Source organism: Moritella yayanosii, assembly GCF_900465055.1.
Lineage (GTDB): Bacteria > Pseudomonadota > Gammaproteobacteria > Enterobacterales > Moritellaceae > Moritella > Moritella yayanosii.
Genome location: NZ_LS483250.1, coordinates 3,633,304 through 3,690,974, shown reverse-complemented (window position 1 = coordinate 3,690,974; position 57,671 = coordinate 3,633,304). Strand labels below are relative to the sequence as shown.

General features: G+C 41.9%; 53 protein-coding genes and 9 tRNA genes (2 of these 62 only partly in view). 33 read left to right on the top strand and 29 right to left on the bottom strand.

The genetic code is table 11. The features are described 5' to 3' along the window. From dnaE to rpsB, 16 genes are all read right to left on the bottom strand, one after another. Positions 1 to 1,884, bottom strand: partial view of a DNA polymerase III subunit alpha gene (gene dnaE, locus MORIYA_RS17165; RefSeq protein ID WP_112717124.1) — the 5' portion only. Its footprint begins 1,596 nt before the window's first position; only the first 1,884 of its 3,480 coding nucleotides appear in the window; it begins with the start codon at positions 1,882 to 1,884; the stop codon falls past the left edge of the window. Between the two features lie 87 nt (positions 1,885 to 1,971). After that, on the bottom strand, positions 1,972 to 2,571 hold the full coding sequence (gene rnhB / locus MORIYA_RS17160) for a ribonuclease HII (protein WP_112717122.1): 600 nt from the start codon (positions 2,569 to 2,571) through the stop codon (positions 1,972 to 1,974). Position 2,572: 1 nt separating this feature from the next. Continuing rightward, positions 2,573 to 3,748, bottom strand: coding sequence for a lipid-A-disaccharide synthase (lpxB, locus tag MORIYA_RS17155; protein WP_112717120.1), 1,176 nt, complete (start codon positions 3,746 to 3,748; stop codon positions 2,573 to 2,575). Between the two features lie 25 nt (positions 3,749 to 3,773). Next, positions 3,774 to 4,544 (bottom strand): acyl-ACP--UDP-N-acetylglucosamine O-acyltransferase, encoded by a 771-nt coding sequence (gene lpxA, locus MORIYA_RS17150; protein WP_112717118.1) that lies wholly within the window; start codon positions 4,542 to 4,544, stop codon positions 3,774 to 3,776. Further along, the gene (gene fabZ, locus MORIYA_RS17145; RefSeq protein WP_408632090.1) at positions 4,544 to 4,960 is read right to left on the bottom strand and encodes a 3-hydroxyacyl-ACP dehydratase FabZ; all 417 of its coding nucleotides are present in this window, start codon (positions 4,958 to 4,960) and stop codon (positions 4,544 to 4,546) included. Before fabZ ends, lpxA begins: the two co-directional genes overlap by 1 nt. Before the next feature lie 69 nt (positions 4,961 to 5,029). Further along, entirely contained in the window at positions 5,030 to 6,040 is a 1,011-nt protein-coding gene (gene lpxD, locus MORIYA_RS17140) for a UDP-3-O-(3-hydroxymyristoyl)glucosamine N-acyltransferase (protein WP_112717114.1), read from the bottom strand. 68 nt (positions 6,041 to 6,108) lie between these two features. Continuing rightward, a complete protein-coding gene (locus MORIYA_RS17135; protein WP_112717112.1) occupies positions 6,109 to 6,606 on the bottom strand; it encodes an OmpH family outer membrane protein in 498 nt (165 codons plus the stop codon). 65 nt (positions 6,607 to 6,671) lie between these two features. Further along, entirely contained in the window at positions 6,672 to 9,128 is a 2,457-nt protein-coding gene (gene bamA, locus MORIYA_RS17130) for an outer membrane protein assembly factor BamA (RefSeq protein ID WP_112717110.1), read from the bottom strand. Between the two features lie 35 nt (positions 9,129 to 9,163). Next, positions 9,164 to 10,519, bottom strand: coding sequence for a sigma E protease regulator RseP (rseP, locus tag MORIYA_RS17125; protein ID WP_112717108.1), 1,356 nt, complete (start codon positions 10,517 to 10,519; stop codon positions 9,164 to 9,166). After that, entirely contained in the window at positions 10,516 to 11,712 is a 1,197-nt protein-coding gene (ispC, locus tag MORIYA_RS17120) for a 1-deoxy-D-xylulose-5-phosphate reductoisomerase (RefSeq protein ID WP_112717106.1), read from the bottom strand. The genes rseP and ispC overlap by 4 nt, the downstream gene beginning before the upstream one ends. A gap of 12 nt (positions 11,713 to 11,724) precedes the next feature. Next, positions 11,725 to 12,621 (bottom strand): CDP-archaeol synthase, encoded by an 897-nt coding sequence (locus MORIYA_RS17115; RefSeq protein WP_112717104.1) that lies wholly within the window; start codon positions 12,619 to 12,621, stop codon positions 11,725 to 11,727. Between the two features lie 59 nt (positions 12,622 to 12,680). After that, positions 12,681 to 13,451 carry a polyprenyl diphosphate synthase gene (gene uppS, locus MORIYA_RS17110; protein WP_112717102.1) on the bottom strand — a complete coding sequence of 257 codons (771 nt, stop codon included), beginning with the start codon at positions 13,449 to 13,451 and terminating at the stop codon, positions 12,681 to 12,683. Between the two features lie 69 nt (positions 13,452 to 13,520). Next, complete coding sequence (frr, locus tag MORIYA_RS17105) at positions 13,521 to 14,078, bottom strand: ribosome recycling factor (RefSeq protein WP_112717100.1); 558 nt, start codon at positions 14,076 to 14,078, stop codon at positions 13,521 to 13,523. 153 nt (positions 14,079 to 14,231) lie between these two features. Beyond that, positions 14,232 to 14,969, bottom strand: a complete 738-nt coding sequence (gene pyrH, locus MORIYA_RS17100) for a UMP kinase (RefSeq protein ID WP_112717098.1) — start codon at positions 14,967 to 14,969, stop codon at positions 14,232 to 14,234. Between the two features lie 77 nt (positions 14,970 to 15,046). Continuing rightward, positions 15,047 to 15,925 (bottom strand): translation elongation factor Ts, encoded by an 879-nt coding sequence (gene tsf / locus MORIYA_RS17095; protein WP_112717096.1) that lies wholly within the window; start codon positions 15,923 to 15,925, stop codon positions 15,047 to 15,049. Positions 15,926 to 16,035: 110 nt separating this feature from the next. Continuing rightward, complete coding sequence (rpsB, locus tag MORIYA_RS17090; protein WP_112717094.1) at positions 16,036 to 16,764, bottom strand: 30S ribosomal protein S2; 729 nt, start codon at positions 16,762 to 16,764, stop codon at positions 16,036 to 16,038. Positions 16,765 to 17,244: 480 nt separating this feature from the next. Between rpsB and map the strand changes: the two genes are divergently transcribed. The 3 genes from map (at position 17,245) to dapD (ending at position 21,956) form a co-directional block, all read left to right on the top strand. Beyond that, complete coding sequence (gene map / locus MORIYA_RS17085; RefSeq protein ID WP_112717092.1) at positions 17,245 to 18,084, top strand: type I methionyl aminopeptidase; 840 nt, start codon at positions 17,245 to 17,247, stop codon at positions 18,082 to 18,084. A gap of 91 nt (positions 18,085 to 18,175) precedes the next feature. After that, complete coding sequence (glnD, locus tag MORIYA_RS17080; protein ID WP_112717090.1) at positions 18,176 to 20,791, top strand: bifunctional uridylyltransferase/uridylyl-removing protein GlnD; 2,616 nt, start codon at positions 18,176 to 18,178, stop codon at positions 20,789 to 20,791. 133 nt (positions 20,792 to 20,924) lie between these two features. Further along, positions 20,925 to 21,956, top strand: a complete 1,032-nt coding sequence (gene dapD, locus MORIYA_RS17075) for a 2,3,4,5-tetrahydropyridine-2,6-dicarboxylate N-succinyltransferase (protein ID WP_112717088.1) — start codon at positions 20,925 to 20,927, stop codon at positions 21,954 to 21,956. 274 nt (positions 21,957 to 22,230) lie between these two features. Here dapD and ptsG read toward each other — a convergent pair whose 3' ends face one another. The 3 genes from ptsG to MORIYA_RS17060 form a co-directional block, all read right to left on the bottom strand. Continuing rightward, positions 22,231 to 23,724, bottom strand: a complete 1,494-nt coding sequence (gene ptsG, locus MORIYA_RS17070) for a PTS glucose transporter subunit IIBC (RefSeq protein WP_112717086.1) — start codon at positions 23,722 to 23,724, stop codon at positions 22,231 to 22,233. 440 nt (positions 23,725 to 24,164) lie between these two features. Beyond that, positions 24,165 to 24,920: a tRNA pseudouridine(65) synthase TruC gene (truC, locus tag MORIYA_RS17065; RefSeq protein ID WP_112717084.1), complete on the bottom strand. Its 756-nt coding sequence runs from the start codon at positions 24,918 to 24,920 to the stop codon at positions 24,165 to 24,167. Positions 24,921 to 24,947: 27 nt separating this feature from the next. Further along, the gene (locus MORIYA_RS17060; protein WP_232011658.1) at positions 24,948 to 25,274 is read right to left on the bottom strand and encodes a YqcC family protein; all 327 of its coding nucleotides are present in this window, start codon (positions 25,272 to 25,274) and stop codon (positions 24,948 to 24,950) included. A gap of 191 nt (positions 25,275 to 25,465) precedes the next feature. Here MORIYA_RS17060 and MORIYA_RS17055 point away from each other — a divergent pair, with 191 nt between their 5' ends. The 5 genes from MORIYA_RS17055 to MORIYA_RS17035 all read left to right on the top strand — a co-directional run bounded on the left by MORIYA_RS17055 (position 25,466) and on the right by MORIYA_RS17035 (position 28,376). Further along, positions 25,466 to 26,521, top strand: a complete 1,056-nt coding sequence (locus MORIYA_RS17055; protein ID WP_112717080.1) for a DUF3549 family protein — start codon at positions 25,466 to 25,468, stop codon at positions 26,519 to 26,521. 74 nt (positions 26,522 to 26,595) lie between these two features. Beyond that, a complete protein-coding gene (locus MORIYA_RS17050; RefSeq protein ID WP_112717078.1) occupies positions 26,596 to 26,892 on the top strand; it encodes a DUF3301 domain-containing protein in 297 nt (98 codons plus the stop codon). A gap of 61 nt (positions 26,893 to 26,953) precedes the next feature. Further along, complete coding sequence (locus MORIYA_RS17045) at positions 26,954 to 27,184, top strand: DUF2789 domain-containing protein (protein WP_112717076.1); 231 nt, start codon at positions 26,954 to 26,956, stop codon at positions 27,182 to 27,184. A 70-nt stretch (positions 27,185 to 27,254) separates the two neighbouring features. Then, the gene (locus MORIYA_RS17040) at positions 27,255 to 27,590 is read left to right on the top strand and encodes a DNA-binding protein (RefSeq protein WP_112717074.1); all 336 of its coding nucleotides are present in this window, start codon (positions 27,255 to 27,257) and stop codon (positions 27,588 to 27,590) included. A gap of 18 nt (positions 27,591 to 27,608) precedes the next feature. Then, the gene (locus tag MORIYA_RS17035) at positions 27,609 to 28,376 is read left to right on the top strand and encodes a Zn-ribbon-containing protein (protein ID WP_112717072.1); all 768 of its coding nucleotides are present in this window, start codon (positions 27,609 to 27,611) and stop codon (positions 28,374 to 28,376) included. A 106-nt stretch (positions 28,377 to 28,482) separates the two neighbouring features. Here MORIYA_RS17035 and syd read toward each other — a convergent pair whose 3' ends face one another. Beyond that, a complete protein-coding gene (gene syd / locus MORIYA_RS17030) occupies positions 28,483 to 29,052 on the bottom strand; it encodes a SecY-interacting protein (protein ID WP_112717070.1) in 570 nt (189 codons plus the stop codon). A 111-nt stretch (positions 29,053 to 29,163) separates the two neighbouring features. On the opposite strand from syd, the gene queF reads away from it, so the two are divergent. The 7 genes from queF to MORIYA_RS16995 all read left to right on the top strand — a co-directional run bounded on the left by queF (position 29,164) and on the right by MORIYA_RS16995 (position 38,205). Then, complete coding sequence (gene queF / locus MORIYA_RS17025) at positions 29,164 to 30,018, top strand: NADPH-dependent 7-cyano-7-deazaguanine reductase QueF (protein WP_112717068.1); 855 nt, start codon at positions 29,164 to 29,166, stop codon at positions 30,016 to 30,018. 192 nt (positions 30,019 to 30,210) lie between these two features. After that, entirely contained in the window at positions 30,211 to 32,460 is a 2,250-nt protein-coding gene (locus tag MORIYA_RS17020; RefSeq protein ID WP_112717066.1) for a tetratricopeptide repeat protein, read from the top strand. A 90-nt stretch (positions 32,461 to 32,550) separates the two neighbouring features. Continuing rightward, the gene (locus MORIYA_RS17015) at positions 32,551 to 34,059 is read left to right on the top strand and encodes a GGDEF domain-containing protein (RefSeq protein ID WP_112717064.1); all 1,509 of its coding nucleotides are present in this window, start codon (positions 32,551 to 32,553) and stop codon (positions 34,057 to 34,059) included. A 49-nt stretch (positions 34,060 to 34,108) separates the two neighbouring features. Continuing rightward, entirely contained in the window at positions 34,109 to 35,470 is a 1,362-nt protein-coding gene (ppnN, locus tag MORIYA_RS17010) for a nucleotide 5'-monophosphate nucleosidase PpnN (protein ID WP_112717062.1), read from the top strand. 18 nt (positions 35,471 to 35,488) lie between these two features. Continuing rightward, on the top strand, positions 35,489 to 36,268 hold the full coding sequence (gene xni, locus MORIYA_RS17005; RefSeq protein WP_112717060.1) for a flap endonuclease Xni: 780 nt from the start codon (positions 35,489 to 35,491) through the stop codon (positions 36,266 to 36,268). 230 nt (positions 36,269 to 36,498) lie between these two features. Continuing rightward, positions 36,499 to 37,506 (top strand): isocitrate dehydrogenase, encoded by a 1,008-nt coding sequence (locus tag MORIYA_RS17000; protein ID WP_112717058.1) that lies wholly within the window; start codon positions 36,499 to 36,501, stop codon positions 37,504 to 37,506. Between the two features lie 324 nt (positions 37,507 to 37,830). Beyond that, on the top strand, positions 37,831 to 38,205 hold the full coding sequence (locus tag MORIYA_RS16995) for a hypothetical protein (protein ID WP_232011657.1): 375 nt from the start codon (positions 37,831 to 37,833) through the stop codon (positions 38,203 to 38,205). Positions 38,206 to 38,300: 95 nt separating this feature from the next. Here the strand turns inward: MORIYA_RS16995 and rlmM are convergent, their stop codons facing one another. The 8 genes from rlmM to hemA all read right to left on the bottom strand — a co-directional run bounded on the left by rlmM (position 38,301) and on the right by hemA (position 46,508). Continuing rightward, entirely contained in the window at positions 38,301 to 39,437 is a 1,137-nt protein-coding gene (gene rlmM / locus MORIYA_RS16990) for a 23S rRNA (cytidine(2498)-2'-O)-methyltransferase RlmM (RefSeq protein WP_112717054.1), read from the bottom strand. Between the two features lie 229 nt (positions 39,438 to 39,666). Continuing rightward, the gene (locus tag MORIYA_RS16985; protein ID WP_112717052.1) at positions 39,667 to 40,575 is read right to left on the bottom strand and encodes a transcriptional regulator GcvA; all 909 of its coding nucleotides are present in this window, start codon (positions 40,573 to 40,575) and stop codon (positions 39,667 to 39,669) included. A gap of 337 nt (positions 40,576 to 40,912) precedes the next feature. Beyond that, the gene (gene kdsA, locus MORIYA_RS16980) at positions 40,913 to 41,767 is read right to left on the bottom strand and encodes a 3-deoxy-8-phosphooctulonate synthase (RefSeq protein ID WP_112717050.1); all 855 of its coding nucleotides are present in this window, start codon (positions 41,765 to 41,767) and stop codon (positions 40,913 to 40,915) included. A gap of 39 nt (positions 41,768 to 41,806) precedes the next feature. Further along, the gene (locus tag MORIYA_RS16975) at positions 41,807 to 42,718 is read right to left on the bottom strand and encodes a SirB1 family protein (RefSeq protein WP_112717048.1); all 912 of its coding nucleotides are present in this window, start codon (positions 42,716 to 42,718) and stop codon (positions 41,807 to 41,809) included. A gap of 2 nt (positions 42,719 to 42,720) precedes the next feature. Continuing rightward, positions 42,721 to 43,095 (bottom strand): SirB2 family protein, encoded by a 375-nt coding sequence (locus MORIYA_RS16970; protein WP_174216941.1) that lies wholly within the window; start codon positions 43,093 to 43,095, stop codon positions 42,721 to 42,723. Between the two features lie 2 nt (positions 43,096 to 43,097). Further along, positions 43,098 to 43,937 carry a peptide chain release factor N(5)-glutamine methyltransferase gene (prmC, locus tag MORIYA_RS16965; protein WP_112717044.1) on the bottom strand — a complete coding sequence of 280 codons (840 nt, stop codon included), beginning with the start codon at positions 43,935 to 43,937 and terminating at the stop codon, positions 43,098 to 43,100. A gap of 14 nt (positions 43,938 to 43,951) precedes the next feature. Beyond that, complete coding sequence (gene prfA / locus MORIYA_RS16960) at positions 43,952 to 45,040, bottom strand: peptide chain release factor 1 (RefSeq protein ID WP_112717042.1); 1,089 nt, start codon at positions 45,038 to 45,040, stop codon at positions 43,952 to 43,954. Between the two features lie 214 nt (positions 45,041 to 45,254). Next, a complete protein-coding gene (gene hemA, locus MORIYA_RS16955) occupies positions 45,255 to 46,508 on the bottom strand; it encodes a glutamyl-tRNA reductase (RefSeq protein WP_112717040.1) in 1,254 nt (417 codons plus the stop codon). Positions 46,509 to 46,659: 151 nt separating this feature from the next. Between hemA and lolB the strand changes: the two genes are divergently transcribed. The 14 genes from lolB (at position 46,660) to MORIYA_RS16885 (ending at position 52,715) form a co-directional block, all read left to right on the top strand. After that, positions 46,660 to 47,271 carry a lipoprotein insertase outer membrane protein LolB gene (gene lolB, locus MORIYA_RS16950; RefSeq protein WP_112717038.1) on the top strand — a complete coding sequence of 204 codons (612 nt, stop codon included), beginning with the start codon at positions 46,660 to 46,662 and terminating at the stop codon, positions 47,269 to 47,271. Next, positions 47,255 to 48,115 (top strand): 4-(cytidine 5'-diphospho)-2-C-methyl-D-erythritol kinase, encoded by an 861-nt coding sequence (gene ispE, locus MORIYA_RS16945; RefSeq protein ID WP_112717036.1) that lies wholly within the window; start codon positions 47,255 to 47,257, stop codon positions 48,113 to 48,115. Before lolB ends, ispE begins: the two co-directional genes overlap by 17 nt. Positions 48,116 to 48,272: 157 nt before the next feature. Further along, a complete protein-coding gene (locus MORIYA_RS16940; RefSeq protein ID WP_112717034.1) occupies positions 48,273 to 49,217 on the top strand; it encodes a ribose-phosphate pyrophosphokinase in 945 nt (314 codons plus the stop codon). 235 nt (positions 49,218 to 49,452) lie between these two features. Next, complete coding sequence (gene pth, locus MORIYA_RS16935; protein ID WP_112717032.1) at positions 49,453 to 50,043, top strand: aminoacyl-tRNA hydrolase; 591 nt, start codon at positions 49,453 to 49,455, stop codon at positions 50,041 to 50,043. Between the two features lie 89 nt (positions 50,044 to 50,132). Beyond that, complete coding sequence (ychF, locus tag MORIYA_RS16930) at positions 50,133 to 51,224, top strand: redox-regulated ATPase YchF (RefSeq protein ID WP_112717030.1); 1,092 nt, start codon at positions 50,133 to 50,135, stop codon at positions 51,222 to 51,224. A 366-nt stretch (positions 51,225 to 51,590) separates the two neighbouring features. Beyond that, positions 51,591 to 51,667: transfer RNA gene (locus MORIYA_RS16925), tRNA-Met, on the top strand. A gap of 16 nt (positions 51,668 to 51,683) precedes the next feature. Further along, positions 51,684 to 51,758 (top strand) — tRNA-Gln (locus MORIYA_RS16920). 96 nt (positions 51,759 to 51,854) lie between these two features. Beyond that, a tRNA-Leu gene (locus MORIYA_RS16915) sits at positions 51,855 to 51,939 on the top strand. Positions 51,940 to 51,987: 48 nt separating this feature from the next. Continuing rightward, positions 51,988 to 52,062 (top strand) — tRNA-Gln (locus MORIYA_RS16910). Positions 52,063 to 52,158: 96 nt separating this feature from the next. Next, positions 52,159 to 52,243: transfer RNA gene (locus tag MORIYA_RS16905), tRNA-Leu, on the top strand. Positions 52,244 to 52,291: 48 nt separating this feature from the next. Further along, positions 52,292 to 52,366: transfer RNA gene (locus MORIYA_RS16900), tRNA-Gln, on the top strand. A 48-nt stretch (positions 52,367 to 52,414) separates the two neighbouring features. Then, positions 52,415 to 52,491 (top strand) — tRNA-Met (locus MORIYA_RS16895). A 23-nt stretch (positions 52,492 to 52,514) separates the two neighbouring features. Beyond that, a tRNA-Leu gene (locus MORIYA_RS16890) sits at positions 52,515 to 52,599 on the top strand. A 41-nt stretch (positions 52,600 to 52,640) separates the two neighbouring features. Continuing rightward, positions 52,641 to 52,715: transfer RNA gene (locus tag MORIYA_RS16885), tRNA-Gln, on the top strand. Positions 52,716 to 52,918: 203 nt separating this feature from the next. Here MORIYA_RS16885 and MORIYA_RS16880 read toward each other — a convergent pair. Continuing rightward, a complete protein-coding gene (locus MORIYA_RS16880; protein WP_112717028.1) occupies positions 52,919 to 54,091 on the bottom strand; it encodes an FAD-dependent oxidoreductase in 1,173 nt (390 codons plus the stop codon). A gap of 224 nt (positions 54,092 to 54,315) precedes the next feature. On the opposite strand from MORIYA_RS16880, the gene miaB reads away from it, so the two are divergent. The 4 genes in view from miaB to corC are tightly spaced (at most 55 nt apart) and all read left to right on the top strand, a layout consistent with a single transcriptional unit that may run on beyond the window. After that, positions 54,316 to 55,743 carry a tRNA (N6-isopentenyl adenosine(37)-C2)-methylthiotransferase MiaB gene (gene miaB / locus MORIYA_RS16875; protein WP_112717026.1) on the top strand — a complete coding sequence of 476 codons (1,428 nt, stop codon included), beginning with the start codon at positions 54,316 to 54,318 and terminating at the stop codon, positions 55,741 to 55,743. 55 nt (positions 55,744 to 55,798) lie between these two features. Next, a complete protein-coding gene (locus tag MORIYA_RS16870) occupies positions 55,799 to 56,806 on the top strand; it encodes a PhoH family protein (protein ID WP_174216940.1) in 1,008 nt (335 codons plus the stop codon). Further along, a complete protein-coding gene (gene ybeY / locus MORIYA_RS16865; RefSeq protein ID WP_112717022.1) occupies positions 56,803 to 57,264 on the top strand; it encodes an rRNA maturation RNase YbeY in 462 nt (153 codons plus the stop codon). Before MORIYA_RS16870 ends, ybeY begins: the two co-directional genes overlap by 4 nt. 42 nt (positions 57,265 to 57,306) lie before the next feature. Then, on the top strand, positions 57,307 to 57,671 hold the 5' portion of the coding sequence (corC, locus tag MORIYA_RS16860; RefSeq protein WP_112717020.1) for a CNNM family magnesium/cobalt transport protein CorC. 520 nt of this gene lie beyond the right edge of the window; only the first 365 of its 885 coding nucleotides appear in the window; it begins with the start codon at positions 57,307 to 57,309; its stop codon lies beyond the right edge, outside the window.

Sequence of the window (57,671 nt, the reverse complement as noted above, 5' to 3'; positions counted from 1 at the left end):
AAAGTTATCGGGTTTTAGACGACGGATCAGATCCTTCATACCACGTGATTCTAACTGGAATACCGCGGTCGTTTCTGAGCGCTGTAATAAGTCAAAACACCTTCGATCGGTAATATCAATCGACTCAATACGAATCTCTTTTTTACCTTGCTTCACGAGATGCGGATTCGCCATATCCAGTGCCCACTGAATAATGGTTAAGGTGCGTAGACCCAAGAAATCGAATTTAACCAGCCCGGCTTCTTCCACATCGTTCTTGTCAAACTGGGTAACCGGATTATTACCTGAATCATCACAATACAATGGGGCAAAATCAGTGATCACGGTAGGTGAAATAACCACACCACCAGCATGTTTACCCGCGTTACGTATTACACCTTCCAGAATACGCGCCATATCAACCAGCGCGCGTACTTCTTCATCACCTTGATACATTTCATCCAAACGTGGTTCAACATCCCAGGCTTTGGCTAAGGTCATGCCCGGATCGCCCGGGATCAGCTTAGAAATACGATCAACAAACCCAAACGGATGACCCAGTACCCGACCAACATCACGGATAACCGCTTTTGCCGCCATGGTACCAAAGGTAATGATCTGACTTACTGCATCGCGGCCATACAATTCGGCCACGTGATCAATCACCTCGTCACGGCGATCCATACAGAAATCGACATCGAAATCGGGCATCGAGACACGTTCTGGATTTAAGAAACGTTCGAACAGTAATTCGTATTCCAGTGGATCAAGATCGGTAATCTTCAGTGCATAAGCCACTAATGAACCGGCACCGGACCCTCGACCTGGTCCAACTGGAATATTGTTGTCCTTACTCCATTGGATAAACTCCATCACGATCAGGAAGTAACCAGGGAAACCCATGTCGTTAATTACTTTTAATTCGATCTCGAGGCGATCTTCATAGGCAGGACGTTGGCGTTCACGTTCTGCGGGATCGGGGAATAAAAAATCTAAACGTTCGACTAAACCATCTGCGGATACTTTGACTAAGAAATCTGCAGTCGACAGTTCACCGGTTGGAAAGTTAGGCAGGAAATTTTCACCTAAGCGTACCGTGGCATTACAACGCTTGGCAATTTCAACTGAGTTAGCCAGCGCTTCTGGAATATCAGCAAATAACGCACACATTTCATCTTCACTGCGTAAGTATTGTTCTTTGCTGTATAATTTTGGTCGTCGTTTATCTTCTAACGTATAACCGTCATGGATCGATACCCTAATTTCATGGGCATCAAACTCTTCTGCAGCTAAGAACACCACATCATTGGTGGCAACAACAGGTAACTGATGCTGGCTGGCAAAATCGACAGCCATGTGCAGATAGGCTTCTTCGTCTTGACGTCCAGTACGGATCAACTCAAGATAATAGCTATCGGGGAAGTGTGCTTGGTAAAATGTTAAACACTGTCGCGCTAATGCATCATTACCTTTTAATAGGGCTTTACCTATATCACCATTACGCGCACCAGATAATATGATAACGCCTTCGGCATGCTCAGCTAACCAGGCTTTATCAATAATGGCACGACCATCAACATGACCACGGCTGTATGCTTTGGAGATCAATACCGTGATGTTGTTATAGCCTTTGTTATCTTTGGCTAATACGGTTAGCTTAAACTGCTCTTCTGGATACTCTTCACTCTGCACCCAAAAATCCGCACCAAGAATGGGTTTAACCCCGGCCTTTTGCATCGCACCATAGAATTTAACCAAGGCACACATATTGGTTTGATCGGTTAATGCGATCGCCGGCATGTTGAGTTCTTGTAAACGGGGCGCTAAACGTTTCATACGTATTAAGCTGTCCACCATCGAGAATTCAGAGTGTAAATGCAGGTGAATAAAACGAGGTTCTGCCATAATTAAGACTTTCTGCTAATTGAGAGTAGATAAAGATAAAATAAAATGAAAAACAATAACGGTAAGCTGGCGCGAGGCCACCACACCTTATTTTAATAAACCGAGCGCACGTTGCACAGGTTTAAAACTTTTACGGTATTCTGCTGTTGGGCCAAGTTCCGCTAACTTTGCCATGTGGGCTTTGGTTGGGTAACCTTTATGCTGCGCAAAGCCATATTCAGGGTAACGTTCATGCAGTTCATCCATTTCAGCATCACGGACTACTTTTGCTAAGATCGACGCGGCACTTATTTCTGCCACGCGCAAATCACCTTTGACAATGGCCTCTGCTGGCATCGGTAATGCAGGGCAACGGTTACCATCAATAAATACATGCTCTGGTTGCAGAGCAAGTCCAGCAACCGCACGCTGCATTGCGACCATGGTGGCTTGTAAAATATTAAGTTCATCAATCTCACTTGGGCTGCAACGACCAATACTCCACGCTAATGCTTTTTCTTTAATTTCAGGAAAGAGCAATTGACGCTTCTTATCACTTAATTTTTTTGAATCGGTAAGCCCCACAATGGGATTGTTCGGATCTAATATCACCGCAGCGGTAACCACATCACCGACTAATGGACCACGACCCACTTCGTCAACACCAGCAACAAGTTTCCCCTCAGGGTAAATTACTTCATCATACATATTATTTACCTGTCTTTAGCCTTGCATTATTTTTATCATTAATCAATTCAAGCACGACATCCGCGGCTTGCTTATCCGCATCACACCGGATCAGTTTATGTAGCTCGGTAAAGTGTGCCATCAGTTTAGCATTGTCTGCTTCTAATAGTTTGGCCATTTCGTCTGCTAAGATCTCGGGTTGGCAATCATCTTGTAAACGCTCGGCGACAATTTCTTTGTTTGCCAACAAGTTGGGTAATGATACAAACGGTGCTTTCATCAAGCGTAGCATGATCTTATACGTCATCGGCTTAACACGATAACCCACTACCATCGCACGCTTCATCAACATGGTTTCGAGTGCCGCTGTACCTGATGCCAATAATACCGCATCTGCCACCGCCATTGCTTCACGCGCATGCCCATCAAGCACGATCACATCGAGATCGGGCGCTACTTCTTGCTTAATCGCGAGAAACTGTGCTTTACGTTGTTCATTCACCATCGGCACAACGAACTGTAAGTCACTAAAACGTTGTTTTAATAAAATAGCGGTTTCTAAAAAACTGGCCGACAATAGCCCGACTTCACCAGCACGGCTACCCGGTAAGATCGCCACGTAACGTTGCTTAGGATCGAGTTTTAGTTCTGCAATAGCCGCCTGTTTATCGGCGCCTTCCAATGGAATGGCATCGGCCATAGTATGGCCAATAAAACGGCAAGGTACATCGTATTCATCATAAAACGCTTTTTCAAATGGCAGAAAGGCGAGCACCATATCCACGGCTTTTTTAATCTTGAATACACGCTTTTGACGCCATGCCCAAACAGAAGGGCTGACATAATGTACGGTTTTTATACCGTTTGCTTTTAAGTTTAATTCAATGGGAATATTAAAATCGGGCGCATCAACCCCAATGAAGATATCGGGCGGGTTTTGTTTAAAATGGGCAAGAACTTCCCGTTTTACTTTAAACAATCGCGGTAATCGACCCAGTACTTCCACTAGACCAAATACAGATAGCTCTTCCATTTCAAACAGTGTATTAAAACCAAGCGCTTGCATGCGAGGTCCAGCAATACCTTCGAAAATGGCATCAGGGTGACGGGATTTAATTTCTTTGATCAGGGCGGCAGCTAGAATATCGCCGGAGACTTCTCCGGCGATCATACCAATACGTAATGGTTTCGTTGTCATTGTAAGCTATCTATAAAGAATACGATTAACGAATAATACCACGTTCACTGGTTTTTAAAAATGCGGTAAACAAAGCAACACTTGGTTGTTCATTGGCACTTGCTTCTAATGCAACTAACGCTTCGGTTACGGTATTACCTTGACGGAATAATACCCGGTAAGCACGCTTAACGGCTTTAATTGCCTCAGCATCAAATCCACGGCGCTTAAGCCCTTCAGAGTTGATACCAAAAGGCTTAGCATGGTGACCCGATGCCATCACATAAGGAGGGATATCTTTAATGATAACTGAACCGCCAGCAATGAACGCATGAGAACCGACTTTACCAAACTGGTGGATCGCAGCGTGACCACCAAAAATAACGAAATCACCAATATGTACATGACCCGCTAATGTCGCGTTATTAGCAAAAATACAGTTATCACCGATGATCACATCGTGTGCCACGTGCGCATTCACCATAAATAAGCTATTGCTACCAATTTTGGTTAAACCTTGGTCTTGTACTGTACCACGGTGAATAGTAACGCCTTCACGAAACACGTTATTATCACCGATCTCAAGACGGGTATTTTCACCCGCATATTTAAGATCTTGGCACTCTTCACCAATTGAACCAAATTGGAAAAAGCGATTACCGTTACCAATTTTACAAGGACCATTGATAACCACATGAGAAGCGATCACACAGTCATCTCCAATCTCAACGTTTTCGCCAATGGTAGTCCAAGGACCAATTTTTACATTATTACCAATTTTTGCGCTGTCATGCACAATAGCTGTTTCATGGATCACTATTTCGCCTCTCGCCTTGCGCACATAATCTCCGCATCACAAACTACTTTGCCATCAACTTTTGCAATTGCAGTAAAGCGAGCGATACCACGGCGTTCTTTAATTAATTCAATATGTAGATGTAATACATCACCAGGTATGACGGGCTTACGAAAACGTGCCTTATCAATTCCAGCAAAATAATACAGTTCATTGTCTGCTGGGCCACCATCCGATTTGTAACCTAACAGACCCGAAGCCTGTGCGAGGGCTTCTAAAATTAAAACACCTGGAAAAATAGGGTTAGTTGGGAAATGACCCGTAAATTGAGGCTCATTTATCGATACATTTTTAATGGCATGTATCGACTTACCCGGTACATAATCCAATACTCGGTCAACAAGTAAGAACGGGTACCGGTGTGGAAGAAGGGACATGATTTCTTGTATTTCAATTGTATTTTTTTGTTCGCTCAAAATTTTATTCCTGTAGCAACGAAGCTTTATTTATTTAGCTTTTTCTAATTTAGATAGCCGTTTATGCATATCATCAATTTTCATTACGCGGGCAGTTTGACGACGCCATTCACGATTGGCTTGTGCCGGAATACCCGATGAATAAAGACCCGCTTTATCAATCGGACGCATTACCATCGACATGCCGGTGATGTTTACGTTATCAGTTATTTCCATATGACCATTGATAACACAACCACCACCAATCATGCATTGTTTACCTAGTTTTAAGCTTCCTGCTAACAGAGTACCACCCGAAATTGCAGTGTTTTCACCTATTTCTACATTATGCCCGACTTGACATTGATTATCTAAAATCACGCCATCAGCTATAATGGTATTGTCTAATGCGCCACGATCAATCGTCGTGCACGCACCAATCTCAACGCGATCACCAATGATAACCCGACCGAGTTGTGGGATCTTGATCCAGCGGCCACCATCATTGGCATAACCAAAACCATCTGCGCCAATCACAGTGCCGCTTTGGAACAAGCAATCACTGCCAATGGTGATATCATGATAAATAGTAACATTTGCCCACAGTTTAGTGCTCTGACCAATGCGACTATTTTTACCAATAAAACAGCCTGCACCAATTATCACATTATCCGCCAGTGTGACGCCAGTTTCAATAACCGCGTTAGCACCAATAGCCACATTATCCCCCAGCACCACATCGTCAGCAATCACCGCACTCGGGGCGATATCTGTAGCAGGGGCAGGGGTGGTGTCAAGTAACTGTGCCACTAAAGCAAAACCCACATAGGGGTTTTTCATCACTAATGCATTGGTATTACATGCGGCAAGATCATCCGGTTTAACAATAACTGCAGACGCTGCAACTGTCGCTAATTGAGCGCTGTATTTACTATCACTTAAAAAAGTAATATTACCTGGCTGTGCATTTTGTATCGAATTAATACCACTAATCTCGATACTGCCATCACCGTGTAACTCAGCTTGAATTGCCGTTGCTATTTGTTGTAACGTCATTGCCATGTGAAACCTTTCTATTCGATAAAAAATCTTACGCTATTTTACTATATTTGTTGCGCCGTAAAATATAGTTACTTGCTTAATTCTTGTATTATTTTGTCCGAGATATCTAATTTTGGATCGACAAATAGCACAGCTTGTTTAGTGAACACAAGATCATAACCTTCACGCTTAGACACGGTTTCGATCGCATGTTGTAATAATACTAACAGCTTATTATTTTCTTCTTGACCTCGACGCTGCTGGTCTTCTTTAAATGCTCGACCTTTTAATTTTAGTTGCACATCTAACTCTTCTAATTTACGCACCAGTTTGGTTTGTTCTTGTGGAGTCATTAATGCCGCATCACGTTGACGCTTTTTGTTTAATGATACTAACTCTGCTTGTAATTTATTCAGTTCGACAGCACGCGTTTGGAACTCTTCGTTTAAACGTTTACCTATCGCTTCACGTTGTGGTAGTTGTTGTAAGATCTTACCGGCGTCAACAACCGCATATCCCGCTGCACTGGCAGTAAATGATGCACCTAGAGTCAGTGCCAATGCCGTTGCTTTAATAAATTTTTTCATTTTAGTCCCTAGTGAATTTTTAACTTAAATGCGTACTTCCACGCATTTAATCAATATGAGTTAGCTTAGAAAGTGGTACCGATATTAAAGGTAAAGACTTCGGTTCTATCGCCTTGGTACTCTTTCAATGGCGTGGCCAGTGAGAATACTAATGGCCCCATTGGTGATAACCACTGCAAGCTCACCCCCACAGAAGCACGTAATCGCGCCGGATCAGAATAATCGCCAAAGTATTCACAACCTTTCTCACAGTCTTCACTTCGATAATCACTTGAATTAAATTCAGTATCCCATACCGAACCCGCATCAACAAACACCGTAGTACGCACTAGATTGGCATATTCTTCACTTAAAAATGGTGTAGGGAAAATAAGTTCCAAACTGGCCGTTGCTAAGGCATTACCACCAACGGAAGAGTCCGTTGTTACATATTTGACATCACCACCACTATTACCGGTACCTGGGGTCGTCTGTATACCTTTTGGACTAATGGTATTGCTGTTAAAACCACGCACCGAGTAGAAACCACCGGCATAATAGTTTTCATAAAACGGTAAAATATGATCACTGCCACCGTCTGTTGTACCATAACCGTTACCGTAAGCAACGCGGCCACGCATCAATATTGACCAACGGTGATTACTGGATAACGGTACATAATATTTGTTATCAAAACTCATTTTAAAATATTGTACATCCGAACCGGGAACCGTCATGGTAAAGTTAGCTTTTTGTTCTGAACCCGATGTCGCAAATACACCACGGTTTAAGGTACGGCGGCGCCAAGACGCTGACACATCAAACCCTTGGAATATCACGAAACCACCATCTGCATCGACATCTTTTTCATAGATGTCCCAAAATTTCTTAGTTTGAGCATACGTCGTGGTTTTCGAGATCTTATTCCACTCATAACCTAAGCTAAAGCTCAGGGTATTATTTTCGTTAACCGGGAAACCGAAAGTCCCCGATATACCGTAAGTCCGGTTATTATAATCGATAATATCCGCTTCTGATGCTTCAAAATCAGTGAAGTAAACCTTACCGCCGAAGCTCACGCCATCAACGGTAAAGTATGGGTTGGTATAATTTAAGCTAGCGTTCTTCGAATAGTCATTGGTACTGACACTAATACCCGCTTTATTACCGGTACCGAAGAAGTTATCCTGTTGAATACCCATGTTTAAACTTAAACCAGACTCAGAACCATAACCGATACCGGCATTAAATGAACCAGCAGGCTGTTCTTTCACTTGCACATTAACGTCCACCACGTCCATCTTACCGGGTACGCGTACCGTATTGGTGTTGACAGTTTCGAAGAAACCAAGCTGATTCAGACGGACTTTAGAACGGTCAATTAAACGGTTCGATAACCAAGTACCTTCCATTTGACGCATTTCTCGACGTAATACTTCATCTTTAGTGACGTCATTACCAGCAAAGTTAATCCGGCGTACATAAATTCGTGGACCGGGTTCAACAGCAATAGTGAGATTAACGGTATGGTTTTCGTCATCGATTTCTGGATAAGTCGATACTTTTGGATAAGCGTAACCAAAACGACTTAAATAACGACTGAGACTTTCTTCCGTTGCTGTTACACTCGCACCACTGTATAGCTCACCCGAGTTAAGTGCTAATAAACCGCGTAACTCTTGTTCTTTGTCTAATAGGTCACCCGTTAAGGTAATATTACCCAATTTATATTGCGCACCTTCATTGACTTTAAGGGTGATATAAATACCTTGTTTATCCGGCGTCATTGATACTTGTGTTGACTCCGTTTTAAAGCGGATATAACCGTTATCAACATAATGACTACGTAGTTTCTCTAAATCACCAGCGAGCAGTTGTTTTTGATACTGCTGATCAGCCATAAAATTCCACCACGGCACAACATCACTCAGTTCAAATAATCGCTTCAATTCTGTCGTTGAATAGACGGTGTTACCTAAGATATTAAGTTGCTTAATTTTCGCTGACTTACCTTCAACAAAACTAAATTTAATGTCAACACGGTTACGTGGTAATGGGGTGATAATGGTATTAATTTGCGCACTGTAGCGACCCGCGCCATAATAGAATTCTTGTAAACCTTGCTCGACCGAACGAATAATAGTGCGATCGATAGGCTCACCAACACGAATGCCAGATGAATTAAGGCTTTCTTTCAATTGCTCTTCTGGGATCGCTTCATTACCTACAAACTCAATGCTACTAATAGTCGGTAATTCCGTTACTTTAAAGACCAGCGTCGCACCGTCACGGTACAATTCAATATCATCAAAATTACCTGATGCGTATAATTTCTTTACGGCTAACGCGATATCACGGCTACTGACGCTATCGCCTTCTCGCAGTGGAATATTCAATAATGCCGCACCTAGCGTGACACGTTGTAAGCCCTCGACTTGAATATCTTCAACAATGAAGCTATTTTCAGCTGCAGTTACTGCCGTACTGGTAAATAAGCAAGCACTTGAAAAGAGTACGCCAACCAAATATTTATTTATTATCATTCTGAGTAAATAATCCCTAAACGCAATTCAATGACTTATAAACGAGCAAAGTCATTAAATAAGGCAAGTCCCGTTAATAGCATAATAATGACTGAACCAATTTTAAAACCGACTTCTTGGATCTTTTCAGATACAGGTCGACCGGTGATCAATTCAAATGTGTAATACACTAGATGGCCACCATCCAGTACAGGCAGTGGCATTAAATTCATTAAGCCTAAATTAACACTAATCAAGGCAAGGAAACCTAAGAAATAAACCAAACCATAATCAGCACTGGCGCCAGCGCTTTTGGCAATAGAAATAGGCCCACTTAAATTATTTAGCGAAATTTCGCCTGTCACTAAACGACCCATCATCTTAAATGTCAGCGCAGTAAGCTGCCAAGTTCGCGCCACAGACTGTTGTACAGAATCTAGAATACCATATTGAATATCAACAAGATAATCTTCAGGGTAACTGGCAACAACAGGCGCAACACCTAAATAACCTTTTAACACACCATCAGGGCCAGGCTTGCCTGTTGGTGTCACATTTAATGCTAACTGTTGACCGTTGCGAAGGATGGTGATAGCTAATACTTGATCAGGACTTTGCTGGATTATAGCAACTAACACCGACCAATCATCAATTGCTTGCTGATCAACTGCAATGATTTTGTCACCGGCCAACAGACCCGCCTTTTCGCCCGCACTGCCTTTAATGACTTCAGCTAGCTCTTGACTCACCGCTGGTCGATAAGGCGTTAACCCCATACTACTAATCGGTGACTCACGTTCAAGGTCAAATTGCCAATCCCGTAAATCAACTTGCCGAGACACGGTATAGTTCGTGTCCTCAAGATATAACTGCATCGCCATCGAAGGCTCGCCCATGTGTTCGATTAATTTAAGGCTAACATCATTCCAATCTTGAACTGCTTGTCCATCAATCGCGATGATAATCGCTTTGTTGGTCACACCCGCCTCTGCCATAACAGAATGTGGGGCAACCTCACCAATCACCGGTTTTACACTCGGCACACCGATCATGAACATAAACCAAAACGCCACAATCGCTAACGCGAAGTTTGCTAAAGGCCCTGCGGCAACAATGGCGATCCTCGCAAGCACAGGCTTACCATTAAATGATTGTGATTTTAATGCTTCCGGTACGTCATCAACGCGCGAATCGAGCATCTTAACAAAACCACCGAGCGGGATCATTGCGATCACATATTCGGTGCCATCTTTACCCGTGCGCATCCATATCGTTTTACCAAACCCAATCGAGAAGCGTAATACTTTAACGCCACAGCGACGCGCTACCCAAAAGTGACCAAATTCGTGTATAGCAACTAAAATGCCCAGTGCAACAATAAATGCACCTAAATTCCATAAAGACGATATCATGTTTCTACTCTGTTTATTGTTTGTTGTGCGTCGATTCGCGCCATTGCATCGATATCAACCAATGCATCAATATTATCAGGTTCAGAAACCGTCATTCCATCTAAGACGGTACCATTTACACGGGCAATATCGGTGAAACCGATCTGCCCAGTTAAGAAAGCGTCTACCGCCATTTCATTTGCGGCATTTAACGTCGTTGTGGCCGCTTGACCTTGATGACAAGCATCAATGGCTAATTTCAAACAAGGGTAACGCGCATAATCAGGTTTCAAGAAGGTCAATTCACCCATTTCAAAAAAATCGAGCGGTTTAACACCAGCAGGAATACGCTGAGGATAAGCCATAGCATGGGCAATTGGGGTGCACATATTTGGTTCACCCATTTGTGCGACTACCGAACCATCTGTATATTGCACCATAGAGTGAATAACAGACTGGGGATGAATGACAACTTGGATCTGCGCTTCGTCAGCATTAAATAACCACTTAGCTTCAATATATTCTAAGCCTTTATTCATCATGGTGGCGGAGTCAACAGAGATCTTCTGACCCATTGACCAGTTAGGATGGGCACAAGCTTGCGCAGGTGTAACAGCCGCTAAATCAGCAATTTCGCTATAACGGAATGGACCACCAGAGCCGGTTAATAAGATCTTACTGACGCCCTCTGCAACTAGGTCACAAAAACCCAGGTTAGTTTGTACCGCCAGCGGCATCGCTTGGAAAATAGCATTGTGTTCGCTATCGACCGGTAATAGTTCAGCACCACTGGCTTTTACTTCTGCCATAAATAACGCGCCAGACATCACTAGCGCTTCTTTATTGGCAAGCAGAATACGTTTCCCAGCACGAACGGCGGCTAAGGTAGGCATAAGCCCTGCGGCACCAACAATAGCAGCCATTACCATGTCAGTGTTATCAAGAGCGGCCACCTGACATAACGCGTCCATGCCAGACAGCACTTCCGTCGCACAGTTAAGTGATTTTAGTTGTTGCGCTAACGCAGCTGCCGCAACGTCATTGAGCATCACTGCATAGCAAGGTTTAAATTCTAAACATTGCGTCAGCATCTCAGTAACATTGCTATTCGCGGTTAAAGCCTGGATCCGAAAGCGTTCAGGATTTTGACGAATAACTGCAAGGGTATTTTTACCAATTGATCCAGTTGCACCCAGTATCGTTAATCCAATCACAATGACGCTCCTTTAAAAACAAACTAAATAAATAACAGCAAATACCGGTAATGCAGCCGTCAAGCTATCAATGCGGTCAAGAATACCACCGTGACCAGGTAACAAGGTACCACTGTCTTTTACACCCGCTTCACGTTTGAACATACTTTCGTTAAGATCACCTAATGTGGATGAAATTGACGTAACAAAACACGTAAACAGGATTATGACAAGCTTACTGCTATCAAGTTCCCCTGATGGTAAAATGGCCATCACAACGGCAGCAATTAGCGCAATAATCATTGATACCACAATACCACCAAAAAAGCCTTCGCGAGTTTTACCTGGGCTCACTTTTGGCGCCAGTTTGTTCTTGCCGAATTTTTTACCGATAAAGTAAGCCCCCGAATCAGCGCCCCATACTAAGAGCATCACTAGCATTACTAACCAGGCACCCGACAGCTGGTCGTGGGCATAATCATAAGAACGTAGTGCTAGCATCGCCCAGAAAAACGGCACTAAGGTCACCAGACCAAGGACAACTTTCAACAAGGTATTTTTAGTCCATGCTTTGGCACTGTTTGGATAGGTAGCCACTAATACCGCGCAAATTAACCACCACACGGCGCCAACGACTAAAATACCACTGACTAACGGTACCAATACTATCTCGCCGTTACTGACGTGCCAGATATTACGCACATCGGGTGGGATAGCTAATAATGTTGCGCCCAGAATAAGTGAGTTGCCAACGATGAGCGCAATGGGTAATTTACTGTTATTCTTATCGACCAATACCGCCCACTCTTTGGTGGCTAAGATAAACACACCCGCGATTGCAAGCGCGAACCACTGCAGGGGTAACAGAAAGATAGCGGCAAGCGCTAAGGGCGCTAAAATTAATGCGGTGGTAATTCGTTGCTTAAGCAAAAGTTGTGCTCCTATTAAAAAACCCCCAGAATTTTATCTAAGCGTTTATTTATATGTATTTATTGCTGCTTTATTAAAATAGCTCTGACCTGTTCGCCAGTGCCGCCAAAACGACGTTCTCGATTTACAAAATTAAAAATAGCATCTTCAAAGGCAATATTGTCGAAATCTGGCCATAGAGTGTCAGTGAAATATAATTCTGCATAAGCTAACTGCCACAGCAAAAAGTTACTAATTCGGTGATCGCCACCAGTACGGATCATCAAATCTACAGCTGGCTGTCCTGCCATAGCAATATGTTGCCCCAGCATTTTATCATCAATTTGATCTAAGCTTATTTCACCGGTTTTAACCGCGATAGCAATCTGTTTAGCGGCATGAACTATATCCGATTGCCCGCCATAGTTGACCGCGATATTGAGCGTCAGTGTGGTGTTATTACACGTTAATGCTTCGGCTTCAGCAATTTTGGTTTGAATGGCAGAACTAAATGCAGAGACATCACCAATGATTTTTAGGCGGATTTTATTCTTATGCAGTTTTTTAACTTCTCGCGTTAACACTGTCATAAATAATTTCATTAACATACTAACTTCCGCTTCCGGTCGACGCCAGTTTTCGCTACTAAACGCAAATAATGTTAACGACTCAATCCCGATAGCTAATGCACTACTCACCACTTGACGAACAGACTTAACACCTTCATGGTGGCCCTTAACACGCATTTTGCCACGCTGCTGCGCCCAACGACCATTGCCATCCATGATGATAGCAACGTGCTTAGGTTTAGAGTCATTAACTAAGGTTTCGAGTTCAATTAAGTTTACCATTACGATCATTGTCCATTAAAAATTAAAACGCCGTATCGAAACACGGCGTCTTAAAAAGCGTAAAGTAAATTACACTTCCATTAAGTCTTTTTCTTTGTCTGATAATATAGTATCAATTTGCTTGATACAGGTATCAGTCATTTTTTGGATCTCATCTTGTGCACGGCGATCATCATCTTCACCGATTTCTTTGTCTTTTAGTAGTGCTTTGATATCACCGTTGGCATCACGACGGATGTTACGGATAGCAACACGACCTTGTTCAGCATCGGCACGTACAACTTTAATTAAGCTCTTACGACGTTCTTCAGTAAGTGCAGGTAATGGAATACGAATATTAGTACCAGCAGACTGTGGGTTAAGACCCAAATCAGACATCATGATTGCTTTTTCTACGGCTTTAACCATTGTTGCATCAAATACAGTAATGCTTAATGTACGTGAATCTTCAGTACCAATGTTACCAACTTGGTTAAGTGGTGTATTAGTACCGTAGTAAGAAACGGTAATACCGTTTAAGATACTTGGGTGTGCACGGCCAGTTCGAACTTTAGATAGTTGACTTTTCAATGCGTCGATACTTTTGCTCATACGGGTCTGAGCGTCATCTTTAATTTCGTTGATCACAACGTCTTCCTTAAATTTGTCGAGCAATGCTCAGCATTGCTTTATCGATGAGAATTTACTTATTTAGTGTAAATCAATTCAATTTAGAGGTCTTGTTATAACCCCCTTAAACTTTAAACTAGTGTATTTATTTACTGAATTTGAGATCCAGTTTTATTTCTTTGCTTGATTTGAAATCAATGTGCCTTCAGCTTCACCCATAATCACACGACGTAAAGCACCTGGCTTATTCATGTTAAATACACGCATCGGTAAATTATGGTCTCGCGCCATAGTAAATGCAGATAAATCCATGATTTTAAGTTCTTTTTCTAAAACTTCACGATAATCAAGAGTAGCGTAAAATTCAGCATCTGGGTTTTTCTCTGGATCTTCAGAATATACACCGTCAACTTTTGTTGCTTTCAATACAATGTCAGCTTCAATTTCGATACCACGTAAACATGCAGCAGAATCCGTTGTACAGAATGGGTTACCCGTACCCGCAGCAAAGATTACGACTCGGCCAGTCTTTAATAAGCTGATTGCTTCAGCCCAGTTATAGCTGTCACATACGCCACGTAATTCAATTGCAGACATTAAACGAGCATTCACATAAGCACGATGCAGTGCATCACGCATTGCTAAGCCATTCATCACAGTCGCTAACATGCCCATGTGATCGCCCACTACACGGTTCATCCCCGCTTCAGCTAGACCTGCACCACGGAATATGTTACCGCCACCAATAACCAAACCAACTTGAACACCTAACTCAACAATTTCTTTAATCTCTTGTGCCATACGATCCAGCACTTTAGGGTCAATACCAAAACTCTCGTTTCCCATCAGCGCTTCACCGCTAAGCTTTAATAAAATACGACGATATGCCGGTTTCGGGTTCGCAGTCATAATGATCTCTTTATCCTAATTGTGGAAAAACCGCAGTCTGAGCCACGGTCTGTATTAAATCTTCAGCAATAATTAAATTATGCTTTTTTCGCTGCTGCTACTGTAGCGGCAACTTCAGCGGCGAAATCATCTTCCGATTTATCGATGCCTTCACCCACTTCGATGCGGATAAAGGTGACAACTTCTGCGCCTTCTTCTTTAAGAAGTTGACCAACAGTTTTTGACGGTTCCATGACGAAAGCTTGACCTGTAAGGCTAACTTCACCAGTGAATTTCTTCATACGGCCAACAACCATTTTTTCAGCTATTTCTTGAGGTTTACCACTGTTAATAGCGATTTCCACTTGAATAGCGCGTTCTTTTTCAACTACAGCTGCAGGAACATCATCAGGTGTAACAAACTCAGGCTTAGCTGCTGCTACATGCATAGCAATTTTCTTCGCTAATGCTTCATCACCGCCTTTAAGTACAGTAACAACACCGATAGTGCCGCCGTGTACGTAAGACGCCATATTATCACCTTTAACTATAACTGAACGACGAACATTGATGTTCTCGCCAATTTTAGAAATTAGGTTAGCACGCGCTTCTTCAACTGTTAATTCAGCGTCAAATTTAGCAGCTAATAGTGCTTCAGCAGAGTTAAGTTCACCTGCGTGAGCAACGTCAACAACTTGGTTAACAAATGCTAGGAAACTTGCATCTTTTGCGACGAAATCTGTTTCTGAGTTGATTTCAACTAGAACCGCAACGCCGTTAGCAATTTTAGTTTTTACAACGCCTTCAGCAGCAATACGACCTGCTTTTTTAGCCGCTTTTACAGCGCCTGATTTACGCATGTTATCGATTGCTAGTTCCATATCGCCTTCAGCTTCAACTAACGCTTTTTTACAATCCATCATGCCTGCAGCTGTACGTTCGCGCAGTTCTTTAACCATTGCAGCAGTAATTGCCATGGGTAATTTCCTCAATTTCTTATACGAAAAAAAACAGGAGCCATATGGCTCCTGCTAACTAAATAGTGCACTTAGTTAAATAAGAGCATCGATTAAATCGAAAAGCTGTATTATTTAGCTTCTTCGATAAAGTCGTTTTCAGCTTGTGCCGCGATGTCTTGATTACGGCCTTCATTTACACATGCAGCTACTGCACCAGCGTAAAGTTTGATAGCACGGATCGCATCATCGTTACCAGGTACAACGAAATCAATGTTGTCTGGGTTTGAGTTAGTATCAACGATAGCTACTACTGGGATACCTAGATTGTTAGCTTCTTTAATAGCGATGTGCTCATGGTCAGCATCGATTACGAAAAGAACATCAGGTAAACCGCCCATAGTTTTAATACCACCAAGGCTTTTCTCTAGTTTGATCATTTCACGTGTGTTCATTAGAGCTTCTTTCTTAGTAAGCTGCTCGAATGTACCGTCTTGTGCTTGTGCTTCTAGAATAGTAAGACGTTTGATTGATTGACGAACTGTTTTCCAGTTAGTCAACATTCCGCCTAACCAACGGTGATCAACGTAGAACTGGTCACATGAAAGTGCAGCTTCTTTGATTGTTTCACCCGCCGCTTTTTTAGTACCAACGAAAAGAACTTTACCTTTTTTATCAGCAATGTTCTTGATAAAACCAAGTGCGTCGTTGAATAGAGGAACAGTTTTCTCTAGGTTGATGATATGTACTTTACTACGAGCACCGAAGATGTATTGCTTCATCTTAGGATTCCAGTAACGAGTTTGGTGACCGAAATGAACACCGGCTTGTAGCATATCGCGCATTGATACTGTAGACATTTTAAATTCCTTAAATTTGTATGGGGTTAGGCCTCCACACATCCCATTTTTTCGACCTTTATTTCTAACTAAAAGCGAGCTAAGCAGGCGATTAACAAACAAAATAAAAGCACCCCGACAAATGTGACGATGTGTGTGTGATTTATATAAAATTATGTGTATGAGATTGAGCACATAACCAGTTACTGACATTTACTCAATCCAATGCGCGCTTTATATCATATTTAGATAAATAGCACAAATTTTGCGGTGCTATTTTTATCGCAAAAATCGACATGTAACGTAACACGCATTCTTCATTCTAGCGGATTATAGCCATATTTCTCATCATAAGATTAATTATATCTTTGCCTTAAATACCTATAAATAGTAATAACGTGAATAAGCACCCTCGTATTAAAGAAAATTTATGCTTATCACTCGCATTAGCGTTACAATCATAGCTATAAAACAAAACACCTATATATTGAAGAGTGAAAAATGAGCGTAATCATTAAAACTGAAGATCAAATCGAAAAAATGCGCGTTGCAGGCCATTTAGCTGCACAAGTACTAGAAATGATAGAACCGTTTGTAGTTGCTGGGGTGACCACTCAGGAGTTAAATGATCGTTGCCATGAATTCACTTTAGCAAACGACGCATTATCAGCACCGTTATTTTACCCAAGCTACGATGAAAATGATGATACGGCATTTCCAAAGTCGATCTGCACATCAATTAACAGCGTTGTTTGCCATGGCGTACCAAGTGAACGTCCATTAGTCGATGGTGACATTATTAACTTGGATATTACCGTAATCAAAGATGGTCTACATGGCGATACCTCTAAGATGTTTTTAATTGGAGAAGTATCACCACGTGATAAGCAACTATGCCGCATCGCACAAGAAGCGTTATACGAAGGTTTACGTCACGTAAAACCGGGTACACGTTTAAGCCGTATTGGCGAGATCATTGAGAAAAAAATCAAGTCTCACAATAAAGCCAACCCAACACGCAAGTATTCCATCGTAGAAGAATATTGTGGTCACGGCATTGGTGAAAAATTCCATGAAGAACCTCAAGTATTACATTACAAATCACGCTTCAACGAAAGCAACCAGAATCTCGTGCTTAAAGAAGGTATGTGCTTCACGATTGAACCTATGATCAATGCAGGTAAAAAATACAACCATGTTGCCGATGATCACTGGACTGTATTAACCAAAGACAATAAAAATTCAGCCCAATGGGAACATACTATCGTAGTCACTAAAGATGGTTGTGAAATTATGACATTACGTGATGAAGAAACTATTCCACGGTTGTTAAAAAACTAAGTCATTATATAAAACGAATTTGAATATTAGCTAATATGGGAACTGCACCCTGCGGTTCGCATTTTTCTATCGAACTCCAGGAAGGCGTCGCATGGATCCAACTCAATATGTTCCCGCATTACTCTCAGATGAAGAGTTAACACTTAGCCATTGTAAATCACACATGCAAGAATTTCAATCCTGGCTTGAACAACGCTTCTTTGATGGTGATGATATTATTGCGTTAGTCTCTTGCCGCGCAGAATACATGGATCAATTACTCAATCGACTTTGGCAAAAATTTGACCTCTCGACTCATCCGGCATTAGCACTCGTCGCGGTGGGTGGTTATGGTCGTGGCGAATTGCATCCGAAATCAGACATAGACTTGCTGATCACCACTACATCTGCCTTAACACCAGTGCAAGAGCAAGCCATATCACTCTTTATCACCATGTTATGGGATCTGGGTTTAGAGGTGGGACATAGCGTACGCACCATCGATGAATGCTTAGCACAAGGGCTAGCGGATATCACGATTGCGACCAACCTCTTAGAGTCGCGCTTGATCACGGGGTCTGAAGACACTTACGCACAGTTACAAGATATCATTGATCCTGAGACATTTTGGCCAAGCCAAGATTTCTTCCAAGCCAAACATGAAGAGCAGCTTGCGCGCCATCACCAGTTCAAAGGCTCATCATATAATTTAGAACCCGATCTGAAGAGCAGCCCAGGTGGGTTACGTGATTTACAGACTATTTTATGGATCACCCGTCGCCATTTCGGATCGAGCAGTTTCTTAGAGTTAACCAATCATGGTTTTTTAACCAAAGGTGAATACCACGAGCTGGAAAATTGCCAGAATTTCTTGTGGCGAGTTCGCTTTGCCCTGCACCTTGGTTTAAAACGCTGTGATAACCGCCTGCTCTTCGACAGACAAACAACAGTCGCAAAAGCACTCGGTTATAGCGGTGAAGGCAATCAAGCTGTTGAAACCATGATGAAGCAGTTCTACCAAACAATTCGTCGCGTTACCGAACTCAATGAAATGCTGTTACAGCTATTTAACCAAGCAATCCTCGGACACGTGGGAATGGATGTACGTAATATCACCGCGGACTTTCAGCTGCGCGGCAGCTTAATTGATACCACCAGCACCGATTTATTTACCCGTCGTCCCAGTGCGATTATTGAGTTGTTTTATCACATTGCCGATAACGAACATATCACGGGTATTTATGCCAGTACGATACGTGAATTACGCGATGCAAGACGCAAGTTAACGATGTGGTTAGAAGATATTCCCGAATGTCGTGAACAATTCATGCAGCTACTTAAACACCCCAATGCGAGTGGTTTAGCACTTACCTTAATGCATAAGTACGGTGTCATCGCCGCTTATATACCGCAGTGGAGTCGCATTCTCGGGCAGATGCAGTTTGATTTATTCCACAACTATACGGTTGATGAACACACCCATCGTTTAGTCAAAATCATTGATTCCTTTAAACGCGACGAAACCAAAATAACTCACCCATTATGCTGTGAGATATACCCGCGTTTAGAAAAGCCAGAATTATTACTCATCGCGGCTATTTTCCATGATATCGGGAAAGGCCAAAAAGGTAATCACTCCGAAATCGGGGCCATAGACGCCCGTGCATTCTGTAAGAAGCACGGGATCAACAAGGCTGACCGAAAAATGGTCTCCCGATTGGTCAAATACCATTTATTAATGTCGGTCACCGCGCAACGCCGTGATATTCATGATCCCGAGATCATTACCGAATTTGCCCGTACCATTGGTGATCAAGAACATTTAAATTACCTCTACTGCCTCACAGTTGCGGATATTTGTGCCACTAATGATAACTTATGGAATAATTGGAAAGGTTCACTGCTGCGTGAATTGTATTTTTTAACGCAGCAAGCTTTACGCCGCGGCTTAGAAAACCCGCTGGATGCTAAATTCAGGATCCGCAATAATAAAGATACGGCGCTGGCCTTTTTAGAAAACAGCCGCTTTAGTCTCGAGCAGATCCAAGCATTGTGGAGCACATTCCGTTCTGAGTATTTTTTGCGTAATGATCCGAGTCAGATCTGTTGGCATACCACAGGTATCCTCAATCATGAGGACCCGACACTGCCTTTAGTGCTAATCAGTCAAAATAGTACCCGCGGTGGTAATGAAGTGTTTATCTATGCCAAAGACAATAAGCATTTGTTCGCTTCGGCCGTCTCTACCTTAGATAATAAAAACTTAAACATTCATGATGCGAAAATCACCTCAAGCCGTAATGGTTATGTCCTCGATAGTTTCGTGATTTTGGATCACACCGGTGATGTCCTCGCCCCAGATCGTATTTACGCATTGCAAGCAGCATTAGAGGCGGTGTTAAAGACGGGTAAAGCGCCGGTATTAAGAAAACAGCGTATTCCACGGCAAATAAAACCGTTCTCAGTAAAAACCCAAGTGACATTTTTAGCCACCAAGAAAAAACGTACCTTTGTTGAGATCATTACCTTAGATACCCCAGGACTACTGGCCCGTATCAGTGGCATATTTAGTGCCGAGAATATTGTGCTGCATAACGCTAAAATCTCAACCATTGGTGAACGAGCAGAAGATTTTTTCATTATTTCGGGTAATAATAATCAACCTCTTTCTCCTGAACAAGAAGTACAATTACGCCATAACTTAATTACCGAACTGGCCGATAATTAATTGTTCTGAACATAACAATGACAATTTCCTTTGAAACAACAAAGACAAATGTGATAGAACTAATAGTAATATATAAAAATCTGGCGTGATGTATGAATATCACGCCCTTATTTTAAATGGAGATTTCTCAGTTATGGCCACTTTTTCACTCGCTTTCGGTAGTGCCACTAAAAACACTACTGGTAAAATTATCGAAGCTTTTTTCCCAAACCCGCTGCTAAACCCAAGTGATAAACTGGTTGCCGATATTAGCGAAGTCGTTAATTATCAAGGCCAGAATAAAGTTATCGAAGTTACGCCTGCACAAGCAGCGCAACTTGCAACGGCATTCAGCGCAAATGATGATACTGCGAATGCTAAATTTGCAGCGGCAGCAGCAAACAGTAAACAACCGCTAGTGCTTGTTGTACTTGCAACTGACGAAAAACCAGCATCTGTTGCAGAAGGTTATCTAAAGCTACAACTGATTTCACATCGTTTAGTTAAACCACATGGCACTGTACTTGACGGTATCTTTGGCCTACTGCATAACATCGCATGGACTAACCAAGGTCCGATTGATTTACCTGAACTTGCAGAGCGTCAAATTGCAGCACGTCTTGCTGGTGAAGTATTAACGGTAAGCTGTGTTGATAAGTTCCCTAAAATGACGGATTACGTGGTACCAACAGGTGTCCGTATTGCTCACACTGCACGTGTACGTTTAGGGGCTCACATAGGTGAAGGCACAACGATCATGCATGAAGGCTTTGTTAACTTTAATGCGGGCACAGAGGGTGTGAGCATGGTTGAAGGTCGTATCTCTGCAGGTGTGATGGTTGGTAACGGTTCTGACATCGGTGGCGGTGCATCTATCATGGGTACATTAAGTGGCGGTGGCCAATTAGTTATCTCTATCGGTGAAAACTGCTTACTGGGTGCCAACGCTGGTTTAGGTATTCCACTGGGTAACCGTTGTACTATCGAGTCCGGTCTATACATTACTGCAGGTTCTAAAGTACAAATATTAGATGCTAGTAATCAAGCAGTAGAAATTGTTAAAGCACGTGACCTAGCCGGTAAAGATGACTTGTTATTCCGTCGCAATTCAATCTCAGGCACGATTGAATGTTTAACCAATAAATCAGCGGTTGAACTAAACGCAGAACTACACTCAAACAACTAGTTTAATTCATTTTGTGTAAATAACTATCCGCTTTATATAAATAGTTAGCCCAGTAATGCTGGGCTTTTTTGTCTCTGAAAATCGCGCGGATGCATAACATAAATCCAATAACTTTCTATTCAACTCATAAAATGAGTTGAATAGCATGGGTAATCGTATCATTCGCCTCAATTCGATTACTGCCCGCTCACTTTATTCTATCCTAGGCACAAAAAAGCCACTGCAACTGCAGTGGCTTAAATCAATCAGCGAACTGATTATAGCGTATTACTGATTATAGTGTATTAATGTACTCTTCCATATCAGTACGTAGGTTATCAGACTTAGTGCCGAAGATAGCCTGTACACCGGAACCAACAACGACAACAGCTTTTGCACCTAGTGCTTTCAGCTTCTCGTTGTCTACCTTGTCAATCGAGTTAACACTAATACGTAAACGCGTGATACAGGCGTCTAAGTTCGTGATGTTGTCTTTACCACCGAATGCAGCAACCAATTCTGCCGCCATTTCGTCTGTAGATACCGCAACCACAGCAACTTCTTCATCATCTTCACGACCAGGTGTTTTCAAGTCTAGCATGCGGATCATAGTGCGGAATACGATATAATAAACAACCGCATAAACGATCCCTAAACCAACAAGCAGTAACATGTTTTCTGCACGCGGAGATTGCACCACAAAATCAATAAAACCGTTCGAGAACGTATGTCCGTGTACAATACCCAAAGAGTTTGTTAATACATACGCTAGACCAGCAAGCAATGCATGGATAGCATACAGTACTGGAGCAATGAATAAGAATGCAAATTCAATTGGTTCCGTAATACCGGTTAAGAATGATGTCAACGCAGCAGATGCCATGATGCCCATTACTTTCGCGCGGTTTTCAGGCTTAGCTGAGTGCGCAATTGCGATTGCAGCAGCAGGAAGACCGAACATTTTGAATAGGTAACCACCAGCAAGTTGACCGAAACCATTACCTGCAGCACGTGTTGCATCATCAGCAGTCAGGAAGCATGTCATAATACCATGAACAACTTCACCAGCGTTGTTAGTACAAGTACCCGCTTCGTAGAAGAACGGTACATTCCAAATATGGTGCAAGCCAAATGGGATTAATGCACGTTCAACAACACCGTAGATACCAAATGCCACTGTTGGATTCTGCTGCGCAGCCCAGTCAGAAAAAGCAGCAATAACAGAACCGATTGGAGGCCAGATTACCGATAGGATCAAACCTAGGGCAATCGCAACAAAACCTGTAATAATAGGCACCGCACGTTTACCAGCAAAGAAACCTAGGTATTCAGGCAATTGGATTTTGTAGAACTTGTTAAATGCCCAACCAGCGAGGCCACCAACAAAGATCCCCCCCAATACACCCGTGTTATATTTATTATTAATCGCTGCTGTCAGGGCATTTATCTCTTCACTAGAGATGTCACCTGCGGCCGCAATTACATCTTTAATTTCGATACCTGCCACTGTGCTTAGCGTTGCCGTCATGATACCGTAACCAACAATGGCAGAAAGACCTGCAACACCGTCATTTTTAGTAAAACCGAGTGCGACACCAACTGCAAACAACAGTGCCATTTGACCAAAGACAGAACCACCAGCTTGTTCCATTAGATGAGAAACAAATTCTGGCAAGAAACTAAAATTGGCTGCACCAACACCTAATAAAATACCTGCAACCGGTAACACCGATACGGGTAACATTAATGACTTACCTACTTTCTGTAGATTTGCAAATGCGTTACTCATCTCTCACTCCTAATAGTGAACAAACTAAATAGTACTGCAACAGCGACCTGATACAGTTGAAATTGGTTAAGGATGCATAGCTAGCTTCCTTTGTTGGATTAACTATAGCCTGCTAAAAACAATACTCATAACAATTTGCGGTTCGGCTGTTTAGATTTGAATAGCCACTCACAATGGTACAAAACGGTACAATTGGAGCCATTTTTTAATGCCGGAGTCAGTACATAAATAACCAAGGTGATTGCATAGGCGTTTTTTGGTTTAGAAAATACGCTGCAAAGCGGGTATTTAGCCAATAACACAGTAAAACGATAGGGATTGGCGTGTTAGTGCCGATTTATGAAATTAAATGCAACCCATGATCATACCAGCTTTACCGATAAACTTACGTAACGAAGTGTAACCTAAGTTTATCGGTACGTTAACAGCCGAACAACGCGCTATTTTACGGGTGTCTTAGGGTGATAGTCACGTTCTTGTGCAGGCCAGCCAAATTGCTCGAATAACCCTAATACTTCGTCACCAACAGCGGCTTCAATATGCACTGGTTGCGCGGTTACCGGATGGATAAAAGATAATGACTTGGCAATCAGTAACAGTCGTGACAATTCAAAGTGCTCACGATAAAACACATTATGACGGCCATCACCATGGGTAGTATCGCCCACGATTGGGTGGAATAAATGCTTCATGTGACGACGCAATTGATGCTTACGGCCTGTTTGTGGCTCAAGTTCCATTAAACAATAACGACTCGTCGGGTGATTTTTACTTACCGAATACGGAATTTCAACCTGGTGCAAGGGTTTATAATGCGTTACCGCTTCTTGCGCGTCTTTATCTTGCGATGCTTGTTTATCGGCAATCTTATCCAATTCTACTTTTAGGGCGTAATCTAACGTCCCCGCCTCATTGATCCAACCACGCACCACCGCAAGGTAACGTTTGGTTAACGCATGCGCCTGAAATATCTCGCTCATCTGTCTTGCGACTTCACTTGATAATGCAAATAACAACACGCCAGATGTGGGTCTATCTAAACGATGCACAGTATAAACATACTGACCAATCTGATCACGCACCATCTGCATGGCAAACTGCGTTTCATGACTGTCTAACCAACTGCGATGCACCAACAAACCTGCCGGTTTATCAATTGCCACCAAGTATTCATCTTGATATAAAATATCTAACATTGTAATTTATTACCTAACTAGCTGTATTTAAATGTTTTTTAACAACTTATCAAACGATAAGATCAGGGCCAATAATTCACACGTATCCACGGTCAGTGGTTTGAAGGCTTCTTCCGCCATTGGCTGTATCGCCATATTCACAGGTAACGGCATTTGCATAGCCACCCGCTGTGTCATCTTTGCTAAAAAGATAAACTGCAACCAATCTGTAAAAGGCATAGTATCAATACAAAATGGCGTGGTACTCGCAAGTGCCTCGATACTTGGCGAAACCTCATTCCACAACGAGGCATTTTTCAATTCCACTTCAATCGCCGCTAATAGCTGGTGAGCCTGCAGATAGATCGTCATCATAGTGTCTCTATTTAGGGTTCGCGAAACCAAATTTGTACCGCGACCAAACAAATGTAGCCGCATTATACGCCAGCAACAGTCAGATACGAAAGCGCATCGTAATCTCCATTCACATCTTGATAGGGTTTGCGTATAATACGCCGATACTTAAGCTCCATTCGACCCCACTCTTAACTTGGACACATTAGATCATGGCAACTATGCATACCCTCAACACGCTATCGGAATTTCTGTTACAAGCAAAGACTCAGTTTTGCGTGTATGACATGGGTCGTAAGATCAACAAAATTTCAACCGACGACTTTATGCAGTTTGAATCCGCTCAGCGACCTTACCCTGCACCGTTGCAACGCCATGCTCAATTTGCGATCACCTTCTGGAATAAAAATGAGAATAACCAGCACTATCTTTGGTTTCTTAAGTTCCCATTAGATGAGCAAGGCCTACTAATCCAAGGGACGCGTAATATCTTCCTTAATATGGTAGTTGAATCGCTTGGTCTGATGTTAGAAAAGACCCCAAGTGAAGAACAGCAAGAACAACTCGCAACAAATCCGTATGTATTTAAACCAAGTACAGATAAAGTGGCGATGTTAAATGCCGTTATCAACCGTGATTTAATGCGCCCAGAAAGTAAATACTATCCAACTGCGCACAACTACTTTGCCAATAAACTGGGCTTTGAACACTGGCAAGAAGTAGGTGTACAAGGTATTTGCGATATCGCCGCGCGCTTAGATCGTGATAATAATGCACAGCACATCGCCGCAGCATTACCCAAATTACCAACAGAGCCATTATATTCACTTTGCCTAGCACTTGAGCACGAAGCCCTGCCAACCGCCATAAATGAAGCAATAGCAACATTAATTAGTCAAGAAGCCGCATTAGCGACACCAAATGATGTACGCCTATCAATGTTAATCCGTGCATTATCAAGCGCACCGGCACAGGGACTTCGCACAGACCTTTACCCTGCGTTGTTTAAACATAACAATATTAGCCAAACGATTGTCGCATTAGCTGGTCGCTGCTGGCATGACCTTGATGACGAAGCTCGACTATTGGCATTCTTTGAAGCGGCGGTACAACAACAGCAAGGTCAAGAACTGTTTATTTATCTGTTCTCCGACTTAGTGGCAATACCAAGTCTACGTAATAAGGTGTTAGCTATGTTACGTAATCCAAACCGCACCAATACCCTTGGCAGCGCAATTGGCCTGCTGTTTCGTCAGCAGCGTAGTTAAAAATCGCAGCTGAGCATAACTCGCACTGCAGCAAAACATGAATAGTCAAACAGCTATCACGGAGTAATTAAAATATGGGCAGTTTGTTAGCCATCGTCGTTGGCTTTATTGGGGTTGTGATCTTTTCCCACCTGCGTAAACAAGCAGAATTAGCCAATGCGCTAATCAAACAATATTGCCAACAGCAACAACTACAATGGTTATCAACGGCCCAAACGGGTATCGCTTGGTATCCGCACAAAGGCAGTTTATTTCGTTATAAATTTAACTTCGAGTTTAGTAGCAATGGTGAAAATGCCTATCAAGCTTGCCTTGTGATGGCCGGACCAACTGTCTTAGAGTTTATCGTCCCGCCTTATGCTATAGATTAACCATGATAAACTAACTTTGTTGCTCATCTCTGGCTATACTGAAAAAAAACACTGGAGCCAGATGATGCTGTTAGCCACGCAAACCTTAGAATTGTTATTTGCGCAACTTGGGTTAGATAATGATGAATTAAGCATGAAACGCTTTATCCGTCAGCATACACTCGACGCGGGTGTATTACTATTTGAAGCCCCGTTTTGGAACAACTCTCAAGCGATGTTTCTCAAAGAATCAATTTACGAAGATGCCGACTGGGCAGAAGTCATTGACCACCTTGATGCCATGCTGCGTTAATAGCCTGACATATAGTGGTCACCGATGAAAACCAGAATTACAACAACTAGGATACTAAGGAAGAAATACCATGAGCCTACAACATATTGTCGATGCCGCAAATCAACTGGCTCTCGAAGGCAAAAAGCCCTCCATGGCACTAATTAAATCACGACTCGTACAACCAGCAAATATGCGCGATATTATTGAGACTCTGAAAACATGGCGTTTTGATCCGAATGCAATCGTACCACCCAAAAATACACCTACACCTACAACCACGATCGCAGACGTAGCAGACCCAACCGCAGTGCTTATTGCGACCGCTATCGCATCAGTACGCGAAGAAATTGCACCACTACGCCAAGAAGTGAACGAATTAAAAGCTGAAATAACCGCGTTAAAAAAAGCATTGTTAACACAATAACTGGACAGAGAGAATATCTTGTTTACTGCCGAACTGACTTTTGAATGCTACCAAGACACCACCATTGAAGCTGTTGATGGCGCCATAACCCAACTTATTGATGCCTTACGTTACAACGGCCAAATATTAGGTCGTGAATTTCCAACCAGTATCGATGACGGCGTCTTTATTACCCGTGTTGTTTGTCCTGAAGAAGAAAGTCTACATCCAAGGCATCATTCTAGTATTGTTGAACAACGCTTACAGGCCTTGAGTGAGGCCGGTTTACTCGCGCCTAAAATTCGCCTGACAGGCATGGATTTACATTCCGATAATACCGACCTTTGTCAGCCGCCAGAATGGCAAGTGCTGTACACCCATTACCTAAGCACTTGTTCACCCTTGCGTTGCGGTGAACATCTTGCGCCGATCCCATTGTACAAATTACCAACACCGAAGACCGACGATCATCAAGCGCTGTTACGCTGGCAAGTGGATTGGAGCTCAACGGATGAATTACAAATGCACGGTACAACGCTACAACAAGCATGTAGCGACGTATTAACGGATATCAACAGCCCGTTAAATAATACTGGTTGGCAATTGGCGAAAGATATTGAACAACAAACCCATACACCCACCTATTATTATCTTTATCATTTAGCTGACGCGGCTAAACAAGCAGATGAAGCCGAACAACGCTGTTGCCCAAGTTGTAATGGCGAGTGGAAACTAACAACACCATTACACGGTATCTTTGATTTTAAATGCGAGCCTTGCCGCTTATTATCCAACTTACCTTGGTAGTAGCTGCATGTAGTCACAATGAGATGTTAGCAATAACAGCAACAATAGACTTAAAAAAATAGCGCGAGTTAATACTCGTGCTATTTCACGTTCAGTGAACCGTTATTTACTGCTCGAGTAATACGGGGGTTAATTGACTAATAAAACTAGCCAAATCCGGTGCTAATACTTCTACAATACCTTTACCCAGCACTTCACGCACCACTTCGCCACTGACATTGTCTAGTGCAATAATCTGCATCTCATCGACGCAGCTAGCAATGAACAGTGTTGGCGGCTGCTTTAATGTTTTTTTCATCATCAAATGCGCAATCATATTTTCTTGTAAGCGGTCAAAATCATCTGTACTCCACACCTGTACCAATTCAATGACCTCATCATTAAAACTCGCGGGCATGTGATCACTAAAATAAACACCAAAAAATTCGGCGATCTGCGGGTCCAACTCTATATTTAGCGCGGACTCAATATTACTAAATGACGTAATCGCATCCCGTTTCACTGGCAACCAAGCTTTATGATCAGCACGTAACTGTGCACTATTCGACGCTTCAATAAAACACGGTGAATCCCACTCGGGATCAAACTCTTGTTGTGGTAAGTAGTCTTGAGCTTGCCAAAGTTGTTCACTGCGTGCATAAAAAGCAATAAGCGCATCGATTACAGCTACAGTCATTATATTCCCCATAAAAATGATTAAATCCGCTATAGCATATCACTCTGCAGTAAAATTTATTACAATCTCGCTATTGATAAGTGAATTATCTGCAACCGATGAGAATTAACCATGACACCAGCAAACCGTTACCAAGATTCAACGGCACTAAATAAGTTAAATTTAGGGAAAAAAACGGAGTATATCTCTCAATATCAACCTAGCTTGTTACAACCGGTACCAAGACAATTGAATCGTGATGATCTGGCACTATCCGACCAACTGCCGTTCACCGGGTGTGACCTATGGAATTTATATGAGCTGTCTTGGTTAAATAGCAAAGGTAAACCTATTGTTGCTGTTGCTGAAGTAAGAGTTTGTGCTACATCAGTAAACCTGATCGAATCAAAATCATTCAAACTGTACTTAAATAGCTTCAACCAAACGCGTTTTAGTTCCACAGATGAAGTCACGGAAACACTACAACGCGACCTAGCAGCATGCGCACAAGGCCTAGTTGAAGTGCTGATGTTCGATGACTTAGATAAGGCACCAAGCCAAATTACCAAGATCACCGGTAGCTGTATTGATCACCTTGATATCGATGTCGAGGATTATGAGTTTAATGCCGAGTTGTTAACATCTGCCGCAGACAACAATGATAACGTTGATGAAGTGCTTTACAGCCATTTATTAAAATCCAATTGCCTCGTGACTAATCAACCCGATTGGGGCAGTGTTTATATTGCCTATCAAGGTAATAAGATCGACCCAGAAGCACTATTACGCTATTTAATCTCATTCCGTCAACATAATGAGTTTCACGAGCAGTGTGTAGAACGTATTTTCATCGATATCATGCACTTCTGTAAACCAGAGCAATTAACTGTATGTGCACGCTACACCCGCAGAGGTGGCTTGGATATCAATCCATTCAGAACCAATTGTGATGCTAAAATAGATAATATTCGCTTAATCCGCCAATAATATGACATGACTGGGTATTTTTTTAAATACCCAGTCATTAACAAAAGCAGCAAAATAGTTTAGTATTTAAAAGTGACGATCAATTGGGCATATAAATCTCCTTATTGATCATTATAGCCCTCACTAAGACCGAGGCCTCAATTAGCAAAGGAACGCTAATATTTAATAAGGACATGTAATCATAAGAATGTGATGGCTGCCTTTCTAGTCGATATTAAACACATGATCTTACGTTTTTGTTATGCTCTTGCATTTATTCTATTTAGCACCACAGCCGCCGCAAGCTTATTTAACCAGCTGATATTGCCTAATGAGCTAAAACGCAGTCAAGTAGTACAATACAGCCAACCTTATCAATGCATTCAAATTATTGATGAGTACCTGCAAATACAAAAAAAAGACGTGTTCAGCGCAATTGCACGGGTGAGTCAAATCAGAGAACAATCGATCACCCCTTCTGACCTCGTACTGATTAAACAACAAAAAGCCTTATGTTATTTCTATGCCAACAATATCGATCAAGCCGTCGCCATCCTTGATAAAATGCTCGTCAACAAAATACATAATGTCCCCTTACATTTAAGACAACAAAGTTTATTAATAAAAAGCCATATTCTAGCGCAATCAACGAGCTTGGCTAATTTTCAACTTGCTCAAGAAACCATTGAGCAAGTACTCAACAGTATTGCTGACAATACTTATAATCCGACAGCAAACGGTTATTTTACCCTCAAAATTATTGCTGGTGAAATCGCGCTAAACCTCAATAATTACGAAGAATCAATGGCGCTGTTTCGCGAAGCTCAAACGTTCGCGGCCAAAACACCATTAACAAATAATGCAGCTTGGGCAGCTTATGCTATTGGTTATAATTACCAGCAACAAAATAAATTAACCTTGGCAATAAATTTTTACAATAAAGCCCTACAGAAATTGCTTGATAATAACGATACACTTAATGGCCTACTGACTAAAAAAATGAGTCAGGCGTATATTGCTCAAGATAATTTTAAATTGGCAATCAACTTTGCCAATCAATCTGCGCAATATTATCAAAACCTCGGTAACAAACTGCAATTGTCTGATTCTTTATTAACCCTTGCCAGTATGCACCGCAAAATCAAAGAATATAATTTATCGTTAGTTTATTATTTTAACGCCTTAGATTTACTAAAAATTTTTGATGACAAGAACAAATTAAATGCCGTTTATTTCGAAGTTGGTAAGACCTACCTGCACATGGGTAACTTTAGCTTGGCCGAGCAGTATTTATCCAATGCTGAAAAACTGTTTTACACGAATGGCCAAAGCACTTTATTACTTGAATCGCTTGTACATCTGGCTAATTTAGCGATCCAGCAGCAACATTACGACACCGCATTAACACGTTTAAATAAAGCGTTAGTGATAGCCCGTAAACTTAACAATAGCAAACAATTCGAAACCGTCTATCTTTATCTCGCCACCGCCTATGAAGAAACAGACCAGTACGCCAAAGCACTTGATAGCTATAAACAGTTCGTGCGTTACAATAAGCTGTCAAACTTTAACGCAAAAAAAGCATTGCCAGTCTCGAATCAACACAAAGAAAATAATGAAATAAAATCGCAAAAAATAGACCAGCTACAAACACAAGTCACCAAACTTAAACAAGCAAAACATAATTTGATGATTAACGTGTTTTTACTTGCTGCAATTATGCTGATTATTCTTTATTTGTACTACGTCAATAATCAAAAAATGAAATCACAACGGCGAGATGTCGAACAGCTCGAGAATAACTACAACATTCATCCAAATACTGGCCTAAATAATATCAACAGTCTGAAACAATATATCCCGACACCACTACAAGAAGCACGATTTTACTCTGATTGGGAATATACCGATAAGCAAAACAGCGTCCATAGCTGTGCCATTATCAGCCTCGATTTTTTGCAACCGTTACGTCAGAAATATAGCCTTTCACTCGTCAATAAGATCGAAACCGAATTAGGCGCCTATTTATTACAACAACTCCATGATTCAGAACGTTTATTCCAATTAAATGATACGCAGTTATTATTGGTTAGAAAAGTAAACAAAAATTACGACCCTGCGATCATTGCTAACTATATTTTAGACTGGTTCGAGCAGTTTGATTGCCAGATTAATTTTAACAAAGACATTTCGATAGGGATGGTTTCCCACCCTTTCTTATTCAAATACCCTACCGCAATAGACAGCAATAAATTGTTAAATATTGCGACCTTAGCCTTGTCAGGTGCAACGCAATTAAGTCGTAAAAACAAGCAAAATAGTTGGGTGCAATTAAGCGCATTAACCTATACACAACCGGCATTCTTCCATGGTGATATTTGGGATCGTTCAAAGCAGGCCATCGAAAAAGGCTTAGTAAAAGTAATATCATCAACTGACAAAAATGATATTAATTGGCTGTAAGCTTACATTTTAGGACCAAACTATTTTATAGGAGTATATATAATGGTAAGCTAATCTTCATCTTTGATTTAACCAATGTGAAGAGTTTTCATGCAGATATCACAAGATACGCATTCAGCAACACGACCAAGTAATGCCAACGGCTACACAAAAATTAACACCGCAATGTTATTAGCATTTATTAATCGTTTGCTTGGTGCAACACGAGGCATCGATAATGAGCTAAACATTGCAGTGAGAAAACTGAAAGCAACTCTTGAACGCAGCACTTCTGACGATGAGCTAATCACCCAAATTAAGCAGGTTGAACGTCAGGTAATGCTACAACCTAACATATTATCTGATACCTTAAAAATTGCTGATAGTGCCGTATCTCAAGCAGCTACATCATTAATTAATTTATTACAACACGATCCTAAGCTCACTGCAGAACTACAATTAGTGTTAGCGGAACCGAAAGCAACGGCAGTGGCCGTATTGCAAACTAAGGTTCAATCACTGTTCTGCATTTATCATAGCGCGATCAAAAACTTAACCGAAACCAACAACATTTCAGCCACCGTTCATAAAAAAATATGTGATGATTTACAACGTTTAATCAATGAACTTGATTTCACTGGTCGCTTTGGTTCAAATCTAAATAAAATTCGTCAACGTTTATTAGACGGGATTGGCGGTCATGAACTGGTTAATACCTGTTTGCAGATCATCAACAACATCATTGAGGGTGCACGTGAAGAGCGCATGGCGTCTAAAACCTTCTTGCATAGCATTGTTGAAGAACTCAATAACATTGCTTATAAGTTTGATAACTCATTAATTGATAGTAACCATATCAATAAAAAACAGATCGATTTGTTGGACAATCTGAAAGAGCGCATTGATATTTTAGAACTTGATATCAGCACTTGTGACAACTTAGCAGAAACTAAATTACATGTGCAACATGGGTTAAAGATAATTTCCAGCAGTATCCAACAACAACAACAATTGCTACAAGAAAAGCTCCTGCTAGAACAACAAATTCAGGCAGTTCAAAGTCAACTTGAACTGCTTAAAAAAGAAACCTTACTGCATACCCAGCGACTCGAAGCACAACAGCATAAACTCTACCTAGATTCGTTAACGCAAGTCTATAATCGTACCGCATTAGATGAACGCTTTAAGCTCGAATTCAAACGTTGGCAACGTTATAAAACCAATACCACCATCGCGATGATCGATATTGATCACTTTAAAAATATCAATGATAGTTTCGGTCATATCGCCGGTGATAAAGCACTTAAGATCGTGGCGCGCGCATTACAAAAATCAATTAAAGACTCAGATTTTATCGCCCGTTTTGGTGGCGAAGAATTCGTGTTATTACTGGCCGACGTAGCGCCAAGTGAAATACAGGTTATGTTAGATAAACTACGTAATACGATCAAAAATATACCGTTTAGATTTAAAGGCAAACAGATCTCAATTACTATCTCAATCGGGGTCACGCAATTCTCACTCGATGATAACGAAACTGTTGACCCTTTAGAGCGTGCAGATAATGCGTTATATGAAGCAAAAAGCTCGGGGCGAGATAAAGTTATCATTAGGCTCTAAACTTAATTATACCTGCTTATCACCAATGTCTCTGACAGGAGTTTAGCTTATGATCACACACATCAAACCTGTGGGTAGTATGGATCTACTATCGCAACTTGAAGTCGACCGATTACAACAAAAAGCCAGCAGCGATTTATACTTACTCTTCCGTAATTGTTCGCTGGCGGTATTAAATTCCGGTTCTCGTACTGATTCCAGTAGTGAAATTTTACAAGCATTCCAAAATTTTGATATCAGTGTTGTACAACAGGAACGTGGCGTCAAACTCGAACTACACAACGCCCCAGAACAAGCCTTTGTCGATGGCGAGATCATCCGAGGTATTCAAGAACATCTGTTTTCAGTGTTACGTGACATTCTTTATGTACATAGCTACATTGAGAAAGTCCCGGTACCAAAAAAAGAATTATCCTCTTTTTTAACCAATCAAGTATTTTCCATTTTACGTAACGCGCGCGTGATCAAATCTGATTCAGATCCTAATATGGTTGTTTGCTGGGGTGGTCACGCCATTCGTGCACCTGAATATGAATATGCCAAAGCTGTTGGTCATGAACTCGGTTTGCGCGAAATGAATATATGTACGGGTTGTGGACCCGGCGCCATGGAAGGACCAATGAAAGGCGCGACCGTAGGTCATGCAAAACAACGCGTGAAAGAACGTCGTTACTTGGGTTTAACTGAACCAAGTATCATTGCCGCAGAACCACCAAACCCTATCGTCAACGAATTAGTGATCCTACCAGATATTGAGAAACGCTTAGAAGCCTTTGTTCGCCTTTCACACGGTATCATCATCTTTCCAGGCGGCGCAGGCACTGCTGAAGAATTATTGTATTTACTTGGTATCATGATGCACCCCGAAAATAAACGCCAACCTCTGCCTATCGTGCTGACGGGTCCCAAAGAAAGTGAAGAATATTTTACCACCATTGATGAATTTGTCGGTGCGACGCTTGGTTTTGAAGCACAAAAATATTATCAAATCATTATTGATGATGCGCCAAGTGCCGCGCAGATCATGAAAAAAGCCATGCAAAAAACCTACGAGTACCGCCGTGCGATTGGCGATGCCTATTCTTATAATTGGAGTCTCAAAATTGAGTTAGACTTTCAGCTGCCGTTTATCCCCGACCATCCACACATGGCAGCCTTAAATTTGAACCTTGAACAAGCACCCGAAGTGCTGGCGATGAACCTGCGTAAAGCCTTTTCAGGTATTGTCGCCGGTAATGTGAAAGACTCAGGGATCAAAGCAATTGAAAAAAAAGGACCGTTTAAGCTGCAAGGTGATCCTAAATTGATGCAATTAATGGACAATTTATTAAAAAACTTCATAAAACAGAACAGAATGAAGCTTCCTGGTAGTAAATATGAGCCTTGTTATGAAATAATTAAACCTAGCTAACTTTAACGAAACACGGATATGGCCCAAAATCACTTATTAATTATCGATGCGTTAAACCTGATCCGTCGAGTACATGCAGTACAACTTAATCAAAGTAACGATCCTGTTGCGCAAATTAGCGCAACCCGTGAAACCATTAAGCACGCCGTAAGAAAACTGCTATCCATCACCGCACCGACTCACGTGGTCGCCGTGTTTGATGCAGAACAAACCGGTTGGCGTCATGACATCTATCCCGAATACAAAGCCAACCGCAAACCGATGCCAGAAAGCTTACAACAAGCACTCACACTCATCCAAGACGATCTGTGGGCATTAAATGTTGACTCGTTATTAACCGAACAAGATGAAGCGGATGACTTAATCGCCACCCTCGCCACTAAAATGTCCGCACAACAACAGCAAGTGACTATTATCTCGACGGATAAAGGTTACTGCCAATTGTTAACACCTTATATTAAAATTCGTGATTATTTTAACAAGCGTTGGTTAGACCAAGCGTTTATCAATGATAAGTTTGGCATCCAACCACAGCAACTGGTCGATTATTGGGCATTGGTGGGCATCAGTGGGAGTCACTTGGCTGGTGTCGCTGGTATTGGCCCGAAAACAGCAACCCAGTTATTAACACAACACGGTAATTTAGATGCTATTTATACCAGTGAAGCGTTAAAACCCAAACTGCGTGAAAAACTCGATACCCACAAAGATATGGCTTACATGACTCAGCAATTAGCCCAGTTGAAAATTGATATTCCCCTCGGCTTTAATTTAAAAGACTTAAGATATCAACCTTAATCATAGACGGAACACTGACTGTTAGAAATCGAGTGATCACACTAAGCGTTAATAGTATAAAAAAGTTAAAATCTGGATCTATCTCTAACAAATGCGTTATCGCCCCTGTAAAATGCTTTATTTAGCCAAATTACAGCAGTCACCGGATTAACAATTGAGTAATACTTTGTTACCATACGGCAACAAAGTATTTTCATTTGAAAGTAAGCTCAATTAAATAAGGAATATGTATGACACAAACAAGAATTACAGTGATCCCGGGTGATGGTATTGGTCCGGATATTATTGAGTCTGCAATTCAAATTTTAGATAAAGCTGGCTGTAACTTCGCATATGACTTTGCTGATGCAGGTCTTGTTGCGCTACAAACTTCAGGTGAACTACTACCAAAAGCAACATTAGATTTAATTGAAAAAAATAAAGTCGCGTTAAAAGGTCCCTTAACGACACCTGTCGGCGCTGGTTTCACGTCAATCAATGTATCATTACGCAAGCATTTTAATTTATACGCTAACTTACGCCCGGTGGTCTCTTTTAAAGGCACGCGTAGCCGCTACGAAAATATCGATATTATTACCGTGCGTGAAAATACCGAAGGTATGTACTCTGGCGCAGGTCAAATCATCTCCGATGATGGGAACTCAGCTGAAGCAAAAAGTATCATCACACGAGCCGGTGCTGAGCGTATTTGTGTTGCCGCATACGAACTGGCTAAAGCAGAAAATCGAAAAAAAGTAACGGCGATCCATAAAGCCAATATTCTAAAAACAACATCCGGTCTATTTCTTGAAGTCGCGCGTGAAGTAGCTAAGCGTTACCCAGAGATCGAATCAGAAGAGATGATCGTTGATGCCGCTTGCATGAACTTGGTTATGTACCCTGAACGTTTCGACGTGATCGTGACCACTAACTTGTTTGGTGATATCATATCTGACTTATGTGCGGGTCTTGTGGGTGGTCTTGGTATGGCGCCAGGCGCAAATATCGGTGACGACATCGCTATTTTCGAAGCTGTGCATGGCAGTGCACCTGACATCGCTGGTAAAAACCTAGCGAACCCAACATCTGTGATCTTAGCGTCTATTCAAATGTTAGAATACCTAGACATGAAAACGGAAGCGGAAAACATTCGTAACGCGGTACGTGATGTGATTGAATCAGGTGATAGAACAACACGTGATCTGGGCGGTACGCACGGTACTACAGACTTCACACAAGCGATTTTAGAACGCCTCTAACGGTTTTAAAACGCTTATAATGCAGTTGCTTAACGTTCATATTTCGACATGTTAAGCAGCTGATATTCAGCTTTATCATCCCCTAGTATCTTCGCACGACACCATCAAACAAGTCCTCATTACAGCCTATTGCCTTCCTAGTAATTTATGCATACCAAGCTATAATTAAGTTTTCATCAGCAACTTTGGTGATATATGATATCTAACTTTCTTTTTTTGATACTGTTAATCGGTTTATTAAGCAGGGTTACATTAGCCACGGAAAGTCAGTTAGGGACAGCAATAACAACACAGCAATTCTCTGCCTATCAGCAGCAAACTCAATTGGCCGCTTTAACACAGCCCACACCGCAGTTTGAATTCAAACAGTCATTATTGGTTATCAAAAAAAGTAACCATAAACGCAAACAAACCGCACAACTTCAGCTTCTCAATATGTGGATTGATCCCGATATCACCCGGCTTTTTATTCCCCGGCTTAAAAACATAGGGAGACTGAGTTTAAATTTACACTACAGCTTGAAACGCAGCCCTTATCTACTGCTCGATTATGAGCGGCTGACAATCAAAACGAAAGTGAAATCCAACGGTATGTTACAACACGAAGCTTATTATAATATGGGAATTAAAGAGGCTATTATTGGGATTAAAGTACGTGGCGAAGACCCACAGCTTTATTTTCGCTTCCGGTTTAAATAACAACGCCATTAAACATTCACGGGCGTGATATTTAATGGCTTAAAGCATGAATAATTCAGCGCTAAGGACCATCGATTAAAATGGTCTTTACTGTCTTATTTATCTTCCGGAATGAAGTTTGACCAAGCTACATGTACAGTCACTTCATCACGATCATGATAAAGGTGCTTAGCTTGGATAACAAAGCGATCATCCAGTTGTTTATCTAAGATAGCCAAACAGTCTTCCAATGTATGGTAACGACGCTTTAATGGTAGCTTAAGATTAAAGATAGCTTCTTTACACCATGCGTTTAATAACCATTTACACATCAGACGGGTAACACGCTCTGGTTTTTCAAGCATGTCGCATACCAGCATATCAACGGGTGGATTTTCAGGAACCTTCACCTTATTACCGTGTAATTTACGGTTGGTCCATGCAATCGTGGTTTTAGCTGGCTCATATTTAAACCCATCTTCTTCGTAATGCTTCACTTGGCCGGTTTCCATCAGGCTATCCGCCATGGCACCGTTATCAATAGCCACAACAAACATATTACGTTGAACTAACTGATACGTCCAACCGCCAGGACAAGCGCCTAAGTCAACCGCGCGCATTGCGCCGCCGATACGTCTATCCCACTGGTCTGCAGGGATGAAAGTATGGAATGCTTCTTCCAGTTTCAGCGTCGAACGACTTGGCGCTTTCGATGGAAACTTAAGACGCATGATACCCATAGGTAATGGCGAGTTGTTAAAGCTATATGAGTAACCAATATACACACTGGTATTGGTGATGAAAAACACGTGCAGTACAGGACGGTTTTTATTTTCTTTAGGTAATAAGTGATTACCCTTACGTAACGATTGACGTAGTGGCACAGTATACTTACGGCAGAATTTAGATAACTCTTTGCCTTCATTGGTATCTGGCATTTCCACACGTAGTTCACCCATCGCTTCAATACCTTCACAGGCAGCAACAACAGGATTAACACGGTCGTACAATGGCATATCATCAACACGTGCATGTAGTGCGATCATTTGACGGGCAAAGATCAATGATGAAAGTGGTAATTTTTTCGCTATTGAATCAACATCAGCTGCAGAATGACATTCAAACACAACATAACCTGAATTCAGCGTTACTTTAGCAAAACCATACGCCTCCATGGCAGTCGCTCGTGCTTGAATTTCAGCAGCACATTCTTTTTCATAACCAGGGCGGCAATATAATAAAATACCATTCATTTTCTAATAACCTCATTTTCGTCATCAACATGGCTGACGATATATACTCAGTATAGATACAATACCGAGACTACTAATACATAACAAATACCCAAGGTACTTGACGCTGCTTGGGTATATATGCAAACCAGTGCAGCATAAACGTATCTTGCACTGGTTTGCATACAAAAGCCGCACAGTCTAAACCCTTGACGATATAACACCAAGGATTTAGTGACTTCCTGATGAATTAATTCTCCACGAACGCTTGCTGCTCTACCTCGACTAAGGACAGCATCCAATCACGGAATGCCACAATTTTACCAAGTTCATCTTGCTCTTCGCGACATACCACGTAATACGCGTTCTTACTCACTAATACCTCGGTAAAAGGACGAACAAGACGACCCGCATCTATCTCGGGTTGCGCTAATACACTGTGCCCTAATGCGACACCTTGGCCATGTATTGCGGCTTGTAATACCATCGAAGTATGACTGAAAATAGGCCCTTGGTTAACATTAATATCGGTAATATTGCATTGTTTAAACCAAGCATTCCAGTCACGACGAGAGCTATCGTGCAACAACGTATGTAGTTTTAAATCACCGGGCGTCTTCAGCGGTTTTACCCCATTGAGTAATCGCGGCGAGCATACCGGCACTAAATATTCGGTATGTAATTTCTGCGCATTTAAATCTTTCCACTTGCCGCGACCATAATAAATCGCCACATCGACATCATCAGTCAGTGACCCGTCATCCATATCGACCGCTTTAATACGTACATCAATATCAGGATGCAGGTCAGAAAACAAAGCTAATCGTGGCACTAGCCATTGGATCGCAAAACTCGGCTGTAAACTAACCGTCAACGAACCTTTCGCGCCTCTGGCTAATAAACGCTCAGTCGCATCCACTAATGAAGAAAAGGTATCTTTAATATCCAGGAAATAACTCTGGCCTTCTTCCGTTAAAAATAACGCCCGGTTTTGACGACGAAACAGTTTAATGCCAAGGTACTCTTCCAACGCTTTAATCTGATGGCTGACAGCGGCTTGCGTCACATAGAGCTCTTCAGAGGCGCGGGTGAAGCTAGAATGTCTGGCGGCAGCTTCGAAAACACGTAGCGAATTTAATGGCGGCAGTCTGCGTGACATAGTGGCGTCCAGTTAGATGAGAAAAACTAATGCGAAACATTATAATTTATCAATTGTCAGATTGCAAAAAAATCACTATAGTGCGTGTATGTATATAGGACATAATGCTTATTTTACTTATTTTCGATGTTTTAGATGTTTTCGATAATTAGTATTATTTATATAAGTTAGTCTTTGTTATGTAATGTTGTGTTTGTTTGCTTAAACTTTTTGGTTTAGGCTTTTAAGTAGAAACTACTTATTTTTAAACCTTCGATCATATTCTTAATGCATTGGTATTTTCGGGTCAAAGGTTGTTTAGCGCTGTATTATTACAGCGCTTTTTTTATGCCTGAAATTAATCGATATCAATCGCAGTAAAACTCTTCACTACATCATCAATCGCTTTCGCTTGTGCTAAAAATGCTTCTAACTTAGCAAACGGTAATGCCGAAGGACCATCACAGCGTGCTTGTGCTGGATTTTCATGCGCTTCAATAAATAGACCTGCGATACCTGTCGCTAGCCCCGCATAACTTAATTCCGGCACTTGTTTACGACGACCACCCGACGCAGCACTACCGGCATCACGCTGTTGCGTTGCATGGGTACTGTCGAGGATGATTGGCGTACCTTGAGTAAGCTCTTTCATTACCCCAAATGCTAATGGATCGACAATCAGGTTATCGTAACCATGGCAATGACCACGTTCACATATAATCACTTGTTCATTACCACATTCAGCAAACTTATCCACGATATTACCGACTTGATGCGGTGACATAAACTGTGGTTTTTTAATATTAATCACTGCGCCAGTTGCCGCCATGGCTTGCACTAAATCAGTTTGACGCGCAAGGAAAGCCGGTAATTGGATCACATCAACAACATCAGCAACTGGCTGACATTGTGCTTCGGTATGCACATCGGTAATAATTGGCACATTAAATTCGGCTTTAACCCGTTGAAAAATGTGTAAGCCTTTTTCCAAGCCAACACCACGGAAAGAGTGGATACTAGAACGGTTAGCTTTATCGAAAGACGCTTTAAATATAAACGGGATACCCAGTTTATCCGTCACTGTTTTATACGCTTCTACAGCACGTAACGTCGTCAGTTCGTCTTCTAATACATTAATACCACCAAATAACACAAATGGGTGATCGTTGGCACAAACAATATCGTTACCAATTTTTACTATTTTTGCATTCATAATTGTTACCTTAAAAGGTCCATTTTAAGTCAGTTAATTTTAATGAATCGTATCATCAGTCGCAGCCAACTCATCTATTTGTGCTTTTAAAACCCGGGTGATCGGATCATCTGGACATTGTGCAATAAAATAAGCAAAGTCTTCGCTCGCGAGTTTCTTGCAATCAAGCTGTTGCAACAAAAAACCGCGATCGCGAATTTCATACGGTTCATCCGGTTCAAGTTCTAAAATTAAATCAATACAACGCAATGCATAGGAAAAATGTTCATCTCGGATCAACGCTGCTTTGAGTACTTGTAATAAGCGCAGATAATGCATTTCATTATTGGCGGCTAACAAATCATCGTCAGATAATAAGGCATGGTTACCTTCGATACCACGTAATAGAACCTGCAGTTTATGCCGACTCAGCGCTTGTCCATCTGCAGGATCAACGTACACTCCGTCTTGCTCACTACCAAAACGTAATACAAATTGACCAGGGAATATGATCCCTGTCACATCCACTTCAAAATGCTTTGCAAAGTACATGAATACCGTACCGAGTGACAGAGGTACACCGTTACGGCTGCTAATGACTTTATGCAATAATACACTGTCGAGCTCTAACCACTTACGCCAATCGCCTGAAAAACCAAGTTGTTGATAAAACAAATACAATAACTGGTCACGTTTTTCAACCTCACAGGTAAAGCCTTGCATATCAACTTCGATAAGTGCAATTAACTCATCCAATTCAACAATCGCCTGCTCGAGTAACGGTTTCTCCGTTATCATCTCGATGGCAGATAGTGTGGCGAGCATGACGTTATCAATCATCAGTACTTCTTCTGCGAGCTCATCATCGTATTCTTCAAGCTGCTCACTATCACTATCTACAGCGTTATTATCTACTGCTACATCTTCTGCCAGTTCTGTTTCTGTCAGCGTTGCATTTGCATCTAATTCCATCTCTACCTCAGCAAATATGCTTCGCCGTAAACGGCTAACGAAAACACATAAAATAACCAGCCGATACTACCGGCAAACGCAACACAGCGGAAAAATAGATTTTTACTTTGCTGTAATGACATAAACACCATAAAGGTGATGGCCAATGTCGATATTAATTTTTCTGTCATCACCGTATCAACAAACGGTGCTTGACCTGAAACCATACACACTAACGCAATCATCATCACGGTGATCATATCGATCACCTTACGTGATTTAATAAAACCAGCATGTTCAAGATACGGTGATTGCTTCACGGTGAAGGCAAAATTTACAAAATACATCGCGACGCTTAATAATAGCGTCGCGATGTGCAGCGGAATAACAATATTCATGATTAAGTTTCTTCTCGTTGTCCGACAGTAATACGATCGTTATTACCATAATCTTTATGCGTAACAACCTGATGATAATTTGATGCGGTAAATAGTGCGCGCACTGCAGCACCTTGCTCAAACCCATGTTCAACTAACAACCAACCATCCACGGTTAAAAACTGATAACCTTGACTAATAATATGCTTTAAGTCAGCAAGTCCATTATCAGCAGCAACTAACGCAGTTAACGGTTCAAAACGCACGTCGCCCATCGCCAAGTGTGGATCATGCGCGTCGATATAAGGTGGATTACTAACGATCACATCAAAGCATTGACCGGCTTTTAAAGGTTCAAACCAACTACCTTGCAATACCGCAACATCAAATCCACAACGTTTGACATTACGACGGGCTAATGCGACCGCGCTTTGCTGATATTCAATCGCGGTCACTGTCGCTTGTGGTGATTCGGATGCTAAAGCCAATGCGATAGCGCCCGTACCGGTGCCTAAGTCTAATACTTGGCAAGCGTGTGTCGGCATACAAGCAAGTGCTTGTTCAACTAATACTTCAGTATCCGGTCTTGGAATTAGGGTATCAGCAGATACTTCTAATTCTAATGACCAAAATTCACGATAACCAAGAATATGAGCGACAGGTTCACCCGCCTGACGGCGCATGATAAGAGCAGTAAAACGACCAATAATGTCATCATCCATTACTTTATCATCCCAAGTAAAAAGATAACTGCGATCTTTTTCTAACAGAAAACAAAGAATGACTTCAGCATCCAGTTTAGGGCTTTCGCTGTCAGTGAGCTGCTTGACAGCCCTCTGTAGTAATTGTGCAATTGTTTTCACAGTTCTCAATACACCTAGTTAGCTTCAGCAAGCGCCGCTAACAGATCAGCTTGATGTTCCTGGATAATAGGTTGGATCAATACATCTAACTCACCTTCCAACACTTCATTTAGGCGGTAAAGTGTTAGATTGATACGGTGATCAGTGACGCGACCTTGTGGATAGTTATAAGTACGAATACGTTCAGAGCGATCACCACTTGCCACTAGGCTACGACGAGTACTTTCTTCTTCAAGACGTACTTTTTCATCTTCAGCCGCTTGAATACGTGCTTGTAGAATTGACATTGCACGTGCACGGTTTTTATGCTGTGAACGTTCGTCTTGACACTCAACCACAGTACCCGTTGGGATGTGGGTAATACGTACCGCAGAATCGGTTTTATTAACGTGCTGACCACCCGCGCCCGATGCGCGGAACGTATCGACTTTAAGATCGGCAGTATTAATAACGACCGCGTCTAACTCTGGGACCTCTGGCATCACCACCACAGTACAAGCAGACGTATGGATACGACCTTGTGATTCAGTTTCTGGTACACGTTGTACACGGTGACCACCTGATTCAAACTTCATGGTACCGTATACTGCGTCGCCTTCCATCTTAACAATAACTTCTTTGTAACCGCCTTGATCACTGTTGCTTAAGTTCATGATTGTTAAACGCCAGCCTTTTTTCTCCGCATACTTGCTGTACATGCGGTACAGGTCGCCTGCAAAAATAGCCGCTTCGTCGCCACCTGCACCCGCACGGATCTCCAAGAAACAGTTATTGCTGTCATTAGGATCACGAGGTAACAGTAGGACTTCTAATTCATCACTGACACGCGCCACCGTGGCTTTGCTTTCTTTATATTCTTCAACAGCCATCTCCCGCATATCAGGATCTTCATCCTTGAGCATTTCCTCTGCTGACTCAAAGTTTGCTTGTGCTTCTTGGTATTCTTTAAAGCAAGAAACTAACTCTTCTAATTGCGAGTATTCTTTTGTTAATGCACGGTAACGGTCTTGATCACTGATGATCTCTGGCTCACCTAATAATGCTTGAACTTCTTCGTGACGTTCAATTAAGGCTTCTAATTTTGTAATAATCGATGCTTTCATCTTTACTCTCGTATTACCGTTAAATAGATCGCTGGAGTCTGACATAGGCTGCTACAGCAATTGAATATGGATTATTTCGTTGTTGTGATCGGCAAGGATACCTACATGTAAGGAAATAGTCGATTGCTTTCCGATAATTTACCTTGGATCAGCGAATATATACCCAAGCTACTTCAAGATGCACAATCAGCAGCGGCTGATTTTAAAGACGTGATTACGACTCAAGCCCCAACACACGACGCACTAATAATAGTTCGTCATCTTGACTGCGCTTACCCGCACTCATTAAGGCTTGTGTCGGCGCATGGATCAATTTGTTGGTTAATTTATTCGCTAACTCGGTAAGTACGCGCTCACCATCCGTGCCATTTTTCATCGCTGCGATTGCTCTTTCGAGTAATATATCTTTTTCAATCATCGCCGAATTACGATATTCTTTAATAGAATCAACACTTGATAATGACGCTATCCATTCAGAAAAAAGCTGCGTTTCTTCAGTAATAATGTGCTCAGCTTGCTCAGCCGCATCTTGGCGCGCTTCTTTATTCTGCTCGATAATACCTTGCAGATCATCGACGGTATAAAGATAAGCATTACCTAACTCACCCACTTCTTCTTCAATATCCCGTGGTACGGCGATATCAACTAAAAAGATAGGTTTTTGTTTACGCTGCTTCAATGCACTTTCAATCATACCTTTACCAATAATAGGTAAGGGACTGGCCGTCGAACTGATAACAATATCGGCATTATGCAAATGATGTGGTATTTCCTCGAGCGTCATCGTGCGGGCTCCAAACTTGTCACCCAACACTTGCGCACGGGATAAAGTACGGTTCGCCACCATCATCTCACAAACATTTTGCTCGGCGAGGTGCGTCGCAACCAGATCAATGGTTTCACCTGCGCCAATCAGTAATACCCGCGTTTTAGATAAATCATCAAAGATATGCTTACTTAAGCTCACCGCCGCGAATGCCACTGATACCGCATTCGCACCAATTTCAGTCTCGGTGCGCACGCGTTTCGCTGCGGTAAAGGTTTTTTGAAATAGCTTATCCAAGGTTTGAGCAACAGCATTACACTGTTTTGCTTTCGCAAAGGCTTGTTTTATCTGCCCTAAAATTTGCGGTTCACCTAATACCAGTGAATCTAACCCACCAGCCACGCGCATTAAATGACGCACCGCATCGCCGTCGTAGTAACGATAAGTACATTCCGCTAATTCATTAGCAGGTAGCCGATGAAAATCGACTAACCACTGAGTTACGCGTTCAGGTAAGCCTTGCTCAATTTTGCAATATATTTCCGTACGATTACAGGTTGAAATAATCACCACTTCCGAGGCTACTCCATTCGCCACAATGCTGGCAAAGGCATCCTCAATGTTGTCAGGTGAAAAAGCTACCTTTTCACGAAGTGATACAGGTGCCGAATTATGATTTATACCAAGTGCTAACAGAGTCATGTATTACTTACAGTGAATAATTGTAAAAATGGATAGGGAGACTATTCTACGCAAAAAGTATGTATTTTTAAAGTGACAAAACCAACCATATCTGTTTTTATAAGCTCATGTTTGCTCTTTATCATCATTACTTTATTTATTTGAGTAGCTTATGACATTTCAGCGTTCTATTTACATTATTATTGTTAGTGTATTACTCAGTGCCTGTAGCACGACGACACAGCGACAACCTCCAGCAGGTAACCCGCAACAATTATGGCAGCAACATCAAATTCAATTACAAACAATTCGGACTTGGCAACTGCAAGGACAAATTGCATTCATCAGTCCTGATTCACGTAACTCGGCGACGTTAAACTGGCAACAATTTGTCGATGATTTCAATATTAACCTCACTGGTCCCTTCGGTATTCATGTCCTCACCATTAAACGCAGTGATAACATTTCAACATTAATTCTCGATGATGACCGCCAATACCAAGGCCGTAATACGCAAACACTGATTAACCAACTCAGCCCAATCCCTATTCCGGTGAATGAATTACGTGCCTGGATCATTGGCGACCCATTAACAGACGATGTGCAGCTCGATAATTACGGCCGAGTAACCCAAGCTAATCATCCCCTCGGCTGGCACATCAGTTATACTCAATATCAACGAGTCGATAATATTTGGTTACCAAAAAATATCATCATCCAACAAGACGATATGCGCATAAAAATCACCACTCGAAACTGGAAGTTAAATGCAACACAAGATTAGTCATTGGTCCGCACCAGCAAAGTTAAACCTTTTTCTATACATTAATGGTCGCCGCAGTGATGGTTATCACGAACTACAAACCTTATTTCAGTTTGTTGATATCGGTGATGAATTAGCGATTTCTCCAAACCTGAGTGATCGCATCACCATTACACCAGCGATCCCTGGTGTAGCGCTGACCGACAATATCATCTATAAAGCGACCATGGCGCTGAAAGCACACTCACCATTACCACTTGGTGCTGATATTACCTTGACTAAGAATCTACCGATGGGCGGTGGTTTAGGTGGCGGTTCTTCAGACGCTGCAACAACCTTAGTCGCGTTAAATCATCTTTGGCAATTAAACCTCGATGAAGAACAACTGGCTGCTATTGGTCTTAAGTTAGGTGCCGACGTACCGGTGTTTGTCCGAGGCCATGCCGCATTTGCCGAAGGCATTGGCGAACAACTTACCTCTATCGAGGTGGATGAAAACTATTATCTTATTGTCGTACCTGACTCACAGGTCAATACTGCAACATTATTTTCCGATCCAGAGTTAACCCGCAACACGCCAAAACGCCCGCTGAATCAGTTATTACAGGACGAATGGCAAAATGACTTTGAAACAACGGTGAAAAAACGTCATCCCGAGGTTGCAAAAGCATTAGAGTGGTTGCTAAAATATGCGCCATCTCGACTGACAGGTTCCGGTTGCTGTGTTTTCTCTGAATTTAAAACTAAGTCTGACGCATTAGCCGTATTAGCTAAAGCGCCTAAACACATGCAAATTTATCTTGCGAAGGGCTTAAATAAATCGCCACTCTTGTATGATTTAGCAAGAGAGCATTGCATGACTTAGTAAGACAGGTTTAAATTTTAGTTCAGCACCGAACATATGTTAAATAAGTTGTTACCGAATTCTAAGAGATTAATGCTGGGGATCTCTACTAAACAGTTCGCTGTTTAGGAGTATAATTATATCCCAGCCAAATACATCGATTACCTGAGGTTACACCGTGCCCGACATGAAACTCTTTGCTGGTAACGCTACACCAGAACTAGCACAAAAAGTTGCAGAGCGTCTATTTATCCAACTTGGTAAAGCTAAAGTTGGTCGCTTTAGCGATGGCGAAATTAGCGTTGAAATTGAAGAAAATGTACGTGGTGGAGATATCTTCATCCTACAATCGACTTGTGCGCCAACGAACGATAACTTAATGGAACTTATCGTTATGGTTGATGCGATGCGTCGTGCATCTGCTGGCCGTATCACTGCAGTGATCCCTTACTTTGGTTATGCTCGTCAAGATCGTCGTGTACGTTCTTCTCGTGTGCCAATTACAGCAAAAGTTGTAGCTGACTTCCTTTCAAGTGTTGGTGTTGACCGTGTATTAACGGTTGACCTACATGCTGAACAAATCCAAGGCTTCTTCGATGTACCGGTTGATAATGTATTTGGTACGCCGGTATTATTAGCCGACATGAAAAAAATGAACCTTGAAAACCCAGTTATTGTATCTCCAGATATCGGTGGTGTTGTACGTGCACGTGCTAACGCTAAATTACTTGACGAAGCTGACCTTGCGATTATCGACAAACGTCGTCCAAAAGCAAACGTAGCACAAGTAATGCACATTATTGGTGACGTTAAAGACCGTGATTGTATCCTTGTTGATGACATGATCGATACTGGCGGTACCTTATGTGCAGCAGCAATCGCACTGAAGAAAAATGGCGCGAAACGTATATTTGCTTATGCGACTCACCCTGTGTTCTCTGGTAACGCGGCACAGAACCTACGTGATTCTTGCATTGATGAAATCGTGGTAACAGACTCAATTCCACTGTCTCCAGAAATGGCAGCACTCGCGAACGTACGCGTATTGAGCCTTAGCCCAATGCTTGCCGAGGCAATTCGTCGCGTTAGCAATGAAGAATCTATCTCCGCAATGTTTAACTAATAAAATTAGCCAATAATTTAATTTAAACAGTGCAATAAAAACCGAGTTTGGTGTTACCAGACTCGGTTTTTTGTTTCCCTAAGCAGCAAATACCTCAATCATAAACACGCTATCATTCAATTTGGTGAATACGTCAGTTGAGCTTTGCACTGACACAAGGTAACATAGCGCGTTTTTTATCCAATGAGTAAGGTTCGACGGGTTCGAACAATCATTACTGTAATATAGGTATACCATGAGCAACGACATTCGTTTAATTGTCGGCCTGGCTAATCCAGGACAAGAATACAGCCGCACACGTCATAACGCTGGTGCTTGGTTTATTAACGAATTAGCAAAATGGCACAACACACAATTACGTGAAGAAGCGAAATATTTTGGTTACACTGCCCGTATTGATGTGGCAGGCCAAGATGTGCGCTTGCTGATCCCAACCACATTCATGAATTTAAGTGGTAAATCAGTATCCGCCTTAGCCAAATTTTATCGCATTGATGTAACGCAAATATTAGTAGTCCACGATGAGTTAGATTTACCACCGGGTGTGGCTAAATTCAAGCAAGGTGGCAGCCATGGTGGTCATAATGGTCTGAAAGACATTATGAGTAAAATGGCCAACAGCAGAGAATTCTACCGTTTACGTATTGGCATTGGTCACCCTGGCCATAAAGACAAAGTAACCGGTTACGTACTTGGCAAAGCACAAGCCAAAGAACAAGAACAAATGGATGCGGCAATTGATGAAGCCGTGCGCTGTATCGATATTTTAGCTAAAGACGGCATGACCAAAGCGATGACTCGTTTACATACGTTTAAAGCGCAATGATTAATAAAAAAAGAAATAATTAAACACATACAGGTAAATAATTAACTGTGTGTACCAATTTTAATACTATAGCAAAGAAGGTAAAAATCATGGGTTTTAAATGCGGTATCGTAGGCTTACCAAACGTAGGTAAATCAACACTATTTAATGCATTAACACAAGCTGGTATCGAAGCTGCCAATTTCCCATTTTGCACAATCGAGCCGAATACCGGTGTGGTTCCAGTGCCAGATAAGCGTTTAGATGCACTTTCAGCGATCGTAAACCCAGAACGCGTATTGCCAACTACAATGGAATTCGTTGATATCGCGGGCTTAGTGGCGGGCGCATCAAAAGGGGAAGGTCTGGGTAATAAATTCCTAGCAAACATCCGTGAAACGGATGCAATCGGTCATGTTGTACGTTGCTTTGAAAATGAAAACATCATTCACGTTAACAATAAAATTTCGCCATTAGATGATATCGAAATTGTCAACACTGAATTAGCACTTGCCGATCTAGATAGTTGTGAAAAGGTCATCGTACGTTTAGCGAAAAAAGCCAAAAGCGGCGATAAAGACGCTAAATTTGAACTACCCGTAATCGAAAAGATCCTTGCACATCTTGCTGAAGGTGAAATGGTCCGTTCTTTAGAGCTCACTAAAGAAGAAACAGCCGCGATTGATTACATGAACTTCCTCACGCTAAAACCAACCATGTACATTGCTAACGTTGATGAAGAAGGTTTTGAAAATAACCCATACTTAGATCAAGTACGCAAACTTGCTGCAACAGAGAATGCCGTAGTCGTGGCAATCTGTGCCGCAATGGAATCAGACATTGCTGAACTGGAAGAAGAAGAGCGTGCAGAATTCATGACGGACATGGGTATTGAAGAACCCGGTCTTAACCGTGTAATTCGTGCCGGTTACGAACTGCTAGCACTACAGACTTATTTCACTGCGGGTGTTAAAGAAGTGCGCGCATGGACGATCCCAGTAAACGCAACAGCACCACAAGCGGCGGGTAAGATCCATACTGACTTCGAAAAAGGTTTCATCCGTGCAGAAGTTATCGGTTATGACTCTTTCATCGAATTCAATGGTGAAGCCGGCGCTAAAACAGCAGGTCAATGGCGTCTAGAAGGAAAAGACTACATCGTTAAAGATGGTGATGTGGTACATTTCCGTTTCAACGTATAACTTGAAACTATATCTAAAGTAAGCACAAAAAATCGCTGGCAATAACCAGCGTTTTTTTGTTTTTAGCACCCTTCACAACCTTCATGTCAATAACACCACTGAGTATTGATTAACAGAAGCAAATATCGAATAAATCATTAAACTCAATTACAATAATAAGAATTGACTATACACGCTTTAAATTATCAATAATTGCAGTTTTACTACAAATAGCATAGAGTGAGCACAGGATTCGTACAGAATTCCAACAGGCGTAGTTAAAAACGTTTTTTAACTAAAAAATAGTTGACGAACTTGGCTGTAATTAGCATAATGCGCCCCGTTCCAACGAAACAGTTAACGGTTAGTCGGAATGAGATTTAAGATGGCCATGTAGCTCAGCTGGTTAGAGCACAGCATTCATAATGCTGGGGTCACAGGTTCAAGTCCCGTCATGGCCACCATCTTAATTCGAATTGTAGGGATATCGCCAAGCGGTAAGGCACCGGGTTTTGATCTCGGGATTCTGAGGTTCAAATCCTCATATCCCTGCCATATACCAACACAGACTTAGGTCAGTGTTAAATTTACAAGGTTTATTGAACGCTCACTATTCAATACTACCAACTTTGTAAAAATAAAAAATATTGTGCGGAAGTGGCGGAATTGGTAGACGCGCTAGATTTAGGTTCTAGTATTGCAAAGTGTGAGAGTTCAAGTCTCTCCTTCCGCACCATGTCTTAACATGAGTTACTGAATAAGTAATGTTCATGGAACAAATTGTAGGGATATCGCCAAGCGGTAAGGCACCGGGTTTTGATCTCGGGATTCTGAGGTTCAAATCCTCATATCCCTGCCATATACCAACACAGACTTAGGTCAGTGTTAAATTTACAAGGTTTATTGAACGCTCACTATTCAATACTACCAACTTTGTAAAAATAAAAAATATTGTGCGGAAGTGGCGGAATTGGTAGACGCGCTAGATTTAGGTTCTAGTATTGCAAAGTGTGAGAGTTCAAGTCTCTCCTTCCGCACCATGTCTTAACATGAGTTACTGAATAAGTAATGTTCATGGAACAAATTGTAGGGATATCGCCAAGCGGTAAGGCACCGGGTTTTGATCTCGGGATTCTGAGGTTCAAATCCTCATATCCCTGCCACTTTATTTTGCACGTATTTATACGGACAAAATGAAAAAAAGTAAGAATGGCCATGTAGCTCAGCTGGTTAGAGCACAGCATTCATAATGCTGGGGTCACAGGTTCAAGTCCCGTCATGGCCACCATTCTTATTTTAAAATAAAACATTGCGGAAGTGGCGGAATTGGTAGACGCGCTAGATTTAGGTTCTAGTATTGCAAAGTGTGAGAGTTCAAGTCTCTCCTTCCGCACCATGTTTTATTAACCAATACAGCCATGCTGTAGAAAGATTTGTAGGGATATCGCCAAGCGGTAAGGCACCGGGTTTTGATCTCGGGATTCTGAGGTTCAAATCCTCATATCCCTGCCACTTTTTCTAAATTATTCTTCCCCATTAATACCTTCTCTAATTTCTAATTTCAGCAGCTTAAATATGCATATTATTATGCCAATTTTATTATCGATATTGCCCCGATCCGTTAGTCAGAGTCTATAAGATTAATCCACTTTATGCTCCAGAATTAGCCGGCGAGCAAAGCAAAGATAATGTTGACCGCCGATTAGTGAAGACCGTTAGCTTAAACCTATCGCATAACGTAGCGCCTGACGTTTTAATGGTCCGGCGCGCTGTGCGACAGCAATCCCAAGGTTACGCAGTACCTTCGCGGGTATTGAGTCATTACTGAATACCGAATAGAACAGATCCATACTGGTTTGCATTAATAGATTATCTGGCTTTCTGCTGCGTTGGTATTGTGTTAATAATGCTTTGCTATCCCAGGCTTCGCCTTCAATCACCGCACTTCTAATTAGCTCGCATAATACATTTACATCTTTAAAACCGATATTAACACCCTGTCCCGCTAATGGGTTGATGGTATGTGCAGCATCACCAAGCAGTACCACACGACCGTTATAATACTGCTGCGCATGACGTCGGGTCAGTGGAAATGAACCGTGGTTCGTGATCTCAAATTCACCAATCAGGTCGGGGAAATGTTGCTGCACTTCGACTTTCAGTTCGGCATTAGACAGTTGACTTAAATACTTGATGTGCGCCGTCTGATGATACCAAACCAACGAGGCTTTATGCCCTGGTAACGGTAATAACGCCATTGGCCCCGTCGGTGAAAACTCCTGCCAAGTCACGTCTTGTTGGGCTTGGTCAGTATCAATATTAATTAACATACAACTTTGACGATAATCCCAACTGCTGATACCAATATTACTCTGCTGACGAATAATCGAGTTAGCACCATCGGCGGCCAGCACTAACTTAGCGCGTAATTTAGCGCCAGATATTAACCTGATTTCAGCGTAGTCACTGTATTGCGCTAGTGTCGCGACTTTCTCAGGACACATTAACTGGACATTGTGGTGGCGTCTCATAGCTTCGAGCAAACCTAATTGGATCACTCGGTTTTCAATGATGTAACCTAACTTGTCGTAACCAATATCGTTAGCATGGAATTTGATTTCGCAGCCACCTTGATCCCAAGTTTCTAAACGACGATAAGGGCAAAGACGCATTTCTCTGATGTTAGTCCAAGCACCTGTCGCCACAAGTAACTGCTGAGAGGCCAAACTGATCGCCGATACACGCAGATCCATTGGTTGCTCAAATGAAAAAGGAGATGGCATTTGCGCTTCAATTACCGCAATTTTAAGTCCCGAAGGGGCGAGTAAATTAGCGGTACTTGCACCAACCATCCCACCACCAACAATAATTACATCAAATTCCTGCATCGTGCTTCCTGAACCGTTTAAGGATAAATTCTTATCTGAATCAGAATTCTACCAAGCTTTGCGTCGAAATGATTGCTTTGTACAATGAAAATTACAGTAAATTTATACATAGAAGTAGTGATCACGTCTAGTCAACGGTCTATTAAGGCAGTAGAATACGCGATCTTCTGTGTGTTCTCACACAACCCGAATATAGCAATAAATAATCAAGAGCAACGTGGATAATGAGTAAAAAACTGCACATTAAAACCTGGGGCTGCCAGATGAACGAATACGATTCATCAAAAATGGCAGATTTGTTAAATGCCGAAAATGGTTTTGAACTGACTGACAACCCAGAGGAAGCGGATGTTCTTCTATTAAATACCTGTTCTATCAGAGAAAAAGCGCAAGAAAAAGTATTCCACCAACTGGGTCGCTGGAAAAAACTCAAGAAACGCAATCCGAAATTAATCATTGGTGTGGGGGGCTGCGTAGCATCACAAGAAGGTGCCGCAATTCAGAAACGCGCTCCCATTGTAAACCTGGTATTTGGTCCACAGACTTTACACCGCTTACCCGAAATGATCATCGATGCACAAGCCGGTAAAAAAGGCCTCGTGGATGTCAGTTTCCCTGAAATTGAAAAGTTTGATCGCTTACCAGAGCCACGCGCCGACGGGGTATCAGCATTTGTATCTATCATGGAAGGCTGTTCAAAATACTGCTCATTTTGCGTAGTACCTTATACCCGTGGTGAAGAAGTAAGTCGTCCACTTGACGATGTCTTATACGAAATTGCCCAACTGGCAGAACAAGGGGTACGTGAAGTAAACCTACTGGGCCAGAACGCCAATGCTTTCCGTGGCGACATGCATGACGGTGATATATGCTCATTTGCTGATTTATTACGTTATGTCGCTGCGATTGATGGTATCGACCGTATCCGTTATACCACCAGTCACCCGATTGAGTTTACTAGCGATATTATCGATGTATACAAAGATACGCCGGAACTGGTATCCCATTTACACCTGCCGGTACAGTCCGGTTCTGATCGCATCTTAACCTTAATGAAACGTGCGCACACAGTATTAGAATACAAATCATTGATCCGTAAACTGCGTAAAGCCCGTCCGGGTCTGGTGATGAGTTCAGATTTCATTATCGGTTTCCCAGGAGAAAGTAAACAAGATTTCGCGGACACCATGAAACTAATTGAAGACATTGAATACGATATCAGCTTTAGCTTTATCTACAGCGCACGTCCAGGTACACCTGCTGCAGACTTACCCGATGACGTATCGCTAGAAGAAAAGAAAGAACGTTTGAAAATTCTACAAACGCGTATTAGCCAAATGTCACAAAAAATTGGCCGTGATATGGTAAATACCACACAACGTATTTTAGTTGAAGGTCCATCGAAGAAAAACATCATGGAACTGACAGGCCGTACCGAGAACAACCGTGTGGTTAACTTCGAAGGCTCGCCAGATCTCATTGGTACCTTTGTCGATGTCGACATTGTGGATGTATTACCTAACTCTATCCGCGGTGTGTTCATCCGTGGTGAAAATGAGATGGATCTACGTAGTGCCGTTAAACCAAGCGAAATTTTGGCGCGAGCTACCAATCAACCTAATAAGCTAGGTGTTGCTAAGTTCACCCCATAAGAGATAAACTAAGAGCCATTAATGACCTTTACTGGCTCTGCCTAATGAGATTATTTTGAATAAAAATACGACAACACTCGATATATTCTTAGAGCCCGCAGACGGAGCCCGACTCGCTCATTTATGTGGCCCATTTGATGACAATCTTAAACAACTTGAACGTCGTTTAGACGTCAACATTACTTATCAAAATAATCAATTCCATATTACTGGTAATCCAGTTAATGCGCACAGTTGTATGGATATTCTTCGAGATCTTTATGTTGAGACCCAAGCTGTTAAAGGCCAAGTAATCGACATTGACCCAGAGAAAATTCACCTTGCGATACAAGCATGTCGATTACTCGAACCCGAACCCACACCAAAAATTGCCAGTTTTAATACTGTGATTAAAACCAAACGCGGTATGGTTAAACCGCGCGGTGATAATCAAGCCAATTACATTGCTAATATTTTAACCCATGATATTACCTTTGGTATTGGCCCTGCTGGTACCGGTAAAACTTATTTAGCCGTCGCCGCAGCCGTTGATGCCTTAGAGCGTCAAGAGGTACGTCGTATTCTATTAACACGCCCAGCGGTTGAAGCCGGTGAGAAATTAGGTTTTCTACCCGGTGATTTAAGTCAAAAAGTAGATCCTTATTTACGCCCACTTTATGATGCGTTATTTGAGATGCTTGGTTTTGAAAAAGTGGAACGTTTAATTGAGCGCAATGTCATAGAAATTGCACCACTTGCCTATATGCGTGGTCGGACACTCAATGATGCGTTTATTATCTTAGATGAAGGGCAAAATACCACCATTGAACAAATGAAAATGTTTTTAACCCGTATTGGTTTTAACTCCAAAGCAGTGATTACTGGCGATATTACCCAAGTTGATTTACCTAAGCACATCACATCTGGCTTGCGCCATGCGATGGATGTCCTAGAGCCAATAACAGACATTAGTTTTAACTTTTTCATATCCAATGATGTGGTTCGCCATCCTGTTGTGGCCAAAATTATCGATGCCTATGAACACTTTGAAAATAGCATTGCCCGTAAGGATAAAGACCAATGAATACCACGTTAGATTTACAAATTGCCACTGAAAATGAACAGCTATTACCAACCGAAGCGCAGCTCGCTACTTGGCTCCATGCTGTCGTTAAACGCTTTCAAGACAGTGCTGAAGTAACGATCCGTATCGTTGATAATGCAGAAAGCCAACAATTGAATAACGATTACCGTGGTAAAGACAAACCCACCAACGTACTGTCGTTTCCGTTCGAAGTACCTGAAGGCATTGAATTAGACCTGCTTGGTGATTTAATCATCTGCAAGCAAGTGGTCGAACGCGAAGCAAAAGAGCAACAAAAACCACTGACCGCACATTGGGCGCACATGGTTCTTCATGGAACTTTACATTTACTCGGCTATGATCATATTATCGATAAAGAAGCCGAAGAGATGGAAGGTCTGGAAACCGAAATCATGCTAGAGCTAGAATTTGAAGACCCTTATATTACTGAAAAGTAGTATTAATACCATTAACGTTACATAACTTAGGTACAACAAACTATGAACGACGGCAAACCTCACTCGACAAACGGTTCATCAAAAAAAGGTTTTTTTGAAAAAATTTCTCAATTATTCCAAGGTGAGCCGAAAAACAGAGAAGAGCTTGTAGAAGTCATTCAGGATGCAGAAAATCGCGAACTGATCGATCAAGACACCAAGGATATGATTGAAGGTGTACTCGAAGTCTCAGGACTGAAAGTACGCGACATTATGATCCCACGCTCGCAGATGATTACTATTGATAAGAGTCAAAGTGTCGAAGAATTTTTACCTATCATGATTGACTCTGCGCACTCGCGCTTCCCCGTTGTCAATGAAGATAAAGATCATATCGAAGGGATCTTGTTAGCCAAAGACCTGCTTAA

Excerpts from the sequence above, each read along its gene's own strand:
- queF (WP_112717068.1), top strand. The coding sequence starts at position 29,164 with ATGACACCAGCAAACCGTTACCAAGATTCAACGGCACTAAATAAGTTA.
- xni (WP_112717060.1), top strand. The coding sequence starts at position 35,489 with ATGGCCCAAAATCACTTATTAATTATCGATGCGTTAAACCTGATCCGT.
- uppS (WP_112717102.1), bottom strand. The coding sequence starts at position 13,451 with ATGGTAAACTTAATTGAACTCGAAACCTTAGTTAATGACTCTAAACCT.
- syd (WP_112717070.1), bottom strand. The coding sequence starts at position 29,052 with ATGACTGTAGCTGTAATCGATGCGCTTATTGCTTTTTATGCACGCAGT.
- MORIYA_RS17000 (WP_112717058.1), top strand. The coding sequence starts at position 36,499 with ATGACACAAACAAGAATTACAGTGATCCCGGGTGATGGTATTGGTCCG.
- hemA (WP_112717040.1), bottom strand. The coding sequence starts at position 46,508 with ATGACTCTGTTAGCACTTGGTATAAATCATAATTCGGCACCTGTATCA.
- rpsB (WP_112717094.1), bottom strand. The coding sequence starts at position 16,764 with ATGTCTACAGTATCAATGCGCGATATGCTACAAGCCGGTGTTCATTTC.
- ispE (WP_112717036.1), top strand. The coding sequence starts at position 47,255 with ATGCAACACAAGATTAGTCATTGGTCCGCACCAGCAAAGTTAAACCTT.
- MORIYA_RS17020 (WP_112717066.1), top strand. The coding sequence starts at position 30,211 with ATGGCTGCCTTTCTAGTCGATATTAAACACATGATCTTACGTTTTTGT.
- ptsG (WP_112717086.1), bottom strand. The coding sequence starts at position 23,724 with ATGAGTAACGCATTTGCAAATCTACAGAAAGTAGGTAAGTCATTAATG.
- MORIYA_RS17050 (WP_112717078.1), top strand. The coding sequence starts at position 26,596 with ATGGGCAGTTTGTTAGCCATCGTCGTTGGCTTTATTGGGGTTGTGATC.
- MORIYA_RS17015 (WP_112717064.1), top strand. The coding sequence starts at position 32,551 with ATGCAGATATCACAAGATACGCATTCAGCAACACGACCAAGTAATGCC.
- dapD (WP_112717088.1), top strand. The coding sequence starts at position 20,925 with ATGGCCACTTTTTCACTCGCTTTCGGTAGTGCCACTAAAAACACTACT.
- ychF (WP_112717030.1), top strand. The coding sequence starts at position 50,133 with ATGGGTTTTAAATGCGGTATCGTAGGCTTACCAAACGTAGGTAAATCA.
- MORIYA_RS17045 (WP_112717076.1), top strand. The coding sequence starts at position 26,954 with ATGATGCTGTTAGCCACGCAAACCTTAGAATTGTTATTTGCGCAACTT.
- MORIYA_RS17040 (WP_112717074.1), top strand. The coding sequence starts at position 27,255 with ATGAGCCTACAACATATTGTCGATGCCGCAAATCAACTGGCTCTCGAA.
- MORIYA_RS17135 (WP_112717112.1), bottom strand. The coding sequence starts at position 6,606 with ATGAAAAAATTTATTAAAGCAACGGCATTGGCACTGACTCTAGGTGCA.
- rseP (WP_112717108.1), bottom strand. The coding sequence starts at position 10,519 with ATGATATCGTCTTTATGGAATTTAGGTGCATTTATTGTTGCACTGGGC.
- tsf (WP_112717096.1), bottom strand. The coding sequence starts at position 15,925 with ATGGCAATTACTGCTGCAATGGTTAAAGAACTGCGCGAACGTACAGCT.
- miaB (WP_112717026.1), top strand. The coding sequence starts at position 54,316 with ATGAGTAAAAAACTGCACATTAAAACCTGGGGCTGCCAGATGAACGAA.
- pth (WP_112717032.1), top strand. The coding sequence starts at position 49,453 with ATGAGCAACGACATTCGTTTAATTGTCGGCCTGGCTAATCCAGGACAA.
- MORIYA_RS17055 (WP_112717080.1), top strand. The coding sequence starts at position 25,466 with ATGGCAACTATGCATACCCTCAACACGCTATCGGAATTTCTGTTACAA.
- kdsA (WP_112717050.1), bottom strand. The coding sequence starts at position 41,767 with ATGAATGCAAAAATAGTAAAAATTGGTAACGATATTGTTTGTGCCAAC.
- prfA (WP_112717042.1), bottom strand. The coding sequence starts at position 45,040 with ATGAAAGCATCGATTATTACAAAATTAGAAGCCTTAATTGAACGTCAC.
- ppnN (WP_112717062.1), top strand. The coding sequence starts at position 34,109 with ATGATCACACACATCAAACCTGTGGGTAGTATGGATCTACTATCGCAA.
- glnD (WP_112717090.1), top strand. The coding sequence starts at position 18,176 with ATGGATCCAACTCAATATGTTCCCGCATTACTCTCAGATGAAGAGTTA.
- MORIYA_RS17060 (WP_232011658.1), bottom strand. The coding sequence starts at position 25,274 with ATGATGACGATCTATCTGCAGGCTCACCAGCTATTAGCGGCGATTGAA.
- MORIYA_RS16975 (WP_112717048.1), bottom strand. The coding sequence starts at position 42,718 with ATGGAATTAGATGCAAATGCAACGCTGACAGAAACAGAACTGGCAGAA.
- lpxD (WP_112717114.1), bottom strand. The coding sequence starts at position 6,040 with ATGGCAATGACGTTACAACAAATAGCAACGGCAATTCAAGCTGAGTTA.
- bamA (WP_112717110.1), bottom strand. The coding sequence starts at position 9,128 with ATGATAATAAATAAATATTTGGTTGGCGTACTCTTTTCAAGTGCTTGC.
- map (WP_112717092.1), top strand. The coding sequence starts at position 17,245 with ATGAGCGTAATCATTAAAACTGAAGATCAAATCGAAAAAATGCGCGTT.
- MORIYA_RS16970 (WP_174216941.1), bottom strand. The coding sequence starts at position 43,095 with ATGAATATTGTTATTCCGCTGCACATCGCGACGCTATTATTAAGCGTC.
- truC (WP_112717084.1), bottom strand. The coding sequence starts at position 24,920 with ATGTTAGATATTTTATATCAAGATGAATACTTGGTGGCAATTGATAAA.
- rlmM (WP_112717054.1), bottom strand. The coding sequence starts at position 39,437 with ATGAATGGTATTTTATTATATTGCCGCCCTGGTTATGAAAAAGAATGT.
- rnhB (WP_112717122.1), bottom strand. The coding sequence starts at position 2,571 with ATGTATGATGAAGTAATTTACCCTGAGGGGAAACTTGTTGCTGGTGTT.
- lolB (WP_112717038.1), top strand. The coding sequence starts at position 46,660 with ATGACATTTCAGCGTTCTATTTACATTATTATTGTTAGTGTATTACTC.
- fabZ (WP_408632090.1), bottom strand. The coding sequence starts at position 4,960 with ATGTCCCTTCTTCCACACCGGTACCCGTTCTTACTTGTTGACCGAGTA.
- ybeY (WP_112717022.1), top strand. The coding sequence starts at position 56,803 with ATGAATACCACGTTAGATTTACAAATTGCCACTGAAAATGAACAGCTA.
- MORIYA_RS16985 (WP_112717052.1), bottom strand. The coding sequence starts at position 40,575 with ATGTCACGCAGACTGCCGCCATTAAATTCGCTACGTGTTTTCGAAGCT.
- MORIYA_RS16880 (WP_112717028.1), bottom strand. The coding sequence starts at position 54,091 with ATGCAGGAATTTGATGTAATTATTGTTGGTGGTGGGATGGTTGGTGCA.
- pyrH (WP_112717098.1), bottom strand. The coding sequence starts at position 14,969 with ATGACTGCGAACCCGAAACCGGCATATCGTCGTATTTTATTAAAGCTT.
- lpxB (WP_112717120.1), bottom strand. The coding sequence starts at position 3,748 with ATGACAACGAAACCATTACGTATTGGTATGATCGCCGGAGAAGTCTCC.